This is a genomic window from Janthinobacterium breve (assembly GCF_051380895.1).
Taxonomy (GTDB): Bacteria; Pseudomonadota; Gammaproteobacteria; order Burkholderiales; family Burkholderiaceae_D; genus Janthinobacterium.
On the sequence record NZ_JBNYXY010000018.1, the window covers coordinates 1 to 54,775 of the forward strand.

Consider the following 54,775-nt stretch of genomic DNA (forward strand, 5'->3'; position numbering starts at 1 on the left):
CCGACCTCCTGAATGAAGAACGGCCCGGTCGAAAATTCGACCGGGCCGTCAAAGCCGTGCCTCAGCGTTACACTGTCCGGGTCTTGAAACGAGACCTTAACTGAACGGCATTAGGCCAGCAGGCCGGTTTTTTCAAGGCGCCGGTTTTTTCGGCGCGATGCCAGTGTATTGCGCGGATAGCAATTTCCAAGCCGCACCCTCCTTTTTTGCCACATAGCTGGCGCGCAGGGCCATGGCGCGCTGCTGTCCGCCCATCTGCACCGTCACCGCCAGCCTGGCGATCAGCACGGCGGTATCGCCCGCGACGCGCACGAACGGTTCTTCCACCTTGATGACGGGGGAGGCGGATTTTTTCTCTGGCGCATAAAACGCCAGCATCTTCTCGCGCGTGTCGACGTCGCCCAGTGGCGAGACTTCGGCGTAATTGTCGGCCGTCAAGGCTGCCAGGGCCGGTACGTCAAAACTGGCTTGCGCGGCCACGTGCTGGCGCACGAGATTGAGAACGGCAGCATCGTCGTCCGCTGCCCGTGCTGGCAGCGCGACCGTCACGAAGGCGAACGCGGCAATTGTGGAAATCAGGGATAATCGGCCTTGCAGAAAGTGATTGCGTGTCATGGTATGGATCCTGTTGGGCCTGATTCAAGCGATCAGGGCAAGGATAGTATGCCATTGAAGTTATCTAAAAGAAATTACTTCATGCCGCGATGCCCGGCACGCAACACACAGTATCGGGATCTGGCCGGCCAGGCGTAGCGCGCCACGTCCCCCTGTTTTATGCTGGCGGTGCGCACGGTGTGCGCTGCCCCTACTGGAGAATACATGCCTGACACCGTTCCTTCCCTTCCGCGTTTCACCCACCTGATCAGCGACTGCGATGGCGTGCTGATCGACAGCGAAGCCGTGGCCCTGCAAGCGCTGCTGGAATTGCTGGCGCCGCGCCTGCCCAACCTGCCCGACGGCGTCACCCTGCAAGGCTTGATCGAGCCGCGCCTGGGCCAGCGCCTGGTGCCGCTGATGCAGGATATCTACAAGGAGCTGGGCTTGCCGCAATTGCCGGCCGATGACATCATGGCCATCGGCAATGCCGTCGATGCGGCCTGCGATGCGCAGCTGCGCGCCGTGCCCGGCGTGGCGCAGGCGCTGGCCGCCATTCCCCTGCCCAAGGCCGTGGCCTCGAACAGCGTCAGCGCACGCGTGCTGTCGGCGCTCGAGCGCACTGGCATGGCGCCGCTGTTCGATCAACGCGTGTTTACGCCGGACCTGGTGGGCCACGCCAAGCCGCATCCGGGCGTCTACCTGGCGGCGGCGGCCGCCTTTGGCGTGCCGCCAGGCCAGTGCCTGGTGCTGGAAGACAGCGTCACGGGCGTGACGGCCGCCGTGGCGGCGGGCATGACGGTGCTGGGATTCATCGGCGGCGGGCATATCGCGCCCGGCCAGGAAGCGCGCCTGAAGGCGGCTGGCGCGCATGTCGTGTTCAACGACATGGCCAGCCTGCCGGCGCTGGTGGCGGCGATGATGGAGACCGCGACCGTCTAGCAGGCTTACGCGAGTTTTGCGAACACCTTGCGCGCAGCGGCGATGGTGGCGTCGATGACGGCATCATCGTGCTGTGCCGAGACGAAGCCCGCCTCGAAGGCGGCCGGCGCAAAGTACACGCCTTCGTCCAGCATGGCGTGGAAGAAGGCGTTGAACTTGCTGCGGTCGCCCGCCATCATTTCTGCGTAGCTGGTCGGTGGCGTGGCGCTGAAATAAATGCCAAACATGCCGCCGATGTAGTCGGCGCAGAAAACCACGCCCGCCTCTTTTGCGGCGGCCGTCAAGCCTTCGGCCAGGCGCTTGGCCGTGGCGCCCAGTCGCTCGTAGAAGCCTGGCTGCTGGATCAGTTTCAAGGTGGCCATGCCGGCTGCCACGGCGACCGGGTTGCCCGACAGGGTGCCCGCCTGGTAGACGGCGCCCAGTGGTGCCATGTGGTGCATCAGCGCCGCGCTGCCGCCGAAAGCCGCCACCGGCATGCCGCCGCCGATCACCTTGCCCAGCGCGGTGAGGTCGGGCTGGATGCCGTACAGCGCCTGCGCGCCGCCCAGGGCCACGCGCAAGCCGCACATGACTTCATCGAAAATGAGCAGGGCGCCGTGCTGCGTGCACAGATCGCGCATCGCCTGCAGGAATTGCGGCGTGGCTTTCACCAGGTTCATGTTGCCGGCCACGGGCTCGACGATGACGCAGGCGATTTCCGCGCCGAAGCTGTCAAAGGCGTCTTTCAGCTGTTCGACGTTGTTGTAGTCGAGCACCAGGGTGTGCTTGACGAAATCTTCCGGCACGCCGGCCGAGGTCGGGTTGCCGAAGGTGAGCAGGCCGCTGCCCGCTTTGACCAGCAGCGAATCGGCGTGGCCGTGGTAGCAGCCTTCGAATTTGACGATCTTGTCGCGTCCCGTGGCGCCGCGCGCCAGGCGCAGGGCGCTCATGGTCGCTTCCGTGCCCGACGACACCAGGCGCACCTGCTCGATCGACGGCACCAGGCGCGTGATTTCCTCGGCCATCAGCACTTCGCCTTCGGTCGGCGCGCCGAACGACAGGCCCAACGCAGCCGCATCCTGCACCGCCTTGACTACTTCGGGGTGGGCGTGGCCGACGATGGCCGGGCCCCACGAGCCGATGTAGTCGATGTAGCGCTTGCCGTCCGCATCCCAGAAGTACGGGCCTTCGGCGCGCGTGATGAAACGCGGCGTGCCACCGACGGAGCGGAAGGCGCGCACGGGCGAGTTGACGCCGCCTGGCGTGGTTTTTTGTGCGCGGGCAAACAGGATGTCGTTCTGTGAAGTCGTCGTCATGATAATCGTGCCTTGAAAGTGGATCGTTGTCTGTGTCGTCTGGTCTGTGCTTATTGGCCGCCGCGCTGGCGCTGCTGCTGGAATTGCCGGTTCGGCACCAGCTTGCCCATGCCGTGGCGCTGCGCGTGGGCCAGCGCGCCGGTGGTAAATTCCTGCGCCGCCACGACCACCTGAGGCACATCGTCTTCGTTTTCAGCCAGGGCCAGCAGGGCGGTGGCCGCCGCCGACAGGGTGCTGCCGGCGCCGTTGAAGATGCCCGGCAGGTGCTGCCATTCGTCGTGGCGCACCACGCCGTCCTCGCCGAACAGGGTATTGGCGCGCAATTTGCCTTCGCCCGTGCCGGACTTGCTGGCGTCGGCTGGCATGCCGGTGACGAGCACGTATTCGCAGCCCAGGGCTACCAGGTAATCGACATCGTTTTGCAGGGTGTCGTCCGGGTCGGCGTCGCGCCAGGTTTCGGCCAGGCGCTCCAGTTCCACCGGCGAGAGCACCAGCAAGGTCGTTTGCGGTATCAACAGCTGGCGCACGGCGGTGAGGATGTCTTCGTCGTCCATGCCCTGTTCCGGCAGCGCCGAAATGAAGGGATCGAGGATCAGCGGCACGTTCGGATAGTCGGAGACGATTTCGGCGATGGCCGTGACGTTTTCCACGCTGCCCAAGGCGCCGATCTTGATGGCCGAGACGGACATGTCTTCCAGCAGCACGCGCGCCTGGTCGGAAACCCAGTCCGGGTCGACCGCCTGTACGTCTTCCACGCGCGCTGTATCGCTGATCAACAGGCCTGTGGTGACCGACAGGCCATGGCAGCCGAAGGCTGAAAACGTGGCCAGGTCGGCCTGGATGCCGATCGCGCCGACCGGATCGGACACGCCGAAGCTTAATATGAGGGGAGAAGTTTGGTTTTGCACGGCGGGTAGATTAAGATACCTAATTCAGCATTTTACTTGATTGAAGGGTGGCAGAACGTGAGTAGCAACGAAACAACGCAGCAATTCCAAACGTGGATGTGTCTAATTTGCGGCTGGGTTTATGATGAAGCGGCCGGTCTGCCCGACGAAGACATCGCTCCCGGCACGCGTTGGGCCGATGTTCCGATGAACTGGACCTGTCCTGAATGCGGTGCGCGCAAGGATGATTTCGAGATGGTGGCGCTTTAATTGATCCAGATCCGTGGGATGGTGCTGCCAGCACGCTGGTATCGCGGCAGCCTGTGCTATGGTATGAAAGATTGTCGAATAATCACATGACGCGTCCCTTCCTGCCCGAGGCACCGTCCGATGCCATGTACGCCAGCGCCACGATACTGGTCATCGACGACAGCGCCACCAGCCGCAGCGCGGCGGAAAAGGTCTTGCGCGAGGCCGGTTATCGCGTAGTGGTGGCGGAAAACGGATTCGAGGCCCTGGCCAAGATCGCCGACTGCCAGCCGGCGCTGATCGTGTGTGACATTGTGATGCCGCGCCTGGACGGCTACCGCACCTGTGCGCTGATCAAGGCCAGTGTGGCCTTTCATGCCACGCCGGTGCTGATGCTGTCGTCGAAGGAGGGTTTGTTCGACCGCGCGCGCGGCGCCATGGCAGGCGCCAGCGCCTGCCTGGTCAAGCCGCTGGCGCGCGAGGCGCTGCTGGAGGCCGTGCGGCTGCACCTGGCCAGGCATTTTGAGTAAGTGGTTTATTGATTGACAACGCAGCAAGGAAGCAGATGGCCATACACACAATTCTGATCGTCGATGACTCGCCGACAGAACGCTATTACCTGAGCGAGATACTGGTGCGTGCCGGTTATGCCGTCGTCACGGCGCAGGACGGTGCCGACGCGTTGGCGCAACTGAAGCAGTCCAAGCCCGACCTGATCTTGATGGATGTGGTGATGCCCGGTGCGAATGGCTTCCAGATCACGCGCGCTATTGCGCGCGATCCCGAACTGCAGGACGTGCCGGTGATTATCTGCTCCAGCAAGAGCCAGGAAACGGACCGCATCTGGGGCTTGCGCCAGGGCGCGCGCGATTACCTGGTCAAGCCGGTGGTCGAAGCCGAGCTGCTGGCCAAGATCGCAGCGCTTTCCTGAGAATGCAAACGATGCCAGGTCACGGCGTTTCCACAGCGGCCTTCCCGCCTGCCGCTGCCGCCATGCCATCCTTCGAGACGGGCGCGCGGCAGGGGCGCTTGCGCCAGTATCAGTTGCAATTGATCGAGCGGATACAGGCCGCGCGCAGCGGCGCGCTGGCAGCGCGCAAGGAACTGGGCGTGATGCTCGGTGGCCGGCCGTGCCTGCTCGACCTGACGCAGCTCGGTGAAATCGTCATTGCTACCGGGGTGCAGATCCAGGGCGTGCCGCTGGCGCAGGACTGGTACCTGGGCCTGGCGGCCATGCGTGGACGCCTGACGGCCGTCGTCGACCTGGCCCGCTACATGGGCGAACCGCCTTGCGCGCCAGGCAATCACTGCCGCGTCATCACTTTTTCTCCCCGCCTGGGCCTCAATTGCGCTGTGCTGGTCGAGCGCGTACTGGGCTTGCGCCAGCTGCGCACGCTGCAATCCCTGCCCTTGCCGGCTGCACCGCTGCGCGCGGCGCCATCCTGGGCGGCGCAGGCGCTGCGCGACAGCGAAGGGCAGCAGTGGCTGCGCCTGGACTTGGCGCAGCTAGCGCAATCGGAACGCTTCCTCGATGCCGGTTTTGGCGGCCTGGCCGCACACAAGGATATTTGCTGATGGGCGCCCATTCCCCTATCCTGGCCGCCGGCATGCCCGAAGCGGAATACGCTGCTGGCGAGCCGGCATCGGCGGCCGACTTGCCGCTGCGCCTGCGCGACGCGCTGGGACGGCGCAAGTCGCTGGCCAAGGCACCGGTCAGCGACTTGAAGCTGCCGCTGATCGGCCATTTGCCGCTGCAAAAGCAATTGAGCATCCTGTCGACGGTGATGGCCCTGAGTTTGGCCGCCAGCCTGCTGTTCGTCGGCCTCAACACGCGCAGCGGCAATATCGCCTCGGCGCAGACGCAGCTGGCCAGCGACGCGCTGATGCATTCTCAGCGCATCGGCAAGGCTGCGCCGAATGCCGTGCAAGGCAATCCGGAAGCCTTCCGCCAGCTTGAGGAAAGCCGCAACGAACTGAACCAGGATTTCCGCCTGATGCTGCGCGGCGGGACGTATCACGGGCGCGATATCGGCGAGTCGCGTTCCGGCCTGCTGGCGGCGGTGGCCGACGCGCGCAAGAAGTGGGCCAGCAGCGACCGCGCGGCCAGCACCATCTTGCGCCTGAAAACGGAGCTGGGCGAATTCGACAAGACTTTGCAGCAATTGAACGCGCTGTCGCCGGCGCTGCTGGCGCAGACGGAGGAAATCGCGGCGCTCAAGGTGCAGCACGGCGGCAACGCGCGCGATCTGGCCGTCATCGGCCGCCTGATGATGCTGAGCCAGCGCATGAGCCGCAGTGCCAGCGAGTTTCTATCGTCGGGCAGCATCAGCTCGGAAACGGCATTTTCGCTGGGGCGCGACACGACGTATTTCCGTACTGCCGTCGAAGGCTTGCTCAATGGCAGCGTGACGCTGCAATTGGCGCCCACGCGCGACGCCGAATTGCGCGACCGGCTGGTGGCGCTGAAAGCCAGTTTCGACACTTACCAGAAACTGGTCTCGTCGATACTCGACCGGCTGGATAAATTCAGTTCGGCCAAGAGCGCCGAACAGCTGATCTTCAACGAGAACGAAGACCTGCGCCAGCGCTTGACCCTGCTGCAGCAGATGTACCATGTGAATCAGGAAACGCTGGGCATGGCCTTCTGGATGATGGTCGGCGGCGTGTTGCTGACCCTGATCGCGGCGGCAGGCATCGGCCGCGTGCTGCTGCAGGACTCCGTCAACCGCACACGCGACGCCGAGCGGCGGCGCCAGGAAGCGGAAATCCTGCGCTTGCTGTCGCAGGAACAGGAAGCGCAGGCCAAGGCCAAGAATGACCAGAACCAAGCGGCCATCCTGCGCTTGATGAACGAATTGCAGAAGGTCGCCGACGGCGACCTGACGGTGCAGGCCACCGTGTCGGAAGATATCACGGGCGCCATCGCCGATTCCGTCAACTACACGGTCGAGGAATTGCGCGGCCTGGTGGGGCGCGTGACGGCGACGGCCGAGCAGGTCAACCGCGCCTCGACGCAGGCGCAAGGCATCTCCAGCAAGCTCCTGATCGCTTCGCAGCAGCAGTCGCGCGAAATTCAGGGCGTCAGCGCCACCGTGGTCAAAATGGCCAATGCGATTACCGACGTGTCGAAGTCGGCCAGTGTCTCGGCCGACGTGGCGCGCCAGTCGGTGGCGGCGGCGCAGCAGGGGGCGACGGCGGTGGAAAACGCCATCAAGGGCATGCATGAAATCCGCGAGCAGATCCAGGATACCTCCAAGCGCATCAAGCGCCTGGGCGAATCGTCGCAGGAAATCGGCGAAATCACCGAACTCATTTCCGACATCACCGAGCAGACCAACGTGCTGGCGCTGAACGCCGCCATCCAGGCCGCCTCGGCCGGCGAGGCGGGACGCGGCTTCTCGGTCGTCGCCGAAGAAGTGCAGCGCCTGGCCGAACGCTCGGCCGCCGCCGCCAAGCAGATCGGTGCGCTGGTGCGCACCATCCAGGCCGACACCCAGGACGCCACCCGTGCGATGGAAAAATCCACGCAGGGCGTGGTCGAGGGCGCACACCTGTCCGATGCGGCCGGCGCTGCCTTGAAGGACATCAGCCAGGTGTCGAAACACCTGGCTGAACTGATCCAGGGCATCTCGTTTGCCACCGGCACGCAGGCCGGCTCGGCCAGCGGCGTAGCCTTGAATATCCAGCATATCCTGAGCGTGACGGAGCAGACCCAGGACGGCACGCAGCAAACGGCGCAGTCGATCCACAAGTTATCGATGCTGGCGCAGGAACTGAAAAACTCGGTGTCGCGCTTCCGCGTCGCCGCCTGAACGCCGCGCCATTCCAGGCGCGGCGTGTTGTGCGTACCGATTTTTGCGCTACGATTTCTTTACCGAGGCATGCATGAGCACACCTGATAGTCCGCAGCAGTCCAAGCCGTTCGACAGCGAACCCCTGTCGTGGGTGATGGTGGAAATCCGCGAAGCGCTGGGCCGCTCGAAAACGGCGCTGTTCGAAGCGGGTGGCCGCGAGCGCGAGGAACGCGCCACGGCACTGCAGCATGCACGCTCGCACCTGCACCAGGCGCATGGCGCGCTGGTGATGGTGGACGTGGCCGGCGCCAGCCTGCTCACGGATGGCGCCGAACAGGCATTGACGCGCTTTCGCGACGGCAGCCTGGAATACACGCTCGACCATGCGCAGATCGTCGCCAGGCTGTATCAGGCCCTGATCGAATACCTGGAAGACCTGGTGGCCGGCACACCGCCGCAGCCGACGCGTTTGTTCCCCTACTACCGCGATCTGCAAGCCATGCTGGGCGCCGAACGCATACACCCGGCCGACCTGTTTTTTTCACCCCCGGCTATGCTGGAAGGGCATGCCATCGCGCTGGCGGACGCTCCCATGGCGGCCGATTATCCGGCCTGGCGCGGGCGCTTTGAAAAGTCTTTGCTGCCCTTCCTGAAAGCGCAGGATGATGCGGCGCGGCGCCAGCACGCCAGCGATTTGCACGCCACCCTGACCCTGGTGGCGGACGCGCAGCAAGAAGCGCCGGCGCGTACCTTCTGGTTCGCCATGCAGGCGTTTGCAGGACTGGCGGCCAGCGGCGAAGGCATGGGCACGCTCAACGTCAAACAGCTGTTCGGCCTGATCAATCTGCAATTGCGCCGCCTGGCGCAGGGGGCGGCCAGCCTGCCCGCATCGATGCTGCGCGACGCCTTGTACTTCATCGCCGCCGCCGTCGAGCCTACGCCGGAGGCGCGTCAGCTGCGTGCCGCTTTCGCGCTGGAGGGGCATGTGCCCGCCGACGTGGAAGCGCGGCGCTACGGCCAGGTTGACCAGGATGCCTTGCAAGGCGCGCGCACGGCATTGGCGCAGGCGCGCGCCAGCTGGAGCCGCCTGGCGCAAGCCGACCTTGATCCCGCCCTGGGCATAGCATTCGAACAGTCCTTGCAACAGGTGGCGGCGCAGACCGACATCCTGAAACAGCCGGCCTTGGCCAGCCTGCTGCGCGAATGCGCGGCCGTGGCGCGGCAAGCCGTGGCCAGCGGGCGCAGTGCGGCCCTGGAGAACGAAATCGGCATGGCGCTGCTGTTTGCCGACACGGGGCTGGAGCGGGTGCGCCGCCTGCCCGACGATTTTGCCGGCAATGCGGAAACCATCGCCGCGCGCCTGCAGGCGCTGCTGGCTGGCGAAGCGCCGCCGCCCGTCACCGCTGGCGAGTTGTCGCGCCAGATTGAACAGGGGCAGACCGTTGCCGCGCTGGCCGAGGACATGAAGACGGGCTTGCGCCAGGTGGAAAAGGTGCTCAACGCGTATTACGCGGATGCCTCGCGGGGCGTAGCGGGGGCGCTGGATGACGTCGCGCCCGTGCTGGGGCAGTTGCAGCAGCAACTGGCGGGGCTGGGACAGGAAGATGCCCGCGCCGCCGTGCTGCAGGTCGACGCGGCCGTGCAGCAGCTGGCCGGTGGTGACGCCAATGCGGAGGCGCACGCCGAGGCGCTCGACGAGATCGCACAAAATGTCAGTGCGCTGGGCTTTTTTGTCGATATGCTGGGCCGCAACGCGCAAGCGGCCAGCGGGCGTTTCCATTTCGATGCCGCCGCCGGCACCTTCCGCGCCCTGCCATTTGAAAAAGTCGCCGCCGCCGGTGTCGTGCCGGTACCCTTGCTCGACCAGGCCCTGGCGCCCGCCGCGCCTGTCGGAGTGGGTGCCGCGCCGGCGGTGACCGATGTTGACGCGGAGATGCTCGACATCTTCATCGTCGAAGCGCGCGAAGTGCTGGCTTTTATCGATACCACGCTGGCCCTGCCGCGCGAGCAGGCCGCCAGCGGCGACCACCTGGCCATGCTGCGCCGCTCGTTCCATACCCTCAAAGGCAGCAGCCGCATGATAGGCCTGGCGCAGTTTGCCGAGGCCGCCGGTGTCATCGAACGTGTCATGAATACCTGGCTGGCCGAGGCGCGTCCTGCCAGCGACGACCTGTTCACCCTGCTCAATTACGGCTGGTACCAGCTCAGCGAATGGGTGGCCGAACTGGAAGGCGGCGCAGGGCGCGAGCGCGAGGCCGGCATGCTGCTGGCGGCGGCCGAGCGCGTGCGCGAAGGCGGTCCGTTCGAACTGCGCAAGCCGCGTCCGGCCGCGCCCGTGGCCAGCAATGGCAATGTGATCGGTTTTCCTTCCGCCACGACGCCCACGGTGCACGAAGCGCCTGACGATCACCTCAAGCACGTCGGTGAACTGCGCATTAGCTTACCCTTGTACAACATCTATCTGGCCGAGACGGATGAATTGCTGCGCGTGCTGACGCGCGACTTCGGCGAATGGCGCCATGAACAGCGCGCCGTCAGCGTGGAGGCGCTGCAAGCCGTGCATACCTTGGCGGGGACGTCCGGCACGGTCGGCTTCCAGTCCCTGCGCGACCTGGCGCATGCGCTCGAGACAGTGATCGAAACGGTGGTGCCGCCGCTGGCCGGCCTGCGCGCCGAGCAGCACGACGTGCTGGAGCAAGCCACGCAGCGCATCGGGCAAATGCTGCAGGCGTTTGCGCTGGGCGACCTGGCGCCATCGCAGCCGGACATGATCGAAGCGCTCAACACCTTGTGGCGCGCCTTGACGGCGCCACCCGGCGAGAGCAGGGAAGACCAGCTCGACGCCCTGTTTGCCGCCGCTTACGCCAGCATCGTCGGCACGCCGGCGCAGTCTGCCGAAGCGCAGGCCAACGCCTTGGCCGAGATCCCTGCGGCGCAGCTCGAGACCCTGTTCGAGGCGGCGTATGCGAGTATCGTCGCCGATGCGCTGCAGCCGGCCGCGCCCGCCGCGCCGCCGCCGATGCCGATGCCGGACAGCGGCGCCAGCGATGACCTGTTCGACGCCGGTTTCGAGCACGCGCCGCCGCTGGAGCAGGTGGAGCCGGAAGCGCTGGCGCCGGCCATCATGCCGGCCGATGCTGTCGCGCTGCTGGCGGCGAGCGCCGGCATCAGCGATGAACTCGACCTCGATTTATTGTCCGTCTTTCTGGAAGAGGGCGCTGACCTGCTGCCGCAGATCGGCGAAGCGCTGCGCAGCTGGCAACAGCAGCCGCACGACAGCGGCCAGGCGCAGATGCTGCTGCGCACCCTGCACACCGTCAAAGGCAGCGCGCGCATGGCCGGCGCCATGCGCCTGGGCCAGCACGCGCATGAAATCGAGACGCATATCGAAAACATGCTGCACGCGGGTACCGCCACGCCGCAGGCTTTCGATGAATTGCTGGCCCACTATGACCATGCGCTGCACCTGTTCGAACAGTTGCAGCAGCCCTTGCTGCCCTTGCCAGGCATGGAAGACACGCCGGCGGCCGAACCGAAGGCGGCGTTGGTACGGGTGCGCGCCGACATCCTTGACCGTCTGGTGAACCAGGCTGGCGAAGTGTCGATTACGCGCTCGAAGATGGAAAATGAAGTTGGCGTGCTGGGCGCCTCGCTGTCCGAGTTTTCCGACAACCTGGCGCGCCTGCGGCGTCAGTTGCGCGAAGTGGAAATGCAGGCCGAATCGCAGATCGCTTCGCGCATGGCCGTCGGCAGCGAGCGCGATTTTGATCCGCTTGAATTCGACCGCTTTACGCGCTTGCAGGAACTCACGCGCATGATGGCTGAAAGCGTCAACGACGTGGCCTCGTTCCATGAAAACCTCAGCCACAGCGTCGATGCTGTGACGGACGACCTGGTGCTGCAGGCGCGCCTGACGCGCGAGCTGCAGCGCGACCTGATGCAGATCCGCATGGTGCCGTTTGCCAGCATTGCCGAACGCCTGTTCCGCGTGGCGCGACAAAGCGCCAAGGAAGTCGACAAGCGCGTCAATCTCGATATCCGCGGCGGTGGCGTGGAAATCGACCGCAGCGTGCTCGAACGCATGGCGGCGCCGTTTGAGCACCTGCTGCGCAACGCCATCGTGCACGGCGTCGAGCAGCGCGAGGCGCGCCTGGCAGCAGGCAAGAGCGAGACGGGCGAGCTGCTGGTGCAGGTCAGCCAGCAGGGCAATGAAGTGGCGATCGCCTTTTCCGACGATGGCGCGGGACTGGACCTGGAACGCATCCGCGCCAAGGCGCACGGCGCCGGCCTGGTGGCGACGGACGCGCCTTTGACCGACGCACAGGCGGCCGAGCTGATTTTCACGCCCGGTTTTTCCACCGCCGACAGCCTGACGGAACTGGCCGGGCGCGGTTTTGGCATGGATATCGTGCGCTCCGAAGCACTGGCTCTGGGCGGGCGCGTGGAAACGCTGACGCAGGCGGGCCTGGGCATGCGCTTCACCATCCACCTGCCGCTGACCCTGGCCGTCACGCAAGTGGTGCTGCTAGCGGCGAACGGCAAGACGTATGCCTTGCCATCGGTGCTGGTGGAGCAGGTGCTGCACCTGAAAGGCGAGCAGCTGGAGCAGGTGCGGGCGGCCGGGCGCATCGAGTCGCACGGGCAGTCGCTGGCGCTGCACCACCTGTCGGCCATGCTGGGCGAGACGCCGGCGGTGCAGACCATGCAGCGCTATGCGCCCGTGCTCCTGCTGCGCAATGGCAATGACAGGCTGGCCTTGCAGGTCGATGACGTGGTGGGCAACCGGGAAGTCGTGGTCAAGCATGTGGGGCCGCAGCTGGCGCGCATGCCGGGCATCGCCGGCGCCACGGTGCTGGGCACGGGCGATATCGTGCTGATCCTCAATCCGGTGGCGCTGGCGCAGCACCTGGAACATCATCCGGAACTGCTGTCGCAATATGCGCTGGCCAGCCGAGAGCAAGATGCCGCCTCCAGCGCACTGGCCGTGCCAGCCGTGCGCGTGATGGTGGTCGACGATTCGCTGACGGTGCGCCGCGTGATGCAGCGATTGTTCGAGCGCGAAGGCTACCAGGTGCTGCTGGCCAAGGATGGCGTCGATGCGCTGGAACAGCTGCATGCACTGGAACCGGCTGCCATGCCGGCCCTGCTGCTGGTTGACGTGGAGATGCCGCGCATGGACGGTTTTGACTTGACGCGCAATGTGCGCAGCGACGACAAGACGCGCGCCATCCCCGTCATCATGATCACCTCGCGCAGCGCCGACAAGCACCGCGCGCACGCGTTTGAACTGGGCGTGAATGCGTATTTCGGCAAGCCGTTCCAGGAAGAGGAATTGCTGGCGGAAGTGCAGCGCTTGCAAACGGGGGCTGGTTCCGAAACACCTCGGCAACCATAACAGGCGTGCATCGCCGCGCCAGGAAAATAATGAGCATGCACGCCAAACTGAAAAAACTCGAAGACAAAGCCATGGCCAAAGGCGAGCATGCGGTTGCCGCGGCTGCAGCCCATCTGTTGCAGGATATCGACTCCATCGACAGGCAAATTAACCTCGTCGGGGCGCTGCACGAAGTAGGCTACCTGCAAAACTCGCTGAAGCCCTACTGGCATGCGTTCAGAGCCGATGAGTCAGCATGGATAGAACGCTGCCTGGCCAGGCTGGTCATGTCCGATCATGACTATTGGGCCCTCGCCGCGTTGCTGGGATGCGATGGCCCGGCCACCGTCGGCATCGCCATGGCCAAGGGATTCAAATCCGCCGCGACGAGGCAGTATGAGCGTTTTGACAAACCCGATGTCCATGTCGATACCTTGTATTTGACAGGTGTGGGGAGGGTGCTGCACCCCATCCTTGAGGTTGGCTATGACACCAAGGAAATGATCAATGTCGACGTGGGCAGGGCGCGGGCACTGAGTTTGGATAATAAAATGGACAATAAGCCGGACAATCTGCAATGGCAGCCAGGTGACCCGCTGGGAACGGGCGGACTCTCCATTTCCATGCAGGCGAAACTTCCGCACGGCGCCTGGCGGTCGGTCTGGACGGCGTTCACGACATCCGATGCCCATTGAACGCGGCAGCGGCGCCCGGTCTCGCCGCTTCCTGCCTTACTTCACCACTTTGACCACTTCATAACGTTCCAGGGTCTCCTTGCGCGCGGCGTCGTGCTGCACCAGCGGTTCAGGATAGTCGCGCCCCAGCACGATGTTTTTTTGATCGAGCAGCATGCGTGGCACCAGCCAGGGCGCATGGATTTCCTTGTCGCCCAGCGCCTTCAGTTGCGGCAGGTAGCGGCGGATGAAGCGTCCGCTGGCATCGAATTTTTCCGATTGCGTGATCGGATTGAAGATGCGGAAGTAGGGTTGCGCGTCGCAGCCCGACGACGAAGCCCATTGCCAGCCGCCGTTGTTCGAGGCCAGGTCGAAGTCATTCAGGTGCAGCGCGAAATACGCTTCGCCGCGGCGCCAGTCGATGCCCAGATCCTTGATCAAAAAGCAGGCCGTGACCATGCGCAGGCGGTTGTGCATATAGCCCGTCTGGTTCAGCTGCGCCATGGCCGCGTCCACCAGAGGATAGCCGGTGCGTCCCTCGCACCAGGCCGCAAACGCGGCATCGGCTTCGGGCCCGGTTTCCCAGGCGATGGCGTCGTAGGCCGGTTTGAAGGCGCCGCCTTCCACATGCGGGTTCTGGTACAAAATCATGGCGTAAAAATCGCGCCAGATCAATTCGGCCAGCCACACGGGCGCGCCATCGCCGCCGCTGCCCCGGTCCATCAGGTCGACCACGGTGCGCACCAGGTAGCGCAGCGATACGGTGCCGAAGCGCAGATGCATGGACAGGTAGGACGGCCCCTTCAGGGCAGGAAAATCGCGCGCCACGTCATAGCGGGCCACGCGCGCCAGGAAATCCTCGAATAGCGTGCTGGCACCCGACATGCCCGTGGGAATGGCCAGTTCGGCCAGGTTGCTCGCTTCGAAACCCAGCTCGCCCAAGGTCGGCAAGGGGGCACGCGTGCCGGTGCGCGGCGGCGCCAGGCTGGCCGCGTACGGTTCGATATCGAACGGCGCCAGGCAGCCGGGTTCGGCGCGCATTTTCTTCAGCCAGGCATTCTTGTACGGCGTGTAGACCGTGTACGGCTTGGCCGAGAGCGTCAGCACCTCGTCCTTTTCAAAAATGACCTGGTCCTTGAAGCTGAACCACAGGCGCGCCGCGTGCGTGAGCGCGGCAGCCACGGTGGCGTCGCGGGCGATCGCTTGCGGCTCGTAGTCGTGGCTGGCAAACACGGCGTCGGCGTTCAGCTCGGCGGCCAGGCGCGGGATGGCTTCGGCGGCGTCCGCGTGCAGCACGATCAGGTCGCCGCCCAGCTGGCGCAGCTCAGCGGCCAGTTCGGCCACGCTGGCATGGATGAAATCGACCCGTCGGTCGCGGCGCGGCAGCGCTGCCAGGATGGCGGTGTCGTAGACGAAGACACAATGCACGGCCTGGCTCTGGCGCAGGGCGTGATGCAGTGCAGCATGGTCAAATGCGCGCAGATCGCGCCGGAACCACACCAGGGAAGTCTTGATTGTCATTATTTTGCGTGTTCAGGGTCAAAGATAGGCTATTTTTTGCCGCCAACAGGGCTATATGGCCGTGCGCGTCGCGCCTTTGGCGTCGCTGCGGTGGCAATTCAGTGTAAACTAGAGGCTATGTTCGTGGTGGTTTATGTGCGGCAGCGATTGTGCAATCAATTTTACTACTGGCATGGCCATGCGCCCCCAAGCAGGGCGATGTTTAATATTGCGCAAGTTGCAAAGCGTGCATGGCGTAGCCGCAAGGCCAAGCGAATTGATGGCGAATTTATAATAAATTTACAACATAACAAGAATAGCGCCTGGCATCACGGTGCGCGCCGCCCAGCATTCGCGGCAGCTTGCGCCAGGCGTACGATAGCGGGGTAAGCGAGACTTGCCAGCAAGGCCACAGAGAGAGCATCGCGTATGAAAAAGAGTAAAATCGACCAGACTCTACCAGGACATCGTTTGATGCAGGGTGTGGGAGAGCCGGCCGCGACAGGTTCCTCCACCTTGAATCTGGCCAACCATTTCCTGATCGCGATGCCGGCCATGCAAGATCCGATCTTCGGCGGCACGGTCGTGTACGTTTGTGAACATAATGAAAATGGCGTGCTGGGCGTCGTCATCAACAAACCCACCGACATGACCATGGAAGTGCTGTTCGACCGCATCGATCTGAAACTGGCGGCCGGCAGCGACACGCCCATCATCAATGAACCGATCATGTTCGGCGGCCCCGTGCAGGACGACCGCGGCTTCGTGCTGCATACGCCGGGCGCGCATTATTCCTCGTCGCTGACTGTGACGGATGAAATCGCGTTTACCACCTCGATCGATGTGCTCGAAGCCGTCGCCAAGGGCGATGGTCCCCAGCGCATGCTGGTGTCGATCGGCTATTCGGGCTGGAGCCCGGGCCAGCTGGAAGACGAGATCGGCCGCAATGGCTGGCTGACGGTGGGCGCCTCGGCCGACATCCTGTTCGACTTCCCGATCGAGCAGCGTTACGTGGCGGCCATCAAGCTGCTGGGCATCGACCCGCTCATGCTGGCGAGCGAGGCCGGACACGCATGAGGTGGATGCCATAAACCTACTGCGCAGCCCACTTTCGGGCATCCGTTGCTCGCTGTACCTTCGTACAGCTCCGCTACTCAACCCGACATTGAGCTTGCTCGCTACGGTTTCTGGCACCACCTATGTTGATCTTTATTATGGAAAAATGCTGTGACGAGTGACGCCATCGACACCATCCTCGCCTTCGATTTCGGTTTGAAACGCATCGGCGTGGCCATCGGCAATACCATGATTTGCCAGGCCAAGCCGCTCGGCGTGATCACGGCCACGGCGAATGAACCGAAGTTTGCCGCCATCGATAGCCTGATCAAGGAGTGGGGCGCGAGCCGCATCGTGGTGGGCCTGCCCAGCCATCCGGATGGCACCGAACACGAGATGAGCGCGCGTTGCCGCCGTTTCGCCAACCAGGTGCATGGCCGCTTCAACCTGCCGGTGGAGCTGGTCGACGAACGTTATTCCTCGGCCGTCATTGCCGCCAAACGCGGCGAAGTCATCGACGACCGCGCCGCCGCCATCATCCTGCAACAGTATTTCGACGCGAATTATTAATCTGACCTTAGCCTCCAATCCTGAATGATTAAGAACTCTATGCCGCATCCTACGAATCCTTCCCAACTCGACGCCGAGGCCCTGTACGCGGTCTTGCTGCAGCAGGTGCAGAGCGGCCTGGCGGGCATCCCCAACGTGGCCATCGTCGGCATCCATTCGGGCGGCGCCTGGCTGGCCGAACGCCTGGCGCGCGACCTGAACCTGCTCGACCGCCTGGGCGTGCTCGACGTGTCGTTCTACCGCGACGACTTCGCGCAGAAAGGCCTGCATGCCGATGTCAAGCCGACGCAAATCAGTTTTGACGTGGCCGGCGCCACGATCCTGCTGGTAGACGACGTGCTGTACACGGGCCGCACCACGCGCGCGGCCATCAATGAATTGTTCGACTATGGCCGCCCGGCCAAGATCATGCTGGCCGCCCTGGTCGACCGCGGCGAGCGCCAGTTGCCGGTGGCCGCCGATTTCGTGGCCGCCTTCACTGCCGTGCCGGCGGGCCAGGCCCTGGTCCTGAAGCAAGCCGACGATGGAAAATTCACGCTCACCATAGATACCCACCATGCTTAATCCGCAACTGAATAAACACGGCGAACTGCAACATCTGTTGACGATTGAAGGCTTGCCGAAGTCTATAGTCAACCACATCCTCGATACCGCTTCTTCGTTCGTCGGCATTTCCGACCGCGATGTGAAAAAGGTGCCGCTGATGCGCGGCAAGAGCGTTTTCAACCTGTTCTTTGAAAACTCCACGCGCACCCGCACCACCTTCGAAATCGCCTCGAAGCGCCTGTCGGCCGACGTCATCAACCTCAATATCCAGGCGTCGTCGGCCAGCAAGGGCGAGTCCCTGCTCGACACCATCGACAACCTGTCGGCCATGCATGCCGACATGTTCGTCGTGCGCCACGCGCAGTCGGGCGCGCCCTACCTGATCGCCAAGCACCTGATCGACACGAAGCAGCCACACGTCCACGTCGTCAACGCGGGCGACGGACGCCACGCGCACCCGACCCAGGGCTTGCTCGACATGTACACGATCCGCCACTACAAGAAGGATTTCACGAACCTGACGGTGGCCATCGTGGGTGACATCCTGCACAGCCGTGTGGCCCGTTCCGACATCCACGCGCTGACCACCCTGGGCGTACCCGAAGTGCGCGCCATCGGCCCGCACACTTTGCTGCCGGGCGGCCTGGAACAAATGGGCGTGCGCACCTTCACCAACATGGATGAAGGCTTGAAGGGCGTGGACGTGATCATCATGCTGCGCCTGCAGAACGAACGCATGAGCGGCGCGCTGCTGCCATCGGCACAGGAATATTTCAAGAGCTATGGTCTGACGCCCGAGCGCCTGGCGCTGGCGAAACCTGACGCCATCGTCATGCATCCGGGCCCGATGAACCGCGGCGTGGAAATCGATTCGGCCGTGGCCGACGGTCCGCAGGCGGTGATCCTGCCGCAGGTGACGTTCGGTATCGCCGTGCGCATGGCGGTGATGAGTATTTTGGCTGGTAATCAGGGCTGATAGCCCAAGGACGAGTAAGCGAGCATGACGACACTACATATCAAGAACGGCCACCTGATCGACCCTGCCAACGGCATCGATGGCTTGCAAGACCTGTTTATCGCCGATGGCAAAGTGCTGGCCGTGGGCAGTGCCCCGGCCGGTTTCAAGGCCGACACCACCTTTGACGCGGCCGGCCTGGTGGTTTCCCCCGGCCTGGTCGACCTGTCCGCGCGCCTGCGCGAGCCGGGCTACGAATACAAGGCGACGCTGGAATCGGAACTGCAGGCGGCCCTGCAAGGCGGCGTCACGAGCCTGGTCTGCCCGCCCGACACCGACCCCGTGCTCGACGAGCCGGGCCTGGTGGAGATGCTGAAATACCGCGCCAAGACGCAGAACAAGGCCCACGTGCACCCGCTGGGCGCGCTGACCATGGGCTTGAAGGGCAAGTCGCTGACGGAAATGGCGGAACTGACGGAAGCGGGCTGCATCGGCTTCGCGCAGGCGGAGGAGCCGATCGAGGACACCACCGTGCTGCTGCGCGCCATGCAGTACGCGAACACCTTCGGCTACACGGTCTGGCTGCGCCCCCAAGATCCGCATATCGGTCGTGGCGGCATCGCCCACAGCGGTCCGCTGGCGTCGCGCCTGGGCCTGTCCGGCGTACCCGTGATGTCCGAAACCATCGCCCTGCACACGATCTTTGAATTGATGCGCGCCAGCCGCGCGCGCGTGCACCTGTGCCGCATCTCGTCGGCGGCGGGCCTGGAACTGATACGCGCTGCCAAGGCCGAAGGCTTGCCCGTCACCTGCGATGTGGGCGTGCACCATGTGCACCTGACGGACGCCGATATCGGCTTTTTCGATTCGAACGCGCGCGTCACGCCGCCGTTCCGCAGCCAGCGCGACCGCGATGCGATCCGCGCCGGCCTGCTGGACGGCACGGTGGACGCCATGTGCTCGGACCATACACCCGTCGACGACGATGAAAAGCTGCTGCCGTTCGGCGAAGCCTCGCCAGGCGCCACGGGCCTGGAACTGCTGCTGTCGCTGGCCCTGAAGTGGGCCGACGATTATGCGCTGGCGCAGCCGCAAGCAGGCGCCCGTCCGCTGGCGCGCGCCGTGGCCAAGGTCACGTCCGATGCGGCCAGGGTCGCCGGTATTCCGGCCGGCAGCCTGGCCGTGGGCGAAGCGGCCGACATCTGCGTCTTCGATCCTGCCGCGCGCTGGACGGTGTCGTCAGCGTCGCTGGCCAGCCAGGGCAAGCACACGCCTTTCCTCGGCTATGAGCTGAGCGGTATCGTCAAGGCGACCATCGTGGCTGGACAGGTGGCGTTTCAGCGTTAATTTTTTTGTACTGGAGTGAAACTCCAGCATACTGCCGGGGTCAGACCCGCCGGGTCTGACCCCAGAATTTGCTGTGGGTTTGCTTCTTTATCTGGTGTCATTTGAAACTTTTGCTTACCTACCGCCTCGCGCGCATCGCCATTCACCTGGGCTGCGGCATGGCCAAGAGCGCCGTGCTGTTCCCCTGGCTGGACCTGGAGGGGCGCAACCGGCGCATCCGCCGCTGGTCGACGCAGCTGCTCGACATCTGCGGTGTGCACGTGGAGCAGCCGGCCGCCAGCATGCCGGCCCTCGACCATGCGATGGTGGTGGCGAACCATGTCTCGTGGCTCGACATCTTCGTCATCAATGCCGTCCACCCCTGCCGTTTCGTCGCCAAGGCTGAAATCCGCGCCTGGCCGATCCTTGGCTGGCTCGCGGGGCGCGCCGGCACCATCTTCATTTCGCGCGGCAGCAAGCGCGACCTGCGCCTGATTTTCCAGGGCCTGGTGGATAAATTGACGGCGGGCGAGCGCATCGCGTTCTTCCCCGAAGGCACGACCGCCGCGCAAGGACAGATTTTGCCGTTTCACGCCAACCTGTTCGAGGCGGCCATCGATGCGCAAGTGCCGGTGCAGCCGTTCGCGCTCGTGTATGTGGATGACAAGGGGGAGTTGCACCACGCGGTTGACTTCATCGGCGAGATGAGCTTTGCGCAAAGCATGGTGGCAATTTTGAGCGGCCCGCCCATCACGGCGCGCCTGACCTGTTTGGCTTCCGTCGCTACGGCCGATGCACACCGGCGTGAACTGGCGGCGGCAACGCAGGCGGCGGTGGCCGCCGCGCTGCCGCTGGACCAGCTTAATTCTTGACGTGCAGCCAGCGCGCGTGGGCGGCGCGGGCCAGGTAGTCGAGGATAAAACCTAAAATCCCGATCAGCACGATGGCGGCCATCAGTTCCGAATACGCGAGGCGGTCGCGCGTGTCGAGGATGAAGTAGCCGAGACCGGCCGACACACCCAGCATTTCCGCCGGTACCAGCACGATCCAGATGATGCCGATCGCCAGGCGCACGCCCGTCAAAATATCAGCCGTGATGCCCGGTAAAATCACCTTGAAGACGATTTCGCTGCGCGTCGCCGACAGGCTGCGCGCCAGCAGCAACCAGTTCGGATCGAGCCGAGCCACGCCGGCTGCCGTATTGAGCAAAATCGGCCAGACGGCCGCAAACGCCAGCAGGAAGTACACGGGCGCGTCTCCGACGCCCAGCACCATCACGGCGATCGGCATCCACGACAGCGGCGAAATCATGCGCAGCAGTTGGAACAGCGGCATGGCCGCGCCGGAAAAGCTTTTCGACATGGCCACCAGCACGCCCAGCGGCACGCCGATGACGATGGCCAGCCCCAGGCCGACGGCCACCCTTTGCAGGCTCAATACCACGTGCAGCCAGATATCCGCACCGCCCAGCATTTCCCGGAACGCCAGCGCCGTGGGCAGCGGCGCAAAGGCGGTGGCGATGGGCGTGGATTTCTCCAGCGCCGTCACGCCCATGGACCACAGCAGCAAGGCACAGGCCAGCCCCACCAGGGGCAGGCCGAACTTCGTGAACAACTTGCTTGCCATCGTCAGACCGCCACGGTTTCGCTGCGCAGCAGGTTGGCCGGCAAGCCGAAGGCGGCCGGGCCGCCCACGGCGGTGATGGCCTTGCGCACGAAGCGGTCATCGACCAGGTCGCGCGCGGCGAATTTCGGATCGAGCTTGGCCAGGAAGCGCGTATCGCCTTCGACCTTGGTGCGGCCGATGGCGCGCACCAGTTCTTCCGTATACGAGGCAAACGGATATGGCTGGAAGTCGATGCGGCGCTGCTGCCAGTTCTTGTGTACGATCAGGCCCTGTTTTTCATAGCTGGCGTAATCGGTGGTGGCCAGGACCTTGGTCAGCACCTGCAGCGGATGCGGCGTGTAGCGATTCTCTCCCACGTTTGACAGCAGCTTGGCCGTGTCGACCTGGTTCGAGCGCGTCCACAACTGCGCCTTGACGATGGCGTTGGTCACCTTCTGCGCCCATTCGGGACGCGTGTTGATGTCGCGCTCCGACAGGAACGTGACGCAGCACGCATGGTTTTTCCAAACGTCGCCCGAGAAGCGCAGGATCTTGCCGATGCCGGCGCTTTCCGCCGCCGCATTGAAAGGCTCGGCCACGATGTAGCCGGCAATCGACTTGCTGGCCAGGGCCGAAACCATTTCGGCCGGCGCCAGCACGATCAGGTTGACTTCATTCGATTTGATGGCCGCGTTGCGCGCGCGCGTGACCGGGGTCAGGCCATTCGAGGACAGGATTTGCTGCAGCAGGATGTTGTGGATCGAGTACCAGAACGGGATGGCGACCGTGCGCCCGCCCAGCTCGGAGACCTTGTTGATCTCGTTGGCCACCGTCAGCGCGGAGCCATTGACGTGGTTCCAGGCGACGACTTTCGCAGGAAACTTGGCGCCGTAGCGCACCCACAGGGTGGCGGGCGACAGCAGATGGATGACGTTGACCTGGCCGGCCACGAAGGCTTCGATGATCTGCGCCCAGCTGCGGAACAGGCGCGGCGTTTCCGCTTGCAAGCCTTCCGCCTCGAACAGCTTGCGGGCGTGGGCGACGAGCAGCGGGGTGGCGTCGGTAATCGGCAGGTAGCCGATTTTCACGGGCTGGTCGTCGCCTTTTGGACCTTGCTGGGCCATGGCGTCGCCGGCGAACAGCAGCGGCGAGGCGACGCTGGCCGTGGCCAGGGCCGACATGCGCAGGAAGTCGCGTCGCGTCAGGCCGCAATCGCAATCGGAGGAGGCGCAGATGTGCAGGGGTTTGTTTTGATCTTCGAATGTCATGGGAAGGTTCCGGTCGATTAATTGGGAGCAAAGGCGGGTGTTTGATCCTGCTTTTGCAGCGCCTGCAGGGCGTCGAGGATGTCCATCTTGAGGGCGATGACGTCGGCGCTGTGGCCGATGCGCGGTTGTGCGATGGCGACGGGCCATTCGCGCACGATGTTGCCAGGCTTGCCGCCCATCAGCAAGATGCGGTCGGCTACCAGGATCGCTTCATCGATATCGTGCGTGACCAGCAGCACGGCCGTGTGCCAGCGGTGCACCACGTCGACCAGCAGCGACTGCATCTCGGCGCGCGTGATGGCGTCGAGCGCGGAAAACGGCTCGTCGGCGAACAGCAGTTCCGGTTCGCGGGCCAGCGCGCGGGCCAGCGCCACGCGCTGTGCCATGCCGCCCGACAGCGCGGATGGATACAGCTTTTCGCGGCCCTTCAGGCCCACCGCGTCGATGGCTTGCGCCACGCGCGCCTGGTGCGCTTCGCGCGTCAGCTGCGGCTGGTGCTTGAAGTCCAGGCCGAAACTGGCATTGCCCGTGACATTCAGCCAGGGCAAGAGGCTCGCCTGCTGGAACACGAGGGCGCTGCGCGGGTCCGGTTCGCGCATCGGCGCATCGAGAAACTGGATCTCTCCCGTCGATGGCGGCTGCAAGCCGGCCAGCACGCGCAGCAGGCTCGATTTGCCGCAGCCGCTGCCGCCCAGCAGGCAGACGATTTCACGCTTGCGCACGCCCAGCGAGACATGCTGGAACACAGGCGCCGTGCCGGGATAGGCGTAGCTGAGATCCTGCGCCTGCAGCGCCCAGTCTTGCGCCGCTGCCGTCATGCGGGCGCTCCTGCGGCCTTGGCCGCTTGCTGGCTGTCGAACAGCTGCAAGGCCGCCTGCAATTGCGTCAGGCTGGGGGTGACGATGGGGATGAACGACGATTCGCGCCAGCGGCGCGCAAAGCCCTGCTGTTCGGCATTCAGGTAAGCGCGCCCGCCCATGGCCTGCAGTTCCAGCATCAAGGCTTGCTGCAGCAATTCAGCCAGCTGTATGCGCAGGCGGAACATGGCCGGCGCCTGCGTCTTGAAGCGGCCATCGTGCACGCCCGCCAGCAAGGTGGCGACAGCTGCCTCCAGGGTCGCTTGCAGCGCTTCGATGCGCGGCGTGAGCTGGTTGCGCGAACCGGCCGAGATCTGCGCCGCCTGCGCCAGGCTGGCGCGCGCCAGGCCGACCGACAGGCCGCACTGCATGCCGAGGAACGATGGACGCACTTGCGGCAGCCAGGCTGGCGCATTGTCGCTGATGATGTCAAGGGCGGGGATGTGCACCTGCGTCAGCTTGACGGAGGCCGTATTGCTGCCGCGCAGGGCGATCAGGTCCAGGTCGTCGCTGCGCTTGACGCCCGGCGTGCTGCTGTCAAAGGCGACAATGACGGGTGGGGCGCCGTCGTTCGGCGCCACGGCGGCCGCCGCGACAAAGCCCGCCTTGCGCAAATTCGTCACCCAGGCCAGGCCGCCGTCGACCAGCAAGCCGTCATCCTGGCGCGCGCCCGTGATTTGCAGCTGTTCGATGCCGGACAAGAATTTCATGGCGTTCGACAGGCCGCTGGCGCCCGCCTGCGTGCCCGCCAGCAGGCCTGGCAGGCGCCGCTCGGCCAGCGCGCGGTTCTCGCTTTGCAGCAGGAATTCGATGAAGCAGCGCTGGCCCCAGAAGACAAAGGCCGCCGTTACCGATTGCTCGGCCACGTTGGCGATGGCATCGATGGCGTCGCGCACGTCACCGCCCGCGCCGCCGTGTTCCTGCGGCACGCCGATGGCCAGCAGCTGGTCGCCGGCCAGCGCCGGCAGGACGGTTTCAGCCAGGTCCGATGATTGGTCGAGCTGGTCGGCATGCGCGTGCAGCCAGTCTGTGAGCTTGGCCATGTCAGACGGCGCCAGGCAGGTAGGGCGTCAATTGCGGATTGACGGGCGTGCCGGCCAGGCTGTTGGAGAAATTGCACAGCGTGGCCAGGCTGATGCCCAGCACTACTTCCAGCGCCTGCTGTTCGTTGTAGCCGGCGGCCAGGAAGGCTTGATATTCGGCGTCGTTGACGGCGCCGCGCGTGGCGATGACGGCCGTGGCGAAGGCGGCGACGGCGTCGAGTCTGGCCTCGCCGGTCGGCTGGCCATGCTGCAGGGCGCGCACGATGTCGGGTGTCTGTCCCGCTTTTTTCAGCGAGATGGCGCTATGGCCGGCGATGCAGAAGTCGCAGCCATGGATGCGCGCGGCGGTGATCTGTACCACTTCGCGTTCCATCAGGCTCAGGCTGGCGCGCGTATTGATGCCCGATACGGTCAGATAGGTTTCCAGCGCCAGCGGGGCATTGGCCAGCACGCCGATCAGGTTGGGCAGGAAGCCGTTGTTGGCGATGGCCTTTTCCACGAAGGGGCGGCTATCGGCCGGGGCGGTATCGAGAGTGTGCAGCGTCAGACGGGACATGGGGTACCTTGCTAGTTTAGTAAGTCACCCGGCCATTATATCGGCCATGCCATGCATGCAACAGACGTCAGCGTCGTCCTTTTGTGCTCGTTCGTCTTTGATTGCGCAAACCTTGATGTCAGCTGGCCAGTTGGCGCTGGCGCTGGTCGCGCCGGTAGGCGCCCGGTTGCTCGCCCGTGACCCGCTTGAAGGCGCGCGTAAAGGCGGCGTGCGAGCGATAACCCACCAGTTCGGCCGCGCGTTCGACGGAGACGCCGTCGTGCAGCCGGCGCGCGGCGATCTTCATGCGCAGCAGGAGCAGGAATTGGGCCGGCGAATGGCCGCTGGCGCTGGCGAAATGCTTGCAGAAGCTGGCGCGCGACATGCAGGCCGCCTTGGCCATGTTCTCGATCGACCAGTCGTCGGCGGGGGCGTCGAGCATGCGTTCGAGCAGCGGCGAAAATGCGGGTTGGTGCAGCAGCGACAGCAGGCCGGCCGCCACCTGCTCGCCCTGCGCCACGTGGCGGATCAGGTAAAAGAACAGCAGTTCGACCAAGCGGGCGATGAGCGGCGACGGTTGCTCCGGATCGCCGCCCGCCTCGGCCAGGATCAGGTCGAACAGTGCGGCGGCGGCGCTGAAGGCGGGCGCGTCGCCGCGTATCAGCAGATACGGCGGGAAGGAGTCGACGATCAGCGCGGAAAGGGCGCCGCGAAATTGAAAGAAGCCGCAGGCCAGCGCCGTCGCCGGCTGCTCCGTGGGTGTTTGCAGGGGCAGCATGGCTTGCGCGCTGACCGCCTGCAGTGGATCGCTGTGGGGGCTGAGGAAGTGGGGCAGGTCGCGCAGCAGGAAGACGCCATCGCGCGGGCCGAGCGCAATCGGCGCGACCCCATCGAGATGCAGATAGCAGTGGCCATCGAGCACCAGGTGAAAGCTGCCCAGTTCCCGGCCCGCCGTGGAAGCGCGCCAGCGGCCGCAGTACTGGCCCACGTGCAGGACGGCGGTGTCGAGTTCCAGGCTGCCGAGCAGCCAGCGCGCCAGTCTGTCGGTATCAGGGTGCATGGGATGGCACAGGCAAAAGCTGCATCATACGGCGCAGGCGCGCCAGGGCCAACGACCGATTTCGACTAAGCATATGCGCGCCATGCGTATCACTTGGCACTTACCGCTTGCCACTGTGCTGCTGGAAGGCGGGACAGTCCACTTGCAGCAGCGAGCGGTCTTCCAGGCACACGGCGGACAGCTTCCCACCCCAGACGCATCCGCTATCGAGGCCGATCAGGTCGGGCCGCAACTGCAGTCCCAGCGCCGACCAGTGGCCGAAGACGATGGTGTCGCCGGCGCTGCGCCGGCCCGGCACGTCGAACCAGGGTAGCAGACCGGAGCCCGGCGGCGCGCTGCCGCTCTCCTTCATCTTGAAGTCCATCACGCCGTCCGGCGTGCAAAAGCGCAGCCGCGTCATGGCGTTGACGATGCAGCGCAGCCGGTCGGCGCCCTGCAGGTCGTCGCGCCAGGCGGCTGGCTCGTTGCCGTACATGGTACGCAGGAACGCCACCCAGCCATCGCTGCGCAGCATGGTGGACACTTCCTCGCCCAGGGACAGGGCTTGGGAGGCGCTCCATTGCGGCAGCAAGCCCGCATGCACGAGTACATGGCCCTGGTGCTGCAAGGCGAGCGGACGGTGGCGCAGCCAGGTGATCAACTCCTCGCGATCAGGCGCGTCGAGGATCTCGGTCAGCGTATCGGACGCATGCTCCGGGCGGATGCCATTGGCCACCGCCAGCAAGTGCAAGTCATGGTTGCCCAGGACGCTGTCGGCCAGGCCTTGCCGCGCCAGCGCATGCACATGGCGCAGGGTAGCCAGCGATGCCGGGCCGCGATTGATCAGGTCGCCCGCGAACAGGAGCCGGTACGGGCCTTCTGCCGCCGTCCGGATCCGATCGATCAATTCGACGGTTTGTGCATGGCAGCCTTGCAGATCGCCGATAAAGTAAGTTTTCATAGGTGCCGAGTTGAAGTGAACTACACGCATGCATTATAAGCATGGCTGCCCTTGGTCGTTGGGTGCATTCCCGGCTGGTACCTGATTGCGCGAATGGCCGGCCGGAAGGAAACAGCCGGGCGCGGCTTATTCTGTGCCGACATTTATTTTTGGCCGAATATCCCACTGTATTATATCGATAATAATTTTCTGCTGCGCCGCTGGCATGGGCGGCTACCCCAGGCAGTCTTTGCGAGCAAGATGCTCCAGCATGCCGGAAGGCCAATCATCCATGTTTATTTATTTTCCATGCGCGGCTACGACATATTCTTCATTGAATCTTAATATTGAACAGGTAAATAAATTCAGGTTCGTGATTCCAGCGACGAGGGATTATGCAACGGTGCGCAAATGTTTATGCAATGTAGTATATTTCACGTGATTTTATTAATTAACAATGTAAAGAATGTACGGAATGGATCTGTCAACGATGACGATGCTGGAATTGCGCAAGCTGGAAGATACTGTGCAGCAGGAATTGAACAGCCGCGAACGTGAAGACTTGAACAAGGCGCGCGAACAGATCATGGCCATCGCGCAGCAAGCGGGCATTCCGCTGAAACAGCTGATACTCGACGGTTTGCATCCGCGTACGGGCAAAGTCGCGGTACGTTACCGCCATCCTGACAATGCCAGCGAACAATGGACAGGCCGTGGCCGCCAGCCGCTGTGGGTCAGGCGGTGGGTGGAATCGGGCAAGTCCATCGATCTGCTGCGCGTATAATTCGGTATACTCTTGGCGCAGTGGCAAGCTGCCAGTCGCGCGCTGCACCTTGCCAGGCTCCCTATTGATACCCTTACTTATAGCGCCCATACCATGCTTCCATTGTCCAGAACGATCTTCAAAGCCTACGATATTCGCGGCATCATCGCTAAAACTCTCGATGCCAGCGTGGCCTACAAGATCGGTCAGGCATTTGGCCAGGCAGCCCTGGCCAAGGGTGAGCAGCGGGTCGTGATTGGCCGCGATGGCCGCCTGTCGGGGCCTGAACTGACGGCGGCGCTGGCGCAGGGCTTGCAGGCCGCAGGCGTCGACGTGATCGACCTGGGCGTGGTCGCCACGCCGATGGTTTACTTTGGCACGAATGTGCTCGACACGCGTTCCGGCATCATGGTCACGGGCAGCCACAATCCACCCGACTACAACGGCTTCAAGATGGTGCTGGCGGGCGAAGCGATCCACGGTGTAGCGATCCAGGCGCTGTATCACAGCATCGTGGCCCACGACGGTAGCGCCAGCGCGACGCCGGGAAACTACACCACGCACGATATCCGCGCCGCCTACCTGGAGCGCATCCTGGGTGACGTCAAGCTGGCGCGCCCGATCAAGATCGCCGTCGACTGCGGCAATGGCGTGGCCGGCGCATTTGCCGGCGACCTGTTCCGCGGCATGGGCTGCGACGTCATCGAATTGTTCTGCGAAGTCGATGGCAATTTCCCGAACCACCATCCGGACCCGGCGCATCCGGAAAACCTGCAAGACCTGATCCGCTGCCTGGCCGAGACGGATGCTGAAATCGGCATCGCCTTCGATGGCGACGGCGACCGCCTGGGCGTGGTCACCAAGGATGGCCAGATCATTTACCCTGACCGTCAGATGATGCTGTTTGCCGCCGACGTGCTGACCCGCCATCCGGGCGCGCAGATTTTGTATGACGTGAAATGCACGCGCCACCTGGCGCCGTGGATCAGCAAGCATGGCGGCGTGCCGCTGATGTACAAGACGGGACACTCGCTGGTGAAAGCCAAGCTGCGTGAAACGGGCGCGCCGCTGGGCGGCGAAATGAGCGGTCATATCTTCTTCAAGGACCGCTGGTACGGTTTCGATGACGGCCTGTATTCGGCTGCGCGCCTGCTGGAAATCCTCACCCGCGAAGCAGATCCTTCGGCCCTTTTGAACTCTCTGCCGCAGTCCGACAGCACGCCGGAACTGCATCTGGAACTGAAGGAAGGCGAGAATGTCGCGCTGATGGACATGCTGCGCCGCGACGCCGTCTTCCCCGGCAATGAGCAGATCATCACCATCGACGGCTTGCGCGTGGAGTACGCAGACGGCTTTGGCCTGGCCCGTTCGTCGAACACCACGCCGGTGATCGTCATGCGCTTCGAGGCGGAAACGCCAGAAGCCCTGGCGCGCATCCAGGGACAGTTCAAGAGCGTGATCCTGGCCGCCAAGCCTGACGCCGTTCTGCCCTTCTGACAGCATGGCCGGTCAATCTGGCGCACAGGCGCCCTTGAAAATCCTGCTGGTGCGGGTATCTTCGCTGGGCGACGTGCTGCATAACCTGCCGATGGTGGCGGACATCGCCCGCCATTATCCGGATGCGACCATCGACTGGGTGGTCGAGGAAGGCTACACCAGCCTGGTGCGCCTGAACCCCCGTGTGAATACCATCTTCCCGTTTGCATTGCGGCGCTGGCGCAAGAGCCTGGGCAAGAATGAGACGCGCGCAGAAATCGCCGCCTTTTTCCGCAGCCTGCGCCAGACGCGCTACGATTATGTATTCGATACCCAGGGCTTGCTCAAGACGGGCATCATCATGGGCGCAGCGCGCCTGGCGCCTGGCGGACAGAAGGTCGGCCTGGCGAACGGCAGCGAAGGTTCCGGCTACGAGGGCATTTCGCGCATCTTTCACACGAAAAGCATTCCGCTCGACCCGCGCACGCATGCGGTAGCGCGTGGCCGCCTAGTGGCCGCCGCCGCACTTGGCTACACGGTCGATACGCCGGCCGATTTCGGCTTGCCGGCAGTGGCAGGCAGCGAGCCGCGCCCGGACTGGATGGGCGCTGCACCGTATTGTGTGTATTTCCACGGCACCGCGCGCGACGCCAAGAAATGGGCGCCGCAGAACTGGATCGCCCTCGGCCATGCGCTGGCACCGATGCCGATTTTGCTGCCCTGGGGTTCGCCCAAGGAAAAGGCGGAAGCCGAACAGTTGGCGGCCAGCCTGCCGAACGCGCGCGTGCTGCCTAAGCTGTCGATGGGCGAGGCCACCCTGCTGGCACGCCACGCGGCGCTGGTGATCGGCGTCGATACGGGCCTGACGCATATCGCCGCCGCCTTCCTGCGTCCAACGGTGGAAATCTATGCCGATTCGCCGCTGTGGAAAACGGAAGGCAACTGGTCGCCGAACATCCTCAACCTGGGCGACAAAGGCGCGCCGCCGGGCGTGCCGGAAGTGCTGGCCGCGGCGCAGCGCCTGCTGGCTGAGCATCCTCCCGCCTGACTTCAACGTTACCTATCATGCGACTTCTTTATACGCTTGCCTGGTGGCTGGCCTTGCCCCTGGTGCTGGCGCGGCTGTGGCTGCGCGGACGCCAGGAACCCGGCTACCGCCAGCATTGGGGCGAGCGCCTGGGCTGCTACGGCCGCCAGGTAAAACCACTGATTCCCACGCTCTGGCTGCACGCCGTGTCTGTCGGCGAGACGCGCGCGGCCGAGCCGCTGATCGATGCGCTGCTGGCCGCATGGCCCGATTGCCGCATCGTCCTCACGCACATGACGCCCACGGGGCGCGCCACCGGCAAATCCCTGTTCGCGAAACACGGCGCGCGCCTGGTGCAAAGCTATCTGCCGTATGACACGGGCGCCATGCCGGCCAGTTTCATCCGCCATTTCGCGCCGCGCATCTGCATCCTGATGGAGACGGAAGTGTGGCCGAATTTGATCCACCAATGCAATCGCTACAAAGTGCCGGTAGTGCTGGCCAATGCGCGATTGTCGCAGCGTTCGCTGGGCAAGGCGCAGCGCCTGGGCAAACTCATCGCCGATGCGGCGCGCGGCATCACCCTGGTGGCGGCGCAGACGCAGGACGACGCTGATCGTGTGCGCCAGCTGGGCGTGCAGGACGTGGTCGTCACAGGCAGCATCAAGTTCGACGTCGTCGTGCCCGAGGCGGCTCTGGCGACGGGCACTTGGCTGCGTGGAGCCATCGGCACACGCCCCGTGCTGCTGTGCGCCAGCACCCGCGAAGGCGAAGAGCCATTGATTCTTGATGCCTTTGCCCGCGCCAGCCTGCCCGCCAACGTGCTGTTGCTGATCGTGCCGCGCCATCCGCAGCGCTTCGACGAGGTGGAAAAACTGGTGCTGACGCACGGCCTGGCCGTGCAGCGCAGGTCCGGCCTGGCGCAGGACGATGCCGTCACGGCGGGCACGCAGGTGCTGCTGGGCGATACCATGGGCGAGATGTTTGCGTATTACGCAGCCTGCGATTGCGCTTTTGTCGGCGGCAGCCTGCTGCCGCTGGGCGGGCAAAACCTGATCGAACCGGCGGCGCTGGGTAAACCCGTGCTGATCGGCCCCCACACCTTCAATTTTGCGCTGGTGACCGAGCAGGCGATTGCCGCCGGCGGCGCCGCGCTGGTGGCGGACGCCGACGCCCTGATGGCGCAGGCGTCAGTCTTGCTGCAAAACCCCGCGCAGCTGGCGTCGATGGGACAAAAGGCGCTGGCCTTCGCGGCGCAGCACCGGGGCGCCACGCCGCGCACGATTGCGGCCATCAAGACCCTGCTGCCCGTTTAATTGAACAAGACGGGGAGTTCCTGCGAGCGTTTTCTCAGCGCCTGCTTGGCGCCGTCGTAATCGGGATAAATCGATTCCACGGTGGCCCAGAAACGGGGGCTGTGGTTCATCTCCAGCAGGTGCGACAGTTCATGCGCCACCACGTAGTCGATCAGCGGCAGGGCGAAGTGGATCAGGCGCCAGTTCAGGCGGATCTTGCGCTCGATGGTGCAGCTGCCCCAGCGCGTGCCGGCCGAGGATAGCGATAATGAATCGTAGCGCACACCCAGCTTGTCCGCATACAGGTCCAGCCGCGCCTCGAACAGCTGGCGCGCTTCATGCTGGAACCAGCCTTTCACTTTTTCCTTCAACTGTTGTTCGCTGCCCGTGGGCGTGACCCATACGTGCAATTCATTCGTCTCGCGCTGGAAGCTGGCGCGGTGGCGCGGCGCCTGGTGCAATCTCAATGTGATCTCGCCACCGAGATAGGGCAGCACGGCGCCATCGATCCATGCTACGGGTGGGCGTTGCTGGCGCTGCACCTTGCGCTCGCCCCGTTCCAGCAGTTTCGAGACGATCCAGCCTTGCTTGGCGCGGATGGCATTGTCGATTTCGGCCAGGGTGACGCGCTTGGGCGCGGTCACGCGCAAGCCGTTATCGTCGATCATGAAGCCGATGGAACGGCGCGTTGAGCGGCGCAGGGCAAATTCGACCAGGTGGCTACCCAGCTGCAACTGACGCAGCGGAGGGCCATCGGCAGGGCGTGGCGGGGAAGGCAGGTGAGGGGATGAGGGAGGAGCGACGGGTAGCACGGGCGCCACCGGCCATGCTGGAACGTGAAGCGGTGGTGCCACGGGCGGCGCTGGCGGTGCCGTGGGGCGCACCGCCGGAGGCGTGCTGGTCGAGACGTCGTGCGCGAACAGGTCCAGTTGCTGGTCGCCGACCTTGATGGTCTTCATCTGCTGGCGCAGGGTCGGCTCCTGGATGACCGCGCTGATGCCGTCTAGCCAGCGTTGTAGGCGTGAGGCGAAATGACGCGCATTTCTGATTCTATCCAATTTTCCACCTGTTGCATCATGCTGTCCGGGGTTTGCCCTTCCGGCGAAATCGGTTTGCCTATCGAGACGGTGATCAGTCCCGGGCGTTTGAGGAATGACTGCTTGGGCCAGCATTCGCCTGAATTATGCGCAATCGGCACCACCACGGCGCCCGTGGCGATTGCCAGGCGCGTGCCGCCGCTCTTGTACTTGCCCGCCTGGCCCACCGGAATGCGGGTGCCTTCGGGGAACATGATAATCCATTGGCCGTCGGCCAGGCGGCGTTTGCCATGTGCGACCACGCTTTTGAAGGCGTGCTTGCCCTGCTTGCGGTCGATGGGAATCATGCGCAGCAGCGCCATGGCCCAGCCGAAAAACGGGATGTACAGGATTTCCTTCTTGAACACATACACCAGCGGACGGGGCAGGCTGGGCAGCAAGAAGATGGTTTCCCATGCCGACTGGTGCTTTGACAGCACGATGGCCGGCGCATCCGGGAAGTTCTCGGCGCCTTTGATTTCATAGCGGATGCCGCAAATGACCTTGGCGCACCACAGGATAAACACGTTCCAGCGCGAGGTGACCCAATAGCGCTTGTTGTAGCTCAATGGCGCGGCAAAAAAGCACACGCAGGCCCAGACGATGGTGGCCACGATCATGATGGTCATGAACAGCAGGGATCGCAGGAACAGGGAAATATTACGCAATGCGGTTCTCCGAAAATTAGATACTGAATGCCACGGTGGGCGCTGGTGCCGCTGGCGCCTTGAGCAGATGGCTGACCACGGCGGCTAGGTCGGGGAAGACCTGGGTGCCTGGCGGCAGGCCACCCGTTTCGCTGGTTTTTTCGCCCTTGCCCGTCAGGACCAGGTAGGGCACGCAGCCGCTGATGAAACCTGCCTGCAGGTCGCGCAGCGAATCGCCAACGGTGGGCACGCCTTTCAGGCTGGTGTTGTAGCGCTTCGAGATTTCATGGAACATGCCCGGTTTCGGCTTGCGGCAGTCGCAATTGTCCGCGCCCGCGTGCGGGCAAAAGAAGATGGCGTCGATATCGGCACCCACCTGCTGCGCCAGGGTATGCATCTTCTGGTGGATCGCGTTCAGCACCGTCATGTCGAAGTACTCGCGCGCGATGCCCGACTGATTCGAGGCGACGACGACGCGATAGCCGGCCTGGTTCAGGCGGGCTATCGCTTCGAGCGAACCGGGAATCGGCAGCCATTCGGCCGGCGATTTGATGAAGTCCGGCGAGTCATGATTAATGACGCCGTCGCGGTCGAGAATAATCAGTTTCAGCGCCGGAGTGCCCATTATGCCGCCAGCTTGGAAATGTCGGCCACGCGGTTCATCATGCCGTGCAACGACGACAGCAAGGCCAGGCGGTTGTTGCGCAGGGCGACATCCTCGGCCATCACCATCACGTCGTTGAAGAAGCCATCGACGTCGTCGCGCAGCTGCGCCAGCGTTTGCAGAGTGCTGGTGAAGTCGCCCTTGGCGAAGGCCGCGTCGACTTCCGGCTGCACGCGCGAGACGGCGGCAGCGAGTTTTTTCTCCGCTTCGTCCTGCAGCAGCGCCACTTTGACGCCACCGGCGGCGACCTGGCTGACGGCTTCCTCGTTCTTTTTCAGGATGTTCGTGATGCGCTTGTTGGCGGCGGCCAGCGAGGCGCTTTCCGGCAGGGCGGCAAACGCCTGCACGGCTTCCAGGCGCTGCACGATGTCGTCCAGGCGATCAGGATTTTGCGCCACGACGGCTTCGATTTCATTCGGCGAGAAACCGCGTTCGCGCAGGATGCCACGCAGGCGGTCCAGCATGAAGGTGGTGACGTCCGCCACCGGATCCTTGAAGCCGGGGATGGTGGCAAATTGCGCAGCGGCGTCGCCCAGCAAGCCCTGGATCGACAGGGGCAAGCGCTTTTCCAGCAGCATGCGCAGCACGCCCAGGGCGTGGCGGCGCAGCGCGAACGGGTCCTTGTCGCCCGTGGGTGCCAGGCCGATAGCCCAGATGCCGACCAGGGTTTCGAGCTTGTCGGCCAGGGCCACGGCGGTGCCGGTGGCGGTCGACGGCAGACTGTCGCCGGCAAAACGCGGCTGGTAATGCTCGGAAGCGGCCAGCGCCACTTCTTCCGGCTCGCCGTCATGGCGCGCGTAATACGTGCCCATGATGCCTTGCAGCTCGGGGAATTCGCCCACCATGTCGGTCAGCAGGTCGGCCTTGGCCAGCAGGGCGCCGCGTTCGGCCAGGGCCACGTCGTAGCCCAGTTTCGCCGCGATGGCGCCAGCCAATGCTTTTACTCTTTCCGTGCGTGCCGCTTGCGTGCCCAGCTTGTTGTGGTAGACCACGTTGGCCAGCAGGGGCAAACGCGATGCCAGGGTTTTCTTCTTGTCTTGCTCGAAGAAGAACTTGGCGTCGGACAGGCGCGGGCGCACGACGCGCTCGTTGCCGCCGATGATGTGCTCGGGCGTCTCCGTCTCGATGTTCGAGACGATCAGGAAGCGCGAACGCAGCTTGCCTTCGCTGTCCGTCAGCGCGAAGTACTTCTGGTTTGTCTGCATGGTGAGGATCAGGCATTCCTGCGGCACTGCCAGGAATTCCTCCTCGAAGTGGCATTCATACACGACTGGCCATTCGACCAGGGCAGTCACTTCGTCGAGCAGCGCTTCGGGCATCAGCACCTGGTCGGCCCCGGCCTTGTCCAGCAACTGGGCGCGGATGCGCTCCTTGCGCTCCTCGTTGCTGGCGATGACGCTGGCGTTGAGGATCAGGGCGGCTGCATAGTTTTCCGCGTGCGCGATGGTGATAGCCTTACCGTCGGTCAGGAAGCGGTGGCCCAGGGTGGTGCGGCCAGCCGTCAATCCCAGCAGGGTCAGAGGCAGGATATTGATGCCGTGCAGGGCGATCAGGCTGTGGGCCGGGCGCACGAATTGCACGGTCGTGCCGTCAGGGCGCTGATAGCTCATCAGTTTTGGAATCGGCAGCTTGGCGGCCGATTCCGTCAAGGCAGCCTGCGCGCCGGTGGCGAGCTGGCTGCCTGGCGCCGTGTAGGTGTAGAAAAAGCTTTCGGCCTTGCCGTCGGCGGCGCGTTCCAGGTCGGCCACCGTCAGTTCGGGGAAGCCCAGCGCGGCCAGTTTCTTGGCCAGCGGCGGCGTGCCGTTGCCGTTCGCGTCCAGTGCCACGGAGACGGGCAAGACTTTTTCTCGGATGGATTTGTCGGGCGAGACTTCGCGCACGTTGGTGATGGAGACGGCCAGGCGGCGCGGCGAGGCGTAGCTGGTGGCGACGCTGTCGGCTTCCAGGAAGTCGCGCGCTTTGAGGCCATTGACGATGCAGGCGGTGAAGGCGGCGCCCAGTTTGGCCAGCGCTTTCGGCGGCAGTTCTTCGGTCAGCAGTTCGATGAGCAGTGTTTGGTTCATGGTGTTCTTGTCTGGTACGGCGGTGTAGAGGCCCGAATGATGGAGGCTCGAAGTTAAGCGGCGGCGGGTTGGTCTGCGGCGGGCAGCATCGGGAAACCGAGGCGCTCGCGCGAGTCGTAATACGCTTGCGCCACCAGGCGCGACAGGGTGCGCACGCGGCCGATGTAGGCGGCGCGTTCCGTCACCGAGATGGCGCCACGCGCGTCCAGCATATTGAAGCTGTGCGACGCCTTCATGATCTTCTCGTAGGCGGGCAGGGTCAGTTGCAGCTCGATCAGGCGCTTCGCTTCCGCTTCGTAGTTGCCGAACTGTTCGAACAGCAGGTCCGTATTCGCGTGCTCGAAGTTGTAGGTCGATTGCTCCACCTCGTTCTGGTGGAAGACGTCGCCGTAGGTCAGTTTTTTGGTCACGCCGTTTTCTTCCCACTCGGTCCAGACCAGGTCATACACGTTTTCCACGCCTTGCAGATACATGGCCAGGCGTTCGATGCCGTAGGTGATCTCGCCCAGCACGGGCTTGCAATCGAGGCCGCCCACTTGCTGGAAGTAGGTAAATTGGGTCACCTCCATGCCGTTCAGCCAGACTTCCCAGCCCAGGCCCCAGGCGCCCAGAGTCGGGCTTTCCCAGTCGTCTTCGACGAAGCGCACGTCATTCTGTTGCAGGTCCAGGCCCAGTGCGGCCAGCGAACCCAGATACAGGTCGAGGATGTTTTCCGGCGCTGGCTTTAAGACCACCTGATACTGGTAGTAGTGCTGCATGCGGTTCGGGTTTTCGCCATAGCGGCCATCTTTCGGGCGGCGCGACGGCTGCACATACGCGGCGCGCCAGGGTTCCGGGCCGATGGCGCGCAGGAAGGTGCCGGTGTGGAAGGTGCCGGCGCCGACTTCCATGTCGTAAGGCTGGAGCAGGGCGCAACCTTGCTTGTCCCAATAGGTTTGCAAGGTCAGGATAATTTGTTGAAATGTGAGCATCGTATGAGTTCGCCGCGCGGGAGGCTGCGCGCTGTAAGGGGTTGCTTGAAGCCCGGACGCTGTTAATCAAGCGCGTCCGGGCCGGAGTTTTGCTAATTTTAGCGGTTTTTACGGGCCCACTGTGACTCTTCGGGCAATATCGGCCGCTTATTGCTGCGCGGCGCCGCCACGGCGGGCTGCGCGCGACAGCAGGAAGGCCGTCAGCAGGGCCAGTGCGGCCAGGGCCAGCACCAGTTTATTGCCATACAGAATGTAGGGCGTCATGCCGCCCATGCCTTGCACCTTGGCTGCCAGCGTGGCTTGCTGCTCCGGCGGCAGCAGGCTTTGCACCACGCCTTTGCCGTCGATGACGGCGGTGGCGCCCGTGTTGGTCGAGCGCAGCATGGGGCGGCCCGTTTCCAGGCTGCGCATCTGTGAAATCTGCAGATGCTGGGGGATGGCGATCGAATCGCCAAACCAGGCCAGGTTGGAGATATTCAGCAGCACCGAGGCCGATTGCTTGCCATTGCGGTGGGCGCTGGCCAGCTGGCCCGCGATTTCCTCGCCAAACAAGTCTTCGTAGCAGATATTCGGCAGCACCAGCTGGTCGCGCACCTGCAGCGGCGCTTGCACGTCGGCGCCGCGGCCCATGTCGCCCAGCGGGATGGCCATCATGGCGACAAACCAGTGCAGGCCGGGCGGCACGAATTCGCCGAACGGCACCAAATGGTGCTTGCGGTATTGATAGTAGGGGCCCGTCGCGCTGTTGGGCGAGATGCCCAGGGCCGTATTGTAGAAGCGCTGCTGCTCGTCGAGCACGGGCATGCCGACCAAAATCGTGCTGCCTGTCTGCTGCGAGTAAGTCGCCAAGCTATCCAGATAGCCGGGCGGCAGCTGGTGCGGCAGCACGGTGACGGCCGTTTCCGGCGTGGCGATCAGGTCGGCCGGCGCGCTGGTGATGGCGCTCTGGTACATCTGCAAGGCGCCGAGCACGAAGCCGGGGTCGAATTTCTGCTGCTGCGGCACATTGCCCTGCAACAGGCGCACCGTGATCGGGCGTCCGACCGGATGGGTCCAGTTTACGTAGTGCAGGCCAACGCCGGCCGCGTACAGCGCGACCAGGCCGGCCAGCGCGCTCCAGCGCGTGCGGTGCAGGGGGTGGACTAGCAAGAGCAGGGCACCGGCGGACAGCGCCGCCAGCCAGCCCAGGCCATATGCGCCGACGATGGGGGCATAGCCGGCCAGCGGGCCGGCATTGTGGGCATAGCCCGTGGCCAGCCACGGAAAACCCGTAAACAGCCAGCCGCGCGTCCATTCGAAGAGGGTCCACAGGGAAGGCAAGATCAACAGCGTCATTGTCGGCAGCGAGAGTACCCAGCGCTGGCGTAGCCAGGCGGCCGCCCCCATGGCCAGTGCCACGTAGATGGCCATCAAGAGGGCCAGCAGGGCCACGGCGATGGCCGCCAGCGGCGCGGCCATGTCGCCATAGCGGTGCATGGAGATATACAGCCAGTGCGTGCCGGCCGCGCACCAGCCGAAGCCATAGGCCCAGCCGATCAGCGCACCGTTCTTGACGTTCGAGGCGCGCAGCACCTGGTAGAACAGTACGCCCAGGCTGAGGATTTGCAGGGGCCAGTAGCCGAAAGGGGCGAACGCCAGCACGGCGACGGCGCCGGCAATGGCGGCAGTCAGCATGCGCGCCCAGGTGCTGCGGGGCGGTTTGGCGGGGGCGTTGGGATCTAAGCGTCTGAAACGCATTTACAGCACGCGCATGTCAGAGTTCCAGTTCCGGCACGTTGGGCAGGCGCTCGACGAGCAGCACATGCACCTGGCGCGCGTCGGCGCGCAGCACCTCGAAGCGCAAATTGCCCAGGTCGAAAATATCGCCCTTGTGCGCCATGCGGCCCAGGTACTTCGAGACCAGGCCGCCGATGGTGTCGACGTCGTCGTCCACCAGGTGGCTGCCCACTTCTTCGTTAAACTGTTCGATCTCGGTCAGCGCCTTGACGCGCCAGCGGGGGCCGAACTGCCCTTCCTTCAGCGAGAGGATGTTGTCCTCCGCTTCGTCGAAGTCGTATTCGTCCTCGATGTCGCCGACGATCTGTTCCAGCACGTCTTCGATGGTGATCAGGCCGGCGACGCCGCTGTATTCATCGACGACGATGGCCATATGATTGTGGTTGGCGCGGAAATCGCGCAGCAGCACATTCAGGCGTTTCGATTCGGGGATGAAGATGGCGGGGCGCAGCATGTCGCGGACGTCGAAAGTTTCTTCTGCGTAATAACGCAGCAAGTCTTTCGCCAGCAGGATGCCGATGACCTTGTCGCGTTCGCCTTCGATCGCGGGAAAGCGCGAGTGGGCGGTCGACAGGACTTCCGGCATCCATTCCTCGATCGGCTTGCTGATGTCGATGACATCCATTTGCGAGCGGGGAATCATGATGTCGCGCGCGCAGAGATCCGATACCTGGAACACGCCTTCAATCATCGACAGGGCGTCGGCGTCGATCAGCTTGCGTTCATGCGCATCGTGTAGAACATCGAGCAATTCTGCACGGTTCTCTGGCTCGGGGGATATGAGTGCGGTCAGGCGTTCAAACAGTGACCGGTGGGGCTTGACGTCAGTTCTGACGCCACTAGGGTGCTCGGGCATAGGAGGCGTGAGCCGTTGTTGCGAAGGGATATAGGATACACCAAAAGTGGAGCAATACCGGATTTCCCCGCTTTTGATGCAAATTTAATACGTTGAAGTGCGCCGTTGCGCGATCTTTTACGCGGCTTCCTGACCCAGCACGCGTGCGCGCAAGTGTGCCACGTCCGCCTGCCAGTCGGCGAAATGCTCGCTGTCCTGCAACAGCTGGCGCAGTTCCGACGTTTCCGCCACGATCTTGTCCAGCGCCAGGCGTGCTTTTTCCAGCAGCGGTGGCGTGACTTTCTTCTTGCAGGCGGCCACCCATTCATCCACTTCGGCGGTGGCCGGGTCGTCCTCGCCCGGTTTGCCCAGCAGGCGCGCGATCACTTCCAGCGCGGCCAGCGCCTCGGCGGCAAACGGCGCCTCGAGTTCCGCTTCCTGGCTGTCGATGACGTTGTCGAGCGTGGTCTCGACCAGTTCCAGTGTTTTGTATTCGTGCAAATCCTGCGCCCAATCCATGGCGTAGTCGTTGCCGAAGGCGTCTGTGGCCCAGGTTCCCATGGTCTTACTCCTTGTACGGGTCGGTGATGCCGAGTTTCGCTAGGATGTCCGTTTCCAAACCCTCCATCTCGGCCGCTTCCTCGTCATCCATGTGGTCGTAGCCCTGCGCATGCAGCACGCCGTGCACGATCAGATGGGCCGTGTGCTCTTCCACGCTCTTTTTCTGCTCCCCCGCTTCCTTTTCCAGCACGTCCGTGCACAGGATGATGTCGGCGCGCGTCGGCTCGTCGTCGCCCAACTCTTCGCCTTCGTTGTAGGCGAACGTCAGCACATTGGTGGCGTAATCCTTTTCGCGGTAGTCGCGGTTCAAGGTACGGCCTTCCTCCGCATCGACGAAGCGGATGGTCAATTCGGCTGGCGCGAACAGGGCCGCCTTGACCCAGCGGCGCACTTTCGGCCGCGTGATCAGGGTTTCCAGGCGGGCGTCCGGGTATTGCACGGACAAGGACAGTTTATTTTTTTCGGACATTTTTGGCGGCAGCTGGTGTGATCAGGGGGAGTAACTGGGCGGCGTTGGCGCCGGCCGCTTGCGCCGTTTCATACGCATCGACGATGCGGGCGACGAGCGGATGGCGCACCACGTCGCTGCTGTTAAATTGCGTAAAGCCGATGCCGCGCACGTCTTTCAGCACGTGTACGGCGTCGATGAGGCCACTCTTCTGGCTCTTTTGCAGGTCGACCTGGGTCACGTCGCCCGTCACCACGGCCTTGCTGCCAAAGCCGATGCGCGTCAGGAACATCTTCATCTGTTCGACGGTGGTGTTTTGCGCTTCATCGAGGATGACGAAAGCGTGGTTCAGGGTGCGCCCGCGCATGTAGGCCAGCGGGGCGATCTCGATCACCTGTTTTTCAAACAGTTTTTGCGTGCGGTCAAAGCCCAGCAAATCGTACAGCGCATCGTACAGCGGACGCAGGTAAGGGTCGACTTTTTGCGCCAAGTCACCCGGCAGGAAGCCCAGGCGTTCGCCCGCTTCGACGGCTGGACGCGTGAGGATGATGCGCTTGACGGCGTCGCGTTCAAGCGCGTCGACGGCGCAGGCGACGGCCAAATAGGTTTTCCCCGTGCCGGCCGGGCCCACGCCGAAGCTGATGTCGTGTTCGAGGATGTCGCGCAGGTAGGCGATCTGGTGCGGCGTGCGCCCGCGCAGGTCGCTGCGGCGGGTTTTCAGCACGGGACTCGCGATGTCCGGTTCCACGAAGGTGCTGACGGGCGTGTTGGCATGGTGTTCCGAGGCGGCGGACAGGCCCGCGCGCTGCTCCACCAGGGCCAGTTGCACTTCTTCCAGCGGCACGACCTTGTTGGCGATGGCGTAGAACTGTTCGAGGATTTCCACGGCCCGTTCGGCATTGCTGCCGCCGACGATGAATTTCTCGCCGCGGCGGAAGATCGTCACGTCGAGGGCGGCGGAAATCTGGCGCAGGTTTTCATCAAGCGGCCCGCACAAATGCGCCAGGCGCGTGTTGTCCAGCGGCTCGGGGATGAAGTAATGCGGCTGTATCGGGGCTTTGGTTTTCAACTGGCTCTTTTCAATGCGGGGGCGCTGGCGACGAGTTCGCCGCGCAGGGTGTAGGAATGGCTTTCGGTGATGCGCACGTCGACCAGTTGGCCGACCAGCTGCAGCGCGTCCGGGCCGGCGTCGAAATTGACCACGCGGTTGTTTTCCGTGCGCCCTTGCAGCTCGCGAGCTATCGTGTCTTTCTTCGAGCGGCCTTCGACGAGGATGGTTTGCACCGTGCCCACCATGGCCAGGCTGTACTTGCGCGTGTTGGCGTCGATGGCTGCCTGCAGCTGCTGCAAACGGGCCAGCTTGACTTCATGCGGCGTGTCGTCTTCCAGGCTGGCGGCCGGCGTGCCGGGGCGCTTGCTGAAGATGAAGCTGTAGCTGTTGTCGAAGCCCACGTCCGCGATCAGCTTCATCATGGCGTCGAAATCGGCCTGCGTCTCGCCGGGGAAGCCCACGATGAAGTCCGAGGAAATGGCCATGTTCGGGCGTACGGCGCGGATGCGGCGGATGATGGACTTGTATTCGAGGCCCGTGTAGCCGCGCTTCATGGCGCCGAGGATCTTGTCGGAACCATGCTGCGCCGGCAGGTACAGATGGTCGACCAGCTGCGGAATCTTGGCATAGGCGTCGATCAGGCGTTGCGTGAATTCCTTCGGGTGGCTGGTGACGAAGCGCATGCGGGCGATGCCGGGAATGTCGGCCACGTATTCGAGCAGCAGGGCGAAGTCGGCGATCTCGCCCCCTTCCATCGCGCCGCGGTAGGCATTCACGTTCTGCCCCAGGAGGGTGATTTCCTTGACGCCCTGGGCGGCCAGACCCGCCACTTCCGTCAGCACGTCCTCGAAGCGGCGCGACACTTCCTCGCCGCGTGTGTAGGGCACGACGCAGTAGCTGCAATATTTGCTGCAGCCTTCCATGATGGAGACAAACGCCGAAGCGCCGTCCACCTTGGCCGGCGGCATGTGGTCGAACTTTTCGATTTCCGGGAAGCTGATGTCGACCTGCGAGGTGCCGCTGGAGCGGCGCAGGGCTATCATCTGCGGCAGGCGGTGCAGGGTTTGCGGGCCGAAGACCATGTCGACATACGGCGCGCGCTTGACGATGGCGTCGCCTTCCTGCGAGGCCACGCAGCCGCCCACGCCGATCAAGAGGTGCGGCTTGGCCAGTTTCAGCTCGCGCAGACGGCCCAGGTCGGAAAACACCTTTTCCTGCGCCTTTTCGCGCACGGAGCAAGTGTTGAGCAGGATCACATCGGCATCTTCCGGCGTGTCGGTACGCACCAGGCCGTCGGAGGAGCCCAGCACGTCGGCCATCTTGTCCGAGTCGTACTCGTTCATCTGGCAGCCGAAGGTTTTAATGAATACTTTTTTCTGCATGGAGTCGGGTGCTTATCGGTAAATGTGGCAGCAAATAAATGGGGCAAATAAGTGTGGCGGCAAGGGGGCTTGCGCCGTGCGCGGCTCAGGGCGGGGACGGTGGATGACCGGCCGGGCGCTTCTGGCTGCCCGGTGGCAGGCTCGCTGCAAGTTCAGGCCATAGTTTAGCGTAAATCGCCGGGACGGGCCATGTCATGCTGATCTTGCCGACAAGATTACAGCGCGAATACGGCGCACGGCACGACGATGCTGAAAAGCATTTATTGCCGTGCAACACCATTGATTTGTAACAAGTTGCTGCAAAGCCTTGTGCGCGCCCGCTGGCATCCTAATGTGTTGAAATGGCATCGTTGCCAAGCCAACTAGCAGTTTGATTGATATTTAACAATCAGGAAGTTTGCGCGAGGCGCAGATGCGGGCTATTTGGGCTAGTATATTGTCTTATATGCAATTCATTTCAGCGAGTTGCAGGTGCTTTACTCACGCGGCAGGTTGCATACGTTGGCTGGGCGTGGCTGTGCGAGTCCTGTGCAGGCAGTGCGAAAGGAGAGAGGGCTGAATCCGATGGAAAGACGTTTATTTAAACACTCTAAGCCAGCCTTAAGTTCGTATCGGCATTATTTTCTACATTCACCAGACGAGGAAAAATCATGGCACATCATGCATTAGCATCGCAAGAGAGTTACAACCCGAATCACCTGCTGGATATTCTGCTGAGCAAGATGCAGCTGAAAAACGACGCAGCCCTGTCGCGCCTGCTTGAAGTGGCGCCACCCGTCATCAGCAAGATCCGCCACCACCGCTTGCCGGTCGGCGCCTCGCTGCTGATCCGCATGCACGAAGTGACGGGCATGAGCATCCGTGACCTGCGTGACTTGATGGGCGACCGCCGCACCAAGTATCGTCTGTCCGACGCCCAGGGCCGTCCAAAAGCGGAAGACCGCGGCGATGCGCAAGAATCGAATTACGCGCACTGATGTGCTTGCGCGCTGACTGTGCCGCTTGCGTAGCTGCTGGCGGCAACAGGCTGGCGTGGACCGGGCAGCATGGATGTCTCGCAGTACCCATAACGGCTTTCGCCTCGCGGCGAGAGCCGTTGGCATTTGGCGCGGCGTTTAGCTCAGCAGTGCCGAGGTGATTTCGTCGAAGCGCAGTTCCGTTTCGCGGAATAGTTGCAGATACGTGTCTTCGCCCAGGCCCAGCGCATCCCAGGCCACCGGCGAGACGCGCGGCACCATGTCGTCGCCCGCCTGCGCCAGGTCGAGCGCGCAGACGATGGCATTGGCCACGTGGATCAACCCTGCCAGGAAGCCGGCCCCCGGCGTTTCCGGCTGCAGATAGTTGGCCAGCGCCAGGCGCATGGTGTCGGAAAAATTCCAGTGCTCGGCCAATGCCACGCTGGCCTGCACATGGTCCACGCCCAGCACGGCCTGCTCCGCTTCGAGCAGGCTGCAATCGTGCGCCGCCTGGTGCGCGATGACTTGCGCGTACTGTGCGGGAAAGCTGCTGACCAGCACCAGGCGGCCGATGTTATGCAGCAAGCCGGCCGTGAAGGCATAATCCTGGTTGAAGCGGATCTGCCGCGCCAGCACCTTGGCGCAGGCGGCCGTCGCCACCGAATGGCGCCAGAAGGCCTTGTCGTCGAAGCCGGGGCAGCGTCCTTCCGGGAAACAGCCCGTGATGGCGGCGGACGTGATCAGGCTGCGCGTGGTCTGGAAGCCCAGGTAGGTAATCGCCTGCTGGATGGTGGTGGCCTTCACTTGCAGGCCATATTGGGAAGAGTTGGCCAGGCGCAGGGTTTTTGCCGTCAGCGCCTGGTCGTACGACACTTTTTTCGCCAGCACGGAAATATCGACATCTTCCTGGTCGATGCTGTTCAACAGTTCCATCACGACGGCGGGCAGCGAAGGCAAGTCATCGAGGTGGGCGACGATATCGTCGAGCGTCAACTGGGTGCTCATGCCGCGCCTCCCGTACCCAGGCGGTAAGCCGTGACATAGCTGCGCAGCAAGGTGGTGGCCACGTCTTCGGGATCGTCCGGATCATGCTTGCGGAACAGATGGGCTAGCCGCGCGCTGTGGGCCGCTTGCTCTGCGGCCACTTCTTCCGGCGAAGGCGGCGGCGCCTGGATCGGCAGCATGTCGATGCCGTGGCGCGGCATCAGGGATAGCATGTTTTCCGTCAGTACCGCGCCTTGCGGCAATAGCACTTGTCCATGCGCGTCGAGCAAGACATCCGACAAGACCATGCCAGGACGTACTTGTTCAAGGGGTAGATGTTGATGCATGACCGCCATGACGACTCCTTAGATGATTGCGGGATATTACCATTGCCATCACGCAATGTCTCAACCTGTATCAAGACTACGGTGGAAAACGGGGTTGCTGTAAATCTTGCCAATAAGCATGTCATACCGTACATTTGCTTCAGGCTGTTGTCCGCTGACGTATCTGCGCCCGCGCCGCGGGCCGGCGACCGGCCAGGCCGGGGGAGTGTTGAACGATGGTGAGTATCCAAGTCCGGCTGACCCTGCTTTTTGTCGTGATCGTCACCTTGGTGCTGGGCATTTCCGGCAGCTATACCCAATATACCCTGAGCCAGGAACTCGAATCGGGCAGCGCGCGCCTGCGCAGCGGTGTGCTCACGCGCTTGCAGACCAGCTTGCCTTCCGCCCTGTGGGACCTCGATAAATCCAAGGTCGACAGCATCGTCGCGGCCGAAATGCTGCCGCCGGAACTGGTCGGCATCCGCGTCTACGACGCCTCCGTGGGCCTGTTCGCGGGCGAAGTGCGTGATGCGACCGGCACCCTGGTGCCGCTGACCTCCGACGTGACCATGGGCGGCACGCCCGTCGAGGCGCCACTGGTGTTCCGCGACGCCGTGGCGGCGGCCACGGGGGGCAAGCCGGTGATCGTCGGCAAGGTCATCGTCAATTTCAGCCGCGCACAGATCGATGCGGCCTTGCGCAGCGAAGTGCGGCGCAAGGTGCTGGAAGTGTTGCTTCTTGACATCATCCTGGTGGGTGCCCTGGCGCTGAGCCTGCGCATCGTCTTCGGGCCCTTGAAACAGTTGCGCGACGGCTTGATCGACCTGGCCACGCGCGGCAGCGATGAGGTCGAGGAGCTGCCGGAAAACCGGCGCGACGAACTGGGCGACGTGATCCGTGGCTTCAATGCCGTGCAGCGCAAGCTCAAGTCCATCATCGAGGGCAGCCGCGAGGCGGAAGACATGGCGCGCCGCTCGCAGCAGGAGACGGCGCTGGCCATGGACGAGCTGCGCCGCGCGCAGGAATCGTTGCTGCAATCGGAACGCCTGGCCTCGCTGGGCAGCCTGGTGGCCGGCGTGGCGCATGAAATCAATACCCCGGTCGGCATCGCGCTGACCAGCGCCTCGGTGTTGAAGGAAGCCACCGATCACATCAGCGCAGCGGTGGCAGGCGGCAGCGTGAAGAAAACCGATATCCTGCGCTACCTGGAAACGGCCGGCGAAAGCGCGCGGCTGATCATGAACAATGCCTACCGCGCCGCGCATCTGATCCACAGCTTCAAGCAGATCGCCGTCGACCAGGTCAGCGAGGCGCGCCGTTTGTTCGAATTGCGCGACTATATCGGGGAAGTGATCTCGAGCCTGCAGCCGACCCTGAAAAAGACGCGCATCAGCATCGATATCGATTGCCCGCCTGACATCATGCTCGACAGCTATCCGGGCGCACTGGCGCAGGTGCTGACGAATCTGGTCTTGAATTGCGTCGAGCACGCCTTCGATGCGGACACGGCTGGCAACATCCATATCGGCGTGCACCGCGACGGCGAGTGGATCGCCATGCAGGTGCGCGACAACGGCCGCGGTATCGCGCCCGACATGCTCGACCGCGTGTTTGACCCGTTTGTCACCACGCGGCGCGGACAGGGCGGCACGGGCCTGGGCTTGAATATCGTGTTCAACTTGATTGCCAAGCAGTTTGGCGGCACCATCACGGTCAGCAGCACGCTGGGGCAGGGCGCGACATTCCTGTTGCGCTTGCCCACGGTAACGCCGTTGCCGGAAAGCACCAGCAGCCCGGCATAGGCAAGGAGAAGAGACATGGCACAGCTAGAAAACAGTCAGCAAGTGGCGCTTTTGCGCGGGATCAATGTGGGTCGTGCCAAGCGCGTGGCCATGGCCGACCTGCGCAAGCTGCTGGGCGACCTGGGCTTTGCGCAGGTGCGCACCGTACTCAACAGCGGTAACGTCGTATATGACGGAGGCACGGTGGCACCGGCCGAAGCCGCTGCCCGCATCGAGGAAGCGCTGGTGCTGAAACTGGGCGTGGCGGCCCGGGTGACGGTGCTGTCGGCCGGCCAGTTTGCCGAACTGATCGAACAAAACAGCTTGGCGCCGACGGCCGATGCGGCCCGTCTGCTGACCTTGGTGCTGAACAATCCTGCCGACATGCAGCGCCTGGCGCCGTTATTGCAGCGGCCGTGGCAACCGGAAGCGCTGGCGCTGGGGCGATGGGCCGCGTATGCCTGGTGTCACGATGGCGTGCTGGCCAGCAAGGTGGTGGCGGCACTCGGCGTACTGTTGGGCGATGGCGTCACCTCGCGCAACTGGGCCACTATGCAAAAATTACATGCGCTGCTGAACGGGCCGGATGCGGCAGCCACTTCCTCATTTTCCAAGGAGCACTGATGCCTACCATTACAGGCGCATTCGACGTCACCATCACCCCGGAAACCTTGTCGGACACGGCCGCGCAGTCGGGGCTGGGACGCTTGTCGCTAGCCAAGCGCTACCACGGGGCCCTCGACGCCAGCGCGCAGGGCGAGATGCTCAGCGTGCGCGCCGCCATAGCCGGTTCAGCCGGCTATGTGGCGCTGGAACGGGTGGAAGGCACCCTGGACGGGCGCCACGGCGGTTTTCATTTGCAGCACAGCGGCAGCATGGCGCGTGGCGCGCCCAGCTTGTCCGTCAGCGTGGTGCCCGACACGGGGACGGGCCAGTTGCAAGGGCTGTCGGGCAGCCTGGCCATCCGCATCGAAGACGGCAAGCATTATTATGATTTCACGTATGACATTGCCGAGACGCCATGAACTGGGATGTCGTCAAGGGCGTGCTGATCTTGCTGCTCGCCGTCAGCGCCCTGGGCACGGCCTTCGTACTCATGTCCGCCTCGGGACCGGACAAGGCGGGTTGCATCGCGCGGGCCCTGAAGTCAGGCATTCCTGTGGGTAATATCGAGAGAGTCTGCCGCTTGCTGGACAAGTAAGAAGTGACAAGGGCAGAGGCCAAAAAAATTCCGCGCAAGGCGGAATTTTTTTTACCGCAGCGGTATCAGCCGCCGGAATGGAGGTCAGCTATCGAATTTTTCCTGTTTGTCACCGTGCATGCTGAAGGCCAGCAAACCCAGTCCCACCAGTAACATCGAGACCATGCTCGCTTCTGGCACGGGTGGCGGCACGTTCGTTTGCTGCACGGCGGGGGCCGTGGCGGCTGCGGGCAGTGCACCGTGGCGTGCACCGGCGCTGCGCCAGCGCGGGGCCGCATTGAGCGTCGGGGCCTGCGTCAGCAGGCGCGCATACGGCAAGTCCGGTGTTTCCCAGCCAAGATTGTTACTGGTGTTAGTGAAACCGAGACTTTCGTCGCTCACGACCTGATCACGTGCTGCGTGCGGGTTGCCCGGCATGCCAGTGCCCGTTGCCGCCGCATTGCCTGCACTGGCCGACAGCGCCAGCATGGCCACGCATAGCGGCTGAAGTATCTTCATCTTTGACTCCCTGGTTCACCGCGCGGCGCGGCCGAAACCGGCCTAGGCCTGGACGGACAATGCGCCTGTACGGAGGCGTATCACGATTTTTCTGATGAGGTCTTATTACAGCACAAATCGTGTTAATTTTGCTACGTATATTTGCTTTAAATTACGAATATTTATCATTTTGATAGCGCAAAGGCTATCGCTGCCGCACACTTGGGATGAGCACGCTATCGTTGAAAAACACTGTTGTTTTTTTGTGCGAATCGCCAGCAGGAAAACAATATATTGATTAGTATATTGTTTATCGCACGATGTACAACATGATCGCCTGTGGGAGGGCAAGATGGAGACAGTTGCAACACAACACGCCGAATATAACCTCGATGCCATGCGCGGCTCGGCCTACAAAGCCAGTTCGCTGCTCAAGGCCATGGGCAATGCAGACCGTTTGATGCTGCTGTGCCAGCTTTCGCAGGGCGAGCATTGCGTCAGCGACCTCGAGCAAAAAGTGGGCATCGGCCAGCCGACCCTGTCGCAGCAACTGGGCGTGCTGCGCGAAGAAATGCTGGTGGCCACGCGGCGCGACGGCAAGCAGATCTATTACCGCGTCGCCAGCGCACCCGTGCTGGCCGTGCTGCAAGTGCTGTACGCGCAATTTTGCGCGCCGCGCCCCCCGTTCAACGACGAAGCCGACTGAGGCCGATCATGACTATTGCTTGGCAGCACTTCACGCCGTGGGCCTCGCTGGCCGGCGGCATGTTGATCGGCCTGGCTGCTGGCCTGCTGATCTTGTTCAATGGCCGCATTGCCGGCATCAGCGGCATCCTCGGCGGCCTGCTGCGCCCGCGTCAGGGCGACCTGGGCTGGCGCATCGCTTTTCTTGCGGGGCTGATCGGCACGCCCCTGCTGTATTCGCTGTGGCAAGCCTTGCCGCCCGTGCAGATCGAGGCGGGCACGTTGGCCCTGACCGTGGCGGGCCTGCTGGTGGGCGTGGGGGTGCGCTATGGCGCCGGCTGCACCAGCGGCCACGGCGTGTGCGGCCTGTCGCGCCTGTCACCCCGTTCACTGGCGGCCACTTGTGCCTTCATGGCGGCCGGTTTCCTCACCGTGTATCTGTTGCGCCATTTGTGAGCAAGCTTATGAGCAAGTTACTCCTTTCCCTGTTGAGCGGCCTCGTCTTTGGCCTGGGCCTGATCGTCTCCGGCATGGGCAACCCGGCCAAGGTGCTCGGTTTCCTCGACCTGGCCGGCGCCTGGGACCCGTCGCTGGCGTTGGTGATGGGCGGCGCCATCGCCGTGGCCCTGCCTGCCTTCTGGCTGGCAGGACGGCGCAGCACGGCGCTGCTGGGCGAGCCCATGCAATTGCCAGCGGCGCGGCGCATCGACCGACGCTTGCTGCTGGGCAGCCTGGCCTTTGGCGTGGGCTGGGGCATCGCCGGTTTCTGTCCCGGTCCCGCCCTCGTCTCCCTGCTGGCGGGCCAGCCGAAGGCGTGGATTTTTGTCGGCGCGATGCTGGCCGGCATGGCCCTGTTTGAAGTGCTGGAGCGCCGCAAGCTGCCGGCACCGGCCTGAGACGGTACAATCTGGCGCATCGCCACTCAGGATACCCATTGACATGAAGACCGTGATTTTCCGCGCCGTTGCGCGTGCCGCCCTGCTGTGCAGCGTGCTGGCGCTGGCCGCCTGCGGCAGCTTGCTGAAGAAAGATGCACAGCCTGCTCCCCCACCCGTGGCCGATACCTTGCCAAATCCGCAAGTATTGCTGCTGGGTGAAGTGCATGACAATGCGCAAGGCCAGCGCCTGCGCGTCGCGGAGTTGCAGCGCCGCCTGGCAGCCGGCTGGCGTCCCGTGATTGTCATGGAACAGTTCGACCGCGAAAACCAGGCCTTGCTGACGCGCGCCGCGCGCGATTGCGCCGATCCCGACTGCATCATCCGCGTGATGGAACAGCCGCGCTGGGACTGGAGCTTGTACCGGCCCGTGCTGGACCTGGTGATCAGCTACCAACTGACGGTGGTGGCCGGCAATTTGTCGCCGGCCGATGCCTCGCGCATCGTGCGCGACGGCATCCAATGGGCGATGCCGCCCGCCATGGTGGCCACTTATCTGGCCGCTCCCGTGCCGACCGACATCCTGGAAGGGCAACAAAAGGAAGTCCAGGCGGCCCGCTGCAATATGCTGTCCGACATGATGATCAAAGGTGTCGTCAACGCCCAGGTGGCGCGCGATATCTGGATGGCCAAGCTGATCCGCGACCAGGCGCCGCGCGACGTGGTGCTGATCGCCGGCAATGAGCATGTACGCAAGGATATCGGCGTGCCCCGCTGGCTGAAGCTGGCCGACCCGCAATTGAATGTGCGCAGCATCGGCTACCTGGAGCAGGGTAGCACTGGCTACAAGGGCACGTTTGACCTGACGCAAACGATGCCGGCGCAGCCGCGCCCGGACCCGTGCGCGAAGTTTAACAAATAATCACTGCTGCACCCGCACCAGGGCGCTGACCCGGCTTGCCGTATCGAGCAGTTTCGGCAAGCTGTGTTCCAGCAAATGCGCCACGGACGGTCCCGCCGTCTGGCCGCTGACATTGATCGCCGCCACCACCTTGCCAGCCCGGTCGAACACGGGCGCGGCCAGGGCGATCAAGCCCTGTTCCAGCTCTTCCTGCACCAGGCACCAGCCCTGGCGCCGCACTTGCGCAATCTCTTCCATCAAAACTTCGATATCGACCTTGGTCGCCGGCGTGATTTTCAGCAGCGCCATCTTCGACAGCCGTTCGCGCAGCATGTCGGGCGCCAGGCCCGACAGCAAGACCCTGCCCATCGAAGTGCAATACGCGGGCAGGCGGCTGCCGATGCCCAGATTGATCGACATGGTGCGGTGCGCGGACAGGCGCACGACATACACGATGTCGTCACCGTCGAGCACGGTGGCCGAGCACGATTGGCGCAAGGTCTGCATCAATTCTTCCAGCAGCGGCTGGGCCTGCGTCCAGACGGGCAACGATGACAGGTAGGCGTAACCGAGGTCGAGTACCTTGGGCGTCAGGCGGAACAAACGCCCGTCCGCTTCCACATAACCGAGATGCAGCAAGGTGAGCAGGATGCGCCGCGCGCCCGCGCGCGTCAGCTGCGCCCGCTCCGCCACTTCGCTCAGGGTCTGTTGCGGCGCCTCGGCGCCAAAGCTGCGCAAGACGGCCAGGCCTCGCGCGAACGATTGCACATAGCTGTCGCCGGGACGGGGGGCGCCGTCGGCGTCAACGCTTGCTTCGGCGGAAAGGGGCGTGCTGCGGCGGTCGGTCATGGCGATTCCAATGGGGCAAGGTGGCAATTATAGCCATGGCGGTGGCGAAAACGGCAAATTGACAAGCGCCCCGATCAGGCATATTCTCACGAATAAGTTCTAAATACGAATATTTGTTCTCTATACGAACAAATTGACCATGGGTTTGATTTGGAGGAGACAGGCAATGATCGACAAACTGCGTACCAGCGTCTTAGAAGCGCTGGCCGATATCCACGATGGCGCCACCGTCATGATTGGCGGCTTTGGCGGCGCGGGCCAGCCGGCCGAGCTGATCGTCGGCTTGATCGCCCAGGGCGCGCGCGACCTCGTCATCGTCAACAACAATGCGGGCAATGGCGACACGGGCCTGGCCGCTTTGCTGAAAAACGGGCAAGTGCGCAAGATCATCTGCTCGTTTCCCCGCCAGGCCGATTCCCACGTCTTCGACGCGCTGTACCGCGCGGGCAAGCTGGAACTGGAACTGGTGCCGCAGGGGAATTTGGCTGAGCGCATCCGCGCCGCCGGCGCCGGCATCGGCGGCTTTTTTACGCCCACGGGCTATGGCACGGACTTGGCCAAGGGCAAGGAAACGCGCGAGATCGATGGCCGCATGTATGTGTTCGAGTTGCCGATCCACGCCGATTTCGCGCTGATCAAGGCGGAGCAGGGCGACCGCTGGGGCAACCTGACCTACCGCAAGACGGCGCGCAACTTCGGCCCCATCATGGCCATGGCCGCCAAGGTCAGCATTGCTTCCGTGCATGAAGTTGCCGAGCTGGGCAGCATCGATCCCGAACACGTCATCACGCCGGGCCTGTTCGTGCAGCGCATCGTGCAAGTGCCGCGCACGGCCACCGGCCCCGCCGGCTTCAAAGCTGTTTGAGGAGTATCAAATGCATAAATGGAATCGAGATCAAATGGCGGCGCGCGTGGCGGCCGACATCCATGAGGGTGCCGTCGTCAACCTGGGCATCGGCTTGCCGACCCTGGTGGCGAATCACTTGCCGGCCGGCGCGGACATCATCCTGCACAGCGAAAACGGCGTGATCGGCATGGGCCCTGCGCCTGCGCCGGGCGAGGAAGATTACGACCTGATCAATGCGGGCAAGCAGCCCGTCACCCTGCTGGCGGGCGGCAGCTATTTCCACCATGCCGACAGCTTTGCCATGATGCGCGGCGGCCACCTGGATATCTGCGTGCTGGGCGCCTTCCAGGTGTCCGCCACGGGCGACCTGGCCAACTGGCACACGGGCGCGCCCGACGCCATCCCTGCCGTAGGCGGGGCCATGGACCTGGCTATTGGCGCGAAAAAAACCTGGGTCATGATGGAATTGCTGACCAAGACGGGTGAAAGCAAGCTGGTGCAGGCCTGCACGTATCCACTGACGGGCATCGCATGCGTCAGCCGCATCTACAGCGACCTGGCCGTGCTCGACCTGGGACCAAACGGCGCCGCCGTCGTCGAACTGGTCGAAGGCTTGAGTTTTGAGCAACTGCAAGCCTTGACGGCCGTACCGCTGACGGATGCCCGCTAATTCAACATCAAACCACTTTCTTGGAGGAAAGAACATGAGCCACGCATACATTTGCGACGCGCAACGTACGCCATTCGGCCGCTACGGCGGCAGCTTGTCTGGCGTGCGCGCCGACGACCTGGGCGCCGTGCCCATCCGTGCCTTGATGGCGCGCAATCCCGGTGTGGACTGGAGCGCCGTTACCGACGTGCTGTACGGCTGCGCCAACCAGGCGGGCGAGGACAACCGCAACGTGGCGCGCATGGCCGCCTTGCTGGCCGGCTTGCCCGACAGCGTGCCCGGCGCCACCTTGAACCGCCTGTGCGGCTCGGGTCTGGACGCCATCGGCAGCGCCGCGCGCTTTATCAAGAGCGGCGAAGCGGGCTTGCTGATCGCCGGCGGCGTGGAAAGCATGAGCCGCGCACCGTTTGTCATGGGCAAGGCCGACAGCGCCTTTTCGCGCGGCATGAAAATGGAAGACACGACCATCGGCTGGCGCTTCATCAACCCCCTCATGAAGGCGCAGTACGGCGTCGATTCGATGCCGGAAACGGCGGAAAACGTGGCCGTCGAGTTCGGCATCAGCCGCGCTGACCAGGATGCGTTCGCCCTGGCCAGCCAGGTGAAGGCGCTGGTGGCGCAGCAGGCGGGCGTGTTCGACAGTGAAATCTGCCCCGTCAGCATTGCACAAAAGAAGGGCGAGCCCCTCGTCGTCAGCCGTGACGAGCACCCGCGCGCCACCACGCTGGACACCCTGGCCAAATTGAAACCCGTTGTGCGCGCGGATGGCACGATTACGGCCGGCAACGCGTCCGGCGTCAACGATGGCGCGGCGGCGCTGCTGCTGGCCGACGAAGCGAACGCGGCCCGTTTTGGCCTGACGCCGCGCGCGCGCGTCGTGGCCATGGCGACGGCCGGCGTGGCGCCCCGCATCATGGGCATCGGCCCTGCACCCGCCACCCTGAAAGTGCTGGCCATGACGGGCTTGACCCTGGCCGACTTCGACGTCATCGAACTCAACGAAGCGTTTGCCGCGCAAGGGCTGGCCGTGCTGCGCCAGCTGGGCTTGCAGGACGACGACGTCCGCGTCAACCCGAATGGCGGCGCGATTGCCCTCGGTCATCCGCTGGGCGCCTCGGGTGCGCGCCTGGCCATGACGGC

General features: G+C 63.8%; 56 protein-coding genes (1 of these 56 cut by a window edge). 30 read left to right on the forward strand and 26 right to left on the reverse strand.

What is annotated here, in order from left to right; genetic code table 11:
* Positions 1–132 precede the first annotated feature (132 nt).
* Complete coding sequence (locus tag ACQ4W0_RS28395) at positions 133–615, reverse strand: nuclear transport factor 2 family protein (RefSeq protein ID WP_436579777.1); 483 nt, start codon at positions 613–615, stop codon at positions 133–135.
* A 204-nt stretch (positions 616–819) separates the two neighbouring features.
* Here ACQ4W0_RS28395 and ACQ4W0_RS28400 point away from each other — a divergent pair, with 204 nt between their 5' ends.
* On the forward strand, positions 820–1,536 hold the full coding sequence (locus ACQ4W0_RS28400) for an HAD family hydrolase (RefSeq protein ID WP_436579778.1): 717 nt from the start codon (positions 820–822) through the stop codon (positions 1,534–1,536).
* Between the two features lie 5 nt (positions 1,537–1,541).
* On the opposite strand, the gene hemL is transcribed toward ACQ4W0_RS28400, so the two are convergent.
* On the reverse strand, positions 1,542–2,831 hold the full coding sequence (gene hemL, locus ACQ4W0_RS28405) for a glutamate-1-semialdehyde 2,1-aminomutase (RefSeq protein ID WP_436579779.1): 1,290 nt from the start codon (positions 2,829–2,831) through the stop codon (positions 1,542–1,544).
* Positions 2,832–2,881: 50 nt separating this feature from the next.
* Complete coding sequence (gene thiD, locus ACQ4W0_RS28410; protein WP_436549948.1) at positions 2,882–3,739, reverse strand: bifunctional hydroxymethylpyrimidine kinase/phosphomethylpyrimidine kinase; 858 nt, start codon at positions 3,737–3,739, stop codon at positions 2,882–2,884.
* A gap of 96 nt (positions 3,740–3,835) precedes the next feature.
* On the opposite strand from thiD, the gene ACQ4W0_RS28415 reads away from it, so the two are divergent.
* From ACQ4W0_RS28415 to ACQ4W0_RS28445, 7 genes are all read left to right on the forward strand, one after another.
* A complete protein-coding gene (locus ACQ4W0_RS28415; protein ID WP_010401308.1) occupies positions 3,836–3,988 on the forward strand; it encodes a rubredoxin in 153 nt (50 codons plus the stop codon).
* An 86-nt stretch (positions 3,989–4,074) separates the two neighbouring features.
* Positions 4,075–4,497, forward strand: a complete 423-nt coding sequence (locus tag ACQ4W0_RS28420) for a response regulator (protein ID WP_436579780.1) — start codon at positions 4,075–4,077, stop codon at positions 4,495–4,497.
* Between the two features lie 35 nt (positions 4,498–4,532).
* Positions 4,533–4,898 (forward strand): response regulator, encoded by a 366-nt coding sequence (locus tag ACQ4W0_RS28425; protein ID WP_436579781.1) that lies wholly within the window; start codon positions 4,533–4,535, stop codon positions 4,896–4,898.
* 11 nt (positions 4,899–4,909) lie between these two features.
* A complete protein-coding gene (locus ACQ4W0_RS28430) occupies positions 4,910–5,542 on the forward strand; it encodes a chemotaxis protein CheW (protein ID WP_436579782.1) in 633 nt (210 codons plus the stop codon).
* Entirely contained in the window at positions 5,542–7,779 is a 2,238-nt protein-coding gene (locus ACQ4W0_RS28435; protein WP_436579783.1) for a methyl-accepting chemotaxis protein, read from the forward strand. Before ACQ4W0_RS28430 ends, ACQ4W0_RS28435 begins: the two co-directional genes overlap by 1 nt.
* Before the next feature lie 73 nt (positions 7,780–7,852).
* A complete protein-coding gene (locus tag ACQ4W0_RS28440; RefSeq protein WP_436579784.1) occupies positions 7,853–13,156 on the forward strand; it encodes an Hpt domain-containing protein in 5,304 nt (1,767 codons plus the stop codon).
* 35 nt (positions 13,157–13,191) lie between these two features.
* Entirely contained in the window at positions 13,192–13,830 is a 639-nt protein-coding gene (locus ACQ4W0_RS28445; RefSeq protein ID WP_436579785.1) for a hypothetical protein, read from the forward strand.
* 36 nt (positions 13,831–13,866) lie between these two features.
* Here ACQ4W0_RS28445 and ACQ4W0_RS28450 read toward each other — a convergent pair whose 3' ends face one another.
* A complete protein-coding gene (locus tag ACQ4W0_RS28450; RefSeq protein ID WP_436579786.1) occupies positions 13,867–15,330 on the reverse strand; it encodes a cryptochrome/photolyase family protein in 1,464 nt (487 codons plus the stop codon).
* A 453-nt stretch (positions 15,331–15,783) separates the two neighbouring features.
* Here ACQ4W0_RS28450 and ACQ4W0_RS28455 point away from each other — a divergent pair, with 453 nt between their 5' ends.
* The 6 genes from ACQ4W0_RS28455 to ACQ4W0_RS28480 all read left to right on the forward strand — a co-directional run bounded on the left by ACQ4W0_RS28455 (position 15,784) and on the right by ACQ4W0_RS28480 (position 20,634).
* Positions 15,784–16,386, forward strand: coding sequence for a YqgE/AlgH family protein (locus ACQ4W0_RS28455; RefSeq protein ID WP_436579824.1), 603 nt, complete (start codon positions 15,784–15,786; stop codon positions 16,384–16,386).
* Between the two features lie 165 nt (positions 16,387–16,551).
* Positions 16,552–16,935 (forward strand): Holliday junction resolvase RuvX, encoded by a 384-nt coding sequence (ruvX, locus tag ACQ4W0_RS28460; protein ID WP_436579825.1) that lies wholly within the window; start codon positions 16,552–16,554, stop codon positions 16,933–16,935.
* A gap of 39 nt (positions 16,936–16,974) precedes the next feature.
* Entirely contained in the window at positions 16,975–17,499 is a 525-nt protein-coding gene (pyrR, locus tag ACQ4W0_RS28465; RefSeq protein ID WP_436508708.1) for a bifunctional pyr operon transcriptional regulator/uracil phosphoribosyltransferase PyrR, read from the forward strand.
* On the forward strand, positions 17,492–18,457 hold the full coding sequence (locus ACQ4W0_RS28470) for an aspartate carbamoyltransferase catalytic subunit (protein WP_034746695.1): 966 nt from the start codon (positions 17,492–17,494) through the stop codon (positions 18,455–18,457). Before pyrR ends, ACQ4W0_RS28470 begins: the two co-directional genes overlap by 8 nt.
* A 24-nt stretch (positions 18,458–18,481) precedes the next feature.
* Positions 18,482–19,783 (forward strand): dihydroorotase, encoded by a 1,302-nt coding sequence (locus ACQ4W0_RS28475; protein WP_436579787.1) that lies wholly within the window; start codon positions 18,482–18,484, stop codon positions 19,781–19,783.
* Between the two features lie 101 nt (positions 19,784–19,884).
* Positions 19,885–20,634 (forward strand): lysophospholipid acyltransferase family protein, encoded by a 750-nt coding sequence (locus ACQ4W0_RS28480; RefSeq protein ID WP_436579788.1) that lies wholly within the window; start codon positions 19,885–19,887, stop codon positions 20,632–20,634.
* On the opposite strand, the gene ACQ4W0_RS28485 is transcribed toward ACQ4W0_RS28480, so the two are convergent.
* The 7 genes from ACQ4W0_RS28485 to ACQ4W0_RS28515 all read right to left on the reverse strand — a co-directional run bounded on the left by ACQ4W0_RS28485 (position 20,624) and on the right by ACQ4W0_RS28515 (position 27,070).
* The gene (locus tag ACQ4W0_RS28485) at positions 20,624–21,388 is read right to left on the reverse strand and encodes an ABC transporter permease (protein WP_436579789.1); all 765 of its coding nucleotides are present in this window, start codon (positions 21,386–21,388) and stop codon (positions 20,624–20,626) included. The two genes, ACQ4W0_RS28480 and ACQ4W0_RS28485, sit on opposite strands and share 11 nt — an antisense overlap.
* A 2-nt stretch (positions 21,389–21,390) precedes the next feature.
* Positions 21,391–22,635 carry an ABC transporter substrate-binding protein gene (locus tag ACQ4W0_RS28490; RefSeq protein ID WP_436579790.1) on the reverse strand — a complete coding sequence of 415 codons (1,245 nt, stop codon included), beginning with the start codon at positions 22,633–22,635 and terminating at the stop codon, positions 21,391–21,393.
* A 17-nt stretch (positions 22,636–22,652) separates the two neighbouring features.
* Entirely contained in the window at positions 22,653–23,453 is an 801-nt protein-coding gene (locus ACQ4W0_RS28495) for an ABC transporter ATP-binding protein (RefSeq protein ID WP_436579791.1), read from the reverse strand.
* Positions 23,450–24,535: an acyl-CoA dehydrogenase family protein gene (locus tag ACQ4W0_RS28500; RefSeq protein WP_436579792.1), complete on the reverse strand. Its 1,086-nt coding sequence runs from the start codon at positions 24,533–24,535 to the stop codon at positions 23,450–23,452. The genes ACQ4W0_RS28495 and ACQ4W0_RS28500 overlap by 4 nt, the downstream gene beginning before the upstream one ends.
* Position 24,536: 1 nt before the next feature.
* Positions 24,537–25,091: a carboxymuconolactone decarboxylase family protein gene (locus ACQ4W0_RS28505; RefSeq protein WP_436579793.1), complete on the reverse strand. Its 555-nt coding sequence runs from the start codon at positions 25,089–25,091 to the stop codon at positions 24,537–24,539.
* A gap of 118 nt (positions 25,092–25,209) precedes the next feature.
* Positions 25,210–26,130 carry an AraC family transcriptional regulator gene (locus ACQ4W0_RS28510; RefSeq protein WP_436579794.1) on the reverse strand — a complete coding sequence of 307 codons (921 nt, stop codon included), beginning with the start codon at positions 26,128–26,130 and terminating at the stop codon, positions 25,210–25,212.
* A gap of 100 nt (positions 26,131–26,230) precedes the next feature.
* Positions 26,231–27,070: a symmetrical bis(5'-nucleosyl)-tetraphosphatase gene (locus tag ACQ4W0_RS28515; protein WP_436579795.1), complete on the reverse strand. Its 840-nt coding sequence runs from the start codon at positions 27,068–27,070 to the stop codon at positions 26,231–26,233.
* Positions 27,071–27,524: 454 nt separating this feature from the next.
* On the opposite strand from ACQ4W0_RS28515, the gene ACQ4W0_RS28520 reads away from it, so the two are divergent.
* The 4 genes from ACQ4W0_RS28520 (at position 27,525) to waaA (ending at position 31,631) form a co-directional block, all read left to right on the forward strand.
* The gene (locus ACQ4W0_RS28520) at positions 27,525–27,833 is read left to right on the forward strand and encodes an H-NS histone family protein (protein ID WP_436579796.1); all 309 of its coding nucleotides are present in this window, start codon (positions 27,525–27,527) and stop codon (positions 27,831–27,833) included.
* A gap of 93 nt (positions 27,834–27,926) precedes the next feature.
* A complete protein-coding gene (locus ACQ4W0_RS28525; protein ID WP_436579797.1) occupies positions 27,927–29,309 on the forward strand; it encodes a phosphomannomutase/phosphoglucomutase in 1,383 nt (460 codons plus the stop codon).
* A 4-nt stretch (positions 29,310–29,313) separates the two neighbouring features.
* A complete protein-coding gene (waaC, locus tag ACQ4W0_RS28530; RefSeq protein ID WP_436579798.1) occupies positions 29,314–30,336 on the forward strand; it encodes a lipopolysaccharide heptosyltransferase I in 1,023 nt (340 codons plus the stop codon).
* Between the two features lie 17 nt (positions 30,337–30,353).
* Positions 30,354–31,631: a lipid IV(A) 3-deoxy-D-manno-octulosonic acid transferase gene (gene waaA, locus ACQ4W0_RS28535; protein ID WP_436579799.1), complete on the forward strand. Its 1,278-nt coding sequence runs from the start codon at positions 30,354–30,356 to the stop codon at positions 31,629–31,631.
* Here the strand turns inward: waaA and ACQ4W0_RS28540 are convergent.
* The 11 genes from ACQ4W0_RS28540 to miaB all read right to left on the reverse strand — a co-directional run bounded on the left by ACQ4W0_RS28540 (position 31,628) and on the right by miaB (position 43,084).
* Entirely contained in the window at positions 31,628–32,569 is a 942-nt protein-coding gene (locus tag ACQ4W0_RS28540) for a M48 family metallopeptidase (protein WP_436579826.1), read from the reverse strand. The two genes, waaA and ACQ4W0_RS28540, sit on opposite strands and share 4 nt — an antisense overlap.
* 44 nt (positions 32,570–32,613) lie before the next feature.
* Positions 32,614–33,354: a lysophospholipid acyltransferase family protein gene (locus tag ACQ4W0_RS28545; RefSeq protein WP_071075553.1), complete on the reverse strand. Its 741-nt coding sequence runs from the start codon at positions 33,352–33,354 to the stop codon at positions 32,614–32,616.
* A 16-nt stretch (positions 33,355–33,370) separates the two neighbouring features.
* On the reverse strand, positions 33,371–33,958 hold the full coding sequence (gene gmhB, locus ACQ4W0_RS28550; RefSeq protein ID WP_436579800.1) for a D-glycero-beta-D-manno-heptose 1,7-bisphosphate 7-phosphatase: 588 nt from the start codon (positions 33,956–33,958) through the stop codon (positions 33,371–33,373).
* A complete protein-coding gene (gene glyS / locus ACQ4W0_RS28555; RefSeq protein WP_436579801.1) occupies positions 33,958–36,060 on the reverse strand; it encodes a glycine--tRNA ligase subunit beta in 2,103 nt (700 codons plus the stop codon). The genes gmhB and glyS overlap by 1 nt, the downstream gene beginning before the upstream one ends.
* Before the next feature lie 53 nt (positions 36,061–36,113).
* On the reverse strand, positions 36,114–37,031 hold the full coding sequence (glyQ, locus tag ACQ4W0_RS28560; protein WP_099762190.1) for a glycine--tRNA ligase subunit alpha: 918 nt from the start codon (positions 37,029–37,031) through the stop codon (positions 36,114–36,116).
* Between the two features lie 147 nt (positions 37,032–37,178).
* Positions 37,179–38,705, reverse strand: coding sequence for an apolipoprotein N-acyltransferase (lnt, locus tag ACQ4W0_RS28565; RefSeq protein WP_436579802.1), 1,527 nt, complete (start codon positions 38,703–38,705; stop codon positions 37,179–37,181).
* Positions 38,706–38,784: 79 nt separating this feature from the next.
* Complete coding sequence (locus tag ACQ4W0_RS28570; protein ID WP_071075558.1) at positions 38,785–39,663, reverse strand: CorC family transporter; 879 nt, start codon at positions 39,661–39,663, stop codon at positions 38,785–38,787.
* A gap of 117 nt (positions 39,664–39,780) precedes the next feature.
* Entirely contained in the window at positions 39,781–40,203 is a 423-nt protein-coding gene (locus ACQ4W0_RS28575; RefSeq protein WP_436579803.1) for a DUF4259 domain-containing protein, read from the reverse strand.
* A 4-nt stretch (positions 40,204–40,207) separates the two neighbouring features.
* Positions 40,208–40,672, reverse strand: coding sequence for an rRNA maturation RNase YbeY (gene ybeY / locus ACQ4W0_RS28580; RefSeq protein ID WP_436579804.1), 465 nt, complete (start codon positions 40,670–40,672; stop codon positions 40,208–40,210).
* On the reverse strand, positions 40,656–41,720 hold the full coding sequence (locus ACQ4W0_RS28585; RefSeq protein ID WP_436579805.1) for a PhoH family protein: 1,065 nt from the start codon (positions 41,718–41,720) through the stop codon (positions 40,656–40,658). The genes ybeY and ACQ4W0_RS28585 overlap by 17 nt, the downstream gene beginning before the upstream one ends.
* Entirely contained in the window at positions 41,717–43,084 is a 1,368-nt protein-coding gene (gene miaB, locus ACQ4W0_RS28590) for a tRNA (N6-isopentenyl adenosine(37)-C2)-methylthiotransferase MiaB (protein ID WP_436579806.1), read from the reverse strand. Before miaB ends, ACQ4W0_RS28585 begins: the two co-directional genes overlap by 4 nt.
* Positions 43,085–43,734: 650 nt before the next feature.
* Here miaB and ACQ4W0_RS28595 point away from each other — a divergent pair.
* Complete coding sequence (locus ACQ4W0_RS28595; RefSeq protein ID WP_034746769.1) at positions 43,735–44,061, forward strand: hypothetical protein; 327 nt, start codon at positions 43,735–43,737, stop codon at positions 44,059–44,061.
* A gap of 138 nt (positions 44,062–44,199) precedes the next feature.
* On the opposite strand, the gene ACQ4W0_RS28600 is transcribed toward ACQ4W0_RS28595, so the two are convergent.
* Positions 44,200–45,045, reverse strand: coding sequence for an HDOD domain-containing protein (locus ACQ4W0_RS28600; RefSeq protein WP_436579807.1), 846 nt, complete (start codon positions 45,043–45,045; stop codon positions 44,200–44,202).
* On the reverse strand, positions 45,042–45,380 hold the full coding sequence (locus ACQ4W0_RS28605) for a hypothetical protein (RefSeq protein WP_436579808.1): 339 nt from the start codon (positions 45,378–45,380) through the stop codon (positions 45,042–45,044). The genes ACQ4W0_RS28600 and ACQ4W0_RS28605 overlap by 4 nt, the downstream gene beginning before the upstream one ends.
* 206 nt (positions 45,381–45,586) lie before the next feature.
* Between ACQ4W0_RS28605 and ACQ4W0_RS28610 the strand changes: the two genes are divergently transcribed.
* The 4 genes from ACQ4W0_RS28610 to ACQ4W0_RS28625 are packed head-to-tail and all read left to right on the forward strand — an operon-like array spanning position 45,587 to position 48,332.
* Positions 45,587–47,152 (forward strand): sensor histidine kinase, encoded by a 1,566-nt coding sequence (locus ACQ4W0_RS28610; protein WP_436579809.1) that lies wholly within the window; start codon positions 45,587–45,589, stop codon positions 47,150–47,152.
* Positions 47,153–47,167: 15 nt separating this feature from the next.
* The gene (locus ACQ4W0_RS28615) at positions 47,168–47,755 is read left to right on the forward strand and encodes a DUF1697 domain-containing protein (RefSeq protein WP_436579810.1); all 588 of its coding nucleotides are present in this window, start codon (positions 47,168–47,170) and stop codon (positions 47,753–47,755) included.
* Complete coding sequence (locus ACQ4W0_RS28620; protein WP_436579811.1) at positions 47,755–48,156, forward strand: DUF3224 domain-containing protein; 402 nt, start codon at positions 47,755–47,757, stop codon at positions 48,154–48,156. The genes ACQ4W0_RS28615 and ACQ4W0_RS28620 overlap by 1 nt, the downstream gene beginning before the upstream one ends.
* Positions 48,153–48,332: a hypothetical protein gene (locus tag ACQ4W0_RS28625; protein ID WP_436579812.1), complete on the forward strand. Its 180-nt coding sequence runs from the start codon at positions 48,153–48,155 to the stop codon at positions 48,330–48,332. Before ACQ4W0_RS28620 ends, ACQ4W0_RS28625 begins: the two co-directional genes overlap by 4 nt.
* Positions 48,333–48,416: 84 nt before the next feature.
* On the opposite strand, the gene ACQ4W0_RS28630 is transcribed toward ACQ4W0_RS28625, so the two are convergent.
* Positions 48,417–48,830, reverse strand: a complete 414-nt coding sequence (locus ACQ4W0_RS28630; protein ID WP_436579813.1) for a hypothetical protein — start codon at positions 48,828–48,830, stop codon at positions 48,417–48,419.
* Between the two features lie 331 nt (positions 48,831–49,161).
* Between ACQ4W0_RS28630 and ACQ4W0_RS28635 the strand changes: the two genes are divergently transcribed.
* Genes ACQ4W0_RS28635 through ACQ4W0_RS28650 form a run of 4 tightly spaced genes read left to right on the forward strand, consistent with a single transcriptional unit; the run spans position 49,162 to position 51,290 of the window.
* On the forward strand, positions 49,162–49,515 hold the full coding sequence (locus tag ACQ4W0_RS28635) for an ArsR/SmtB family transcription factor (RefSeq protein ID WP_070310209.1): 354 nt from the start codon (positions 49,162–49,164) through the stop codon (positions 49,513–49,515).
* Between the two features lie 8 nt (positions 49,516–49,523).
* Entirely contained in the window at positions 49,524–49,949 is a 426-nt protein-coding gene (locus ACQ4W0_RS28640; protein ID WP_436579814.1) for a YeeE/YedE family protein, read from the forward strand.
* An 8-nt stretch (positions 49,950–49,957) separates the two neighbouring features.
* Complete coding sequence (locus ACQ4W0_RS28645) at positions 49,958–50,389, forward strand: DUF6691 family protein (protein ID WP_436579815.1); 432 nt, start codon at positions 49,958–49,960, stop codon at positions 50,387–50,389.
* A 43-nt stretch (positions 50,390–50,432) separates the two neighbouring features.
* Positions 50,433–51,290, forward strand: coding sequence for a ChaN family lipoprotein (locus tag ACQ4W0_RS28650; RefSeq protein WP_436579816.1), 858 nt, complete (start codon positions 50,433–50,435; stop codon positions 51,288–51,290).
* Here the strand turns inward: ACQ4W0_RS28650 and ACQ4W0_RS28655 are convergent, their stop codons facing one another.
* Positions 51,291–52,118: an IclR family transcriptional regulator domain-containing protein gene (locus tag ACQ4W0_RS28655; RefSeq protein WP_436579817.1), complete on the reverse strand. Its 828-nt coding sequence runs from the start codon at positions 52,116–52,118 to the stop codon at positions 51,291–51,293.
* 166 nt (positions 52,119–52,284) lie between these two features.
* Between ACQ4W0_RS28655 and ACQ4W0_RS28660 the strand changes: the two genes are divergently transcribed.
* The 3 genes in view from ACQ4W0_RS28660 to pcaF are tightly spaced (at most 34 nt apart) and all read left to right on the forward strand, a layout consistent with a single transcriptional unit that may run on beyond the window.
* Positions 52,285–52,983, forward strand: coding sequence for a 3-oxoacid CoA-transferase subunit A (locus tag ACQ4W0_RS28660; RefSeq protein ID WP_436579818.1), 699 nt, complete (start codon positions 52,285–52,287; stop codon positions 52,981–52,983).
* A gap of 10 nt (positions 52,984–52,993) precedes the next feature.
* Complete coding sequence (locus tag ACQ4W0_RS28665) at positions 52,994–53,635, forward strand: 3-oxoacid CoA-transferase subunit B (protein WP_436579819.1); 642 nt, start codon at positions 52,994–52,996, stop codon at positions 53,633–53,635.
* Between the two features lie 34 nt (positions 53,636–53,669).
* Positions 53,670–54,775, forward strand: the 5' portion of a protein-coding gene (gene pcaF, locus ACQ4W0_RS28670; RefSeq protein WP_436579820.1) for a 3-oxoadipyl-CoA thiolase. It continues 97 nt past the right edge of the window; only the first 1,106 of its 1,203 coding nucleotides appear in the window; the start codon lies at positions 53,670–53,672; its stop codon lies beyond the right edge, outside the window.

Bases quoted from the DNA above. Each gene is read 5' to 3' on its own strand.
- ACQ4W0_RS28395 (WP_436579777.1), bottom strand. From the start codon at position 615: ATGACACGCAATCACTTTCTGCAAGGCCGATTATCCCTGATTTCCACA.
- ACQ4W0_RS28400 (WP_436579778.1), top strand. From the start codon at position 820: ATGCCTGACACCGTTCCTTCCCTTCCGCGTTTCACCCACCTGATCAGC.
- hemL (WP_436579779.1), bottom strand. From the start codon at position 2,831: ATGACGACGACTTCACAGAACGACATCCTGTTTGCCCGCGCACAAAAA.
- ACQ4W0_RS28415 (WP_010401308.1), top strand. From the start codon at position 3,836: ATGTGTCTAATTTGCGGCTGGGTTTATGATGAAGCGGCCGGTCTGCCC.
- ACQ4W0_RS28420 (WP_436579780.1), top strand. From the start codon at position 4,075: ATGACGCGTCCCTTCCTGCCCGAGGCACCGTCCGATGCCATGTACGCC.
- ACQ4W0_RS28425 (WP_436579781.1), top strand. From the start codon at position 4,533: ATGGCCATACACACAATTCTGATCGTCGATGACTCGCCGACAGAACGC.
- ACQ4W0_RS28430 (WP_436579782.1), top strand. From the start codon at position 4,910: ATGCCAGGTCACGGCGTTTCCACAGCGGCCTTCCCGCCTGCCGCTGCC.
- ACQ4W0_RS28435 (WP_436579783.1), top strand. From the start codon at position 5,542: ATGGGCGCCCATTCCCCTATCCTGGCCGCCGGCATGCCCGAAGCGGAA.
- ACQ4W0_RS28440 (WP_436579784.1), top strand. From the start codon at position 7,853: ATGAGCACACCTGATAGTCCGCAGCAGTCCAAGCCGTTCGACAGCGAA.
- ACQ4W0_RS28445 (WP_436579785.1), top strand. From the start codon at position 13,192: ATGCACGCCAAACTGAAAAAACTCGAAGACAAAGCCATGGCCAAAGGC.
- ACQ4W0_RS28450 (WP_436579786.1), bottom strand. From the start codon at position 15,330: ATGACAATCAAGACTTCCCTGGTGTGGTTCCGGCGCGATCTGCGCGCA.
- ACQ4W0_RS28455 (WP_436579824.1), top strand. From the start codon at position 15,784: ATGCAGGGTGTGGGAGAGCCGGCCGCGACAGGTTCCTCCACCTTGAAT.
- pyrR (WP_436508708.1), top strand. From the start codon at position 16,975: ATGCCGCATCCTACGAATCCTTCCCAACTCGACGCCGAGGCCCTGTAC.
- ACQ4W0_RS28470 (WP_034746695.1), top strand. From the start codon at position 17,492: ATGCTTAATCCGCAACTGAATAAACACGGCGAACTGCAACATCTGTTG.
- ACQ4W0_RS28475 (WP_436579787.1), top strand. From the start codon at position 18,482: ATGACGACACTACATATCAAGAACGGCCACCTGATCGACCCTGCCAAC.
- ACQ4W0_RS28485 (WP_436579789.1), bottom strand. From the start codon at position 21,388: ATGGCAAGCAAGTTGTTCACGAAGTTCGGCCTGCCCCTGGTGGGGCTG.
- ACQ4W0_RS28490 (WP_436579790.1), bottom strand. From the start codon at position 22,635: ATGACATTCGAAGATCAAAACAAACCCCTGCACATCTGCGCCTCCTCC.
- ACQ4W0_RS28495 (WP_436579791.1), bottom strand. From the start codon at position 23,453: ATGACGGCAGCGGCGCAAGACTGGGCGCTGCAGGCGCAGGATCTCAGC.
- ACQ4W0_RS28500 (WP_436579792.1), bottom strand. From the start codon at position 24,535: ATGGCCAAGCTCACAGACTGGCTGCACGCGCATGCCGACCAGCTCGAC.
- ACQ4W0_RS28505 (WP_436579793.1), bottom strand. From the start codon at position 25,091: ATGTCCCGTCTGACGCTGCACACTCTCGATACCGCCCCGGCCGATAGC.
- ACQ4W0_RS28510 (WP_436579794.1), bottom strand. From the start codon at position 26,130: ATGCACCCTGATACCGACAGACTGGCGCGCTGGCTGCTCGGCAGCCTG.
- ACQ4W0_RS28515 (WP_436579795.1), bottom strand. From the start codon at position 27,070: ATGAAAACTTACTTTATCGGCGATCTGCAAGGCTGCCATGCACAAACC.
- ACQ4W0_RS28520 (WP_436579796.1), top strand. From the start codon at position 27,525: ATGGATCTGTCAACGATGACGATGCTGGAATTGCGCAAGCTGGAAGAT.
- ACQ4W0_RS28525 (WP_436579797.1), top strand. From the start codon at position 27,927: ATGCTTCCATTGTCCAGAACGATCTTCAAAGCCTACGATATTCGCGGC.
- waaC (WP_436579798.1), top strand. From the start codon at position 29,314: ATGGCCGGTCAATCTGGCGCACAGGCGCCCTTGAAAATCCTGCTGGTG.
- waaA (WP_436579799.1), top strand. From the start codon at position 30,354: ATGCGACTTCTTTATACGCTTGCCTGGTGGCTGGCCTTGCCCCTGGTG.
- ACQ4W0_RS28540 (WP_436579826.1), bottom strand. From the start codon at position 32,569: ATGAAGACCATCAAGGTCGGCGACCAGCAACTGGACCTGTTCGCGCAC.
- gmhB (WP_436579800.1), bottom strand. From the start codon at position 33,958: ATGGGCACTCCGGCGCTGAAACTGATTATTCTCGACCGCGACGGCGTC.
- glyS (WP_436579801.1), bottom strand. From the start codon at position 36,060: ATGAACCAAACACTGCTCATCGAACTGCTGACCGAAGAACTGCCGCCG.
- glyQ (WP_099762190.1), bottom strand. From the start codon at position 37,031: ATGCTCACATTTCAACAAATTATCCTGACCTTGCAAACCTATTGGGAC.
- lnt (WP_436579802.1), bottom strand. From the start codon at position 38,705: ATGCTGACTGCCGCCATTGCCGGCGCCGTCGCCGTGCTGGCGTTCGCC.
- ACQ4W0_RS28570 (WP_071075558.1), bottom strand. From the start codon at position 39,663: ATGCCCGAGCACCCTAGTGGCGTCAGAACTGACGTCAAGCCCCACCGG.
- ACQ4W0_RS28575 (WP_436579803.1), bottom strand. From the start codon at position 40,203: ATGGGAACCTGGGCCACAGACGCCTTCGGCAACGACTACGCCATGGAT.
- ybeY (WP_436579804.1), bottom strand. From the start codon at position 40,672: ATGTCCGAAAAAAATAAACTGTCCTTGTCCGTGCAATACCCGGACGCC.
- miaB (WP_436579806.1), bottom strand. From the start codon at position 43,084: ATGCAGAAAAAAGTATTCATTAAAACCTTCGGCTGCCAGATGAACGAG.
- ACQ4W0_RS28595 (WP_034746769.1), top strand. From the start codon at position 43,735: ATGGCACATCATGCATTAGCATCGCAAGAGAGTTACAACCCGAATCAC.
- ACQ4W0_RS28600 (WP_436579807.1), bottom strand. From the start codon at position 45,045: ATGAGCACCCAGTTGACGCTCGACGATATCGTCGCCCACCTCGATGAC.
- ACQ4W0_RS28605 (WP_436579808.1), bottom strand. From the start codon at position 45,380: ATGGCGGTCATGCATCAACATCTACCCCTTGAACAAGTACGTCCTGGC.
- ACQ4W0_RS28610 (WP_436579809.1), top strand. From the start codon at position 45,587: ATGGTGAGTATCCAAGTCCGGCTGACCCTGCTTTTTGTCGTGATCGTC.
- ACQ4W0_RS28615 (WP_436579810.1), top strand. From the start codon at position 47,168: ATGGCACAGCTAGAAAACAGTCAGCAAGTGGCGCTTTTGCGCGGGATC.
- ACQ4W0_RS28620 (WP_436579811.1), top strand. From the start codon at position 47,755: ATGCCTACCATTACAGGCGCATTCGACGTCACCATCACCCCGGAAACC.
- ACQ4W0_RS28625 (WP_436579812.1), top strand. From the start codon at position 48,153: ATGAACTGGGATGTCGTCAAGGGCGTGCTGATCTTGCTGCTCGCCGTC.
- ACQ4W0_RS28630 (WP_436579813.1), bottom strand. From the start codon at position 48,830: ATGAAGATACTTCAGCCGCTATGCGTGGCCATGCTGGCGCTGTCGGCC.
- ACQ4W0_RS28635 (WP_070310209.1), top strand. From the start codon at position 49,162: ATGGAGACAGTTGCAACACAACACGCCGAATATAACCTCGATGCCATG.
- ACQ4W0_RS28640 (WP_436579814.1), top strand. From the start codon at position 49,524: ATGACTATTGCTTGGCAGCACTTCACGCCGTGGGCCTCGCTGGCCGGC.
- ACQ4W0_RS28645 (WP_436579815.1), top strand. From the start codon at position 49,958: ATGAGCAAGTTACTCCTTTCCCTGTTGAGCGGCCTCGTCTTTGGCCTG.
- ACQ4W0_RS28650 (WP_436579816.1), top strand. From the start codon at position 50,433: ATGAAGACCGTGATTTTCCGCGCCGTTGCGCGTGCCGCCCTGCTGTGC.
- ACQ4W0_RS28655 (WP_436579817.1), bottom strand. From the start codon at position 52,118: ATGACCGACCGCCGCAGCACGCCCCTTTCCGCCGAAGCAAGCGTTGAC.
- ACQ4W0_RS28660 (WP_436579818.1), top strand. From the start codon at position 52,285: ATGATCGACAAACTGCGTACCAGCGTCTTAGAAGCGCTGGCCGATATC.
- ACQ4W0_RS28665 (WP_436579819.1), top strand. From the start codon at position 52,994: ATGCATAAATGGAATCGAGATCAAATGGCGGCGCGCGTGGCGGCCGAC.